General features: G+C 68.8%; 52 protein-coding genes and 2 pseudogenes (1 of these 54 running past the window's edge). 39 read left to right on the top strand and 15 right to left on the bottom strand.

Annotated elements, in window-relative coordinates; translation table 11 throughout:
- Nucleotides 1-836: 836 nt before the first annotated feature.
- The 11 genes from ACIRB1_RS42590 (at nucleotide 837) to ACIRB1_RS42640 (ending at nucleotide 8,008) form a co-directional block, all read left to right on the top strand.
- Complete coding sequence (locus ACIRB1_RS42590; protein WP_403469353.1) at nucleotides 837-1,205, top strand: hypothetical protein; 369 nt, start codon at nucleotides 837-839, stop codon at nucleotides 1,203-1,205.
- A 90-nt stretch (nucleotides 1,206-1,295) separates the two neighbouring features.
- Nucleotides 1,296-1,667, top strand: coding sequence for a hypothetical protein (locus ACIRB1_RS42595; RefSeq protein WP_403469354.1), 372 nt, complete (start codon nucleotides 1,296-1,298; stop codon nucleotides 1,665-1,667).
- Between the two features lie 81 nt (nucleotides 1,668-1,748).
- Nucleotides 1,749-2,237 (top strand): hypothetical protein, encoded by a 489-nt coding sequence (locus tag ACIRB1_RS42600; RefSeq protein WP_403469355.1) that lies wholly within the window; start codon nucleotides 1,749-1,751, stop codon nucleotides 2,235-2,237.
- Nucleotides 2,238-2,366: 129 nt separating this feature from the next.
- On the top strand, nucleotides 2,367-2,828 hold the full coding sequence (locus ACIRB1_RS42605; protein WP_403469356.1) for a hypothetical protein: 462 nt from the start codon (nucleotides 2,367-2,369) through the stop codon (nucleotides 2,826-2,828).
- A 236-nt stretch (nucleotides 2,829-3,064) separates the two neighbouring features.
- The gene (locus tag ACIRB1_RS42610) at nucleotides 3,065-4,240 is read left to right on the top strand and encodes a DUF932 domain-containing protein (RefSeq protein ID WP_403469357.1); all 1,176 of its coding nucleotides are present in this window, start codon (nucleotides 3,065-3,067) and stop codon (nucleotides 4,238-4,240) included.
- Nucleotides 4,241-4,593: 353 nt separating this feature from the next.
- Complete coding sequence (locus ACIRB1_RS42615; protein ID WP_403469358.1) at nucleotides 4,594-5,400, top strand: hypothetical protein; 807 nt, start codon at nucleotides 4,594-4,596, stop codon at nucleotides 5,398-5,400.
- Nucleotides 5,401-5,550: 150 nt separating this feature from the next.
- Nucleotides 5,551-5,790: a hypothetical protein gene (locus ACIRB1_RS42620; protein ID WP_403469359.1), complete on the top strand. Its 240-nt coding sequence runs from the start codon at nucleotides 5,551-5,553 to the stop codon at nucleotides 5,788-5,790.
- Nucleotides 5,791-5,874: 84 nt separating this feature from the next.
- Nucleotides 5,875-6,222 carry a hypothetical protein gene (locus ACIRB1_RS42625; protein ID WP_403469360.1) on the top strand — a complete coding sequence of 116 codons (348 nt, stop codon included), beginning with the start codon at nucleotides 5,875-5,877 and terminating at the stop codon, nucleotides 6,220-6,222.
- Nucleotides 6,219-7,220, top strand: a complete 1,002-nt coding sequence (locus ACIRB1_RS42630) for a hypothetical protein (RefSeq protein ID WP_403469361.1) — start codon at nucleotides 6,219-6,221, stop codon at nucleotides 7,218-7,220. Before ACIRB1_RS42625 ends, ACIRB1_RS42630 begins: the two co-directional genes overlap by 4 nt.
- 141 nt (nucleotides 7,221-7,361) lie before the next feature.
- Nucleotides 7,362-7,709: a hypothetical protein gene (locus tag ACIRB1_RS42635; RefSeq protein WP_403469362.1), complete on the top strand. Its 348-nt coding sequence runs from the start codon at nucleotides 7,362-7,364 to the stop codon at nucleotides 7,707-7,709.
- A 56-nt stretch (nucleotides 7,710-7,765) separates the two neighbouring features.
- A complete protein-coding gene (locus ACIRB1_RS42640; protein ID WP_403469363.1) occupies nucleotides 7,766-8,008 on the top strand; it encodes a hypothetical protein in 243 nt (80 codons plus the stop codon).
- A 485-nt stretch (nucleotides 8,009-8,493) separates the two neighbouring features.
- On the opposite strand, the gene ACIRB1_RS42645 is transcribed toward ACIRB1_RS42640, so the two are convergent.
- Complete coding sequence (locus ACIRB1_RS42645) at nucleotides 8,494-9,288, bottom strand: methyltransferase domain-containing protein (protein WP_403469364.1); 795 nt, start codon at nucleotides 9,286-9,288, stop codon at nucleotides 8,494-8,496.
- Between the two features lie 26 nt (nucleotides 9,289-9,314).
- Complete coding sequence (locus ACIRB1_RS42650) at nucleotides 9,315-9,458, bottom strand: hypothetical protein (RefSeq protein ID WP_403469365.1); 144 nt, start codon at nucleotides 9,456-9,458, stop codon at nucleotides 9,315-9,317.
- A gap of 142 nt (nucleotides 9,459-9,600) precedes the next feature.
- Here ACIRB1_RS42650 and ACIRB1_RS42655 point away from each other — a divergent pair, with 142 nt between their 5' ends.
- The 6 genes from ACIRB1_RS42655 (at nucleotide 9,601) to ACIRB1_RS42680 (ending at nucleotide 14,266) form a co-directional block, all read left to right on the top strand.
- The gene (locus ACIRB1_RS42655) at nucleotides 9,601-11,073 is read left to right on the top strand and encodes a ParB/RepB/Spo0J family partition protein (RefSeq protein ID WP_403469366.1); all 1,473 of its coding nucleotides are present in this window, start codon (nucleotides 9,601-9,603) and stop codon (nucleotides 11,071-11,073) included.
- Between the two features lie 96 nt (nucleotides 11,074-11,169).
- Nucleotides 11,170-11,544, top strand: a complete 375-nt coding sequence (locus tag ACIRB1_RS42660) for a hypothetical protein (protein WP_403469367.1) — start codon at nucleotides 11,170-11,172, stop codon at nucleotides 11,542-11,544.
- A gap of 267 nt (nucleotides 11,545-11,811) precedes the next feature.
- Nucleotides 11,812-12,186, top strand: a complete 375-nt coding sequence (locus tag ACIRB1_RS42665) for a hypothetical protein (RefSeq protein WP_403469368.1) — start codon at nucleotides 11,812-11,814, stop codon at nucleotides 12,184-12,186.
- Between the two features lie 63 nt (nucleotides 12,187-12,249).
- On the top strand, nucleotides 12,250-12,861 hold the full coding sequence (locus ACIRB1_RS42670) for a cell envelope biogenesis protein OmpA (protein ID WP_403469369.1): 612 nt from the start codon (nucleotides 12,250-12,252) through the stop codon (nucleotides 12,859-12,861).
- A gap of 35 nt (nucleotides 12,862-12,896) precedes the next feature.
- A complete protein-coding gene (locus ACIRB1_RS42675; protein WP_403469370.1) occupies nucleotides 12,897-13,703 on the top strand; it encodes a hypothetical protein in 807 nt (268 codons plus the stop codon).
- Nucleotides 13,704-13,747: 44 nt separating this feature from the next.
- Nucleotides 13,748-14,266 (top strand): single-stranded DNA-binding protein, encoded by a 519-nt coding sequence (locus ACIRB1_RS42680; RefSeq protein WP_403469371.1) that lies wholly within the window; start codon nucleotides 13,748-13,750, stop codon nucleotides 14,264-14,266.
- Nucleotides 14,267-14,626: 360 nt separating this feature from the next.
- On the opposite strand, the gene ACIRB1_RS42685 is transcribed toward ACIRB1_RS42680, so the two are convergent.
- Complete coding sequence (locus ACIRB1_RS42685) at nucleotides 14,627-15,013, bottom strand: ArsR/SmtB family transcription factor (protein WP_403469372.1); 387 nt, start codon at nucleotides 15,011-15,013, stop codon at nucleotides 14,627-14,629.
- A 93-nt stretch (nucleotides 15,014-15,106) separates the two neighbouring features.
- Here ACIRB1_RS42685 and ACIRB1_RS42690 point away from each other — a divergent pair, with 93 nt between their 5' ends.
- Nucleotides 15,107-17,080, top strand: a complete 1,974-nt coding sequence (locus tag ACIRB1_RS42690; protein ID WP_403469373.1) for a heavy metal translocating P-type ATPase — start codon at nucleotides 15,107-15,109, stop codon at nucleotides 17,078-17,080.
- On the top strand, nucleotides 17,077-17,499 hold the full coding sequence (locus ACIRB1_RS42695) for a (2Fe-2S) ferredoxin domain-containing protein (RefSeq protein ID WP_403469374.1): 423 nt from the start codon (nucleotides 17,077-17,079) through the stop codon (nucleotides 17,497-17,499). Before ACIRB1_RS42690 ends, ACIRB1_RS42695 begins: the two co-directional genes overlap by 4 nt.
- A 442-nt stretch (nucleotides 17,500-17,941) precedes the next feature.
- Here ACIRB1_RS42695 and ACIRB1_RS42700 read toward each other — a convergent pair whose 3' ends face one another.
- On the bottom strand, nucleotides 17,942-18,178 hold the full coding sequence (locus ACIRB1_RS42700) for a hypothetical protein (protein WP_403469375.1): 237 nt from the start codon (nucleotides 18,176-18,178) through the stop codon (nucleotides 17,942-17,944).
- A 417-nt stretch (nucleotides 18,179-18,595) separates the two neighbouring features.
- Between ACIRB1_RS42700 and ACIRB1_RS42705 the strand changes: the two genes are divergently transcribed.
- The 5 genes and pseudogenes from ACIRB1_RS42705 to ACIRB1_RS42725 all read left to right on the top strand — a co-directional run.
- The gene (locus tag ACIRB1_RS42705; protein ID WP_403469376.1) at nucleotides 18,596-18,790 is read left to right on the top strand and encodes a hypothetical protein; all 195 of its coding nucleotides are present in this window, start codon (nucleotides 18,596-18,598) and stop codon (nucleotides 18,788-18,790) included.
- A gap of 46 nt (nucleotides 18,791-18,836) precedes the next feature.
- Complete coding sequence (locus ACIRB1_RS42710; protein WP_403469377.1) at nucleotides 18,837-19,178, top strand: hypothetical protein; 342 nt, start codon at nucleotides 18,837-18,839, stop codon at nucleotides 19,176-19,178.
- Nucleotides 19,179-19,311: 133 nt separating this feature from the next.
- Nucleotides 19,312-20,028 (top strand): hypothetical protein, encoded by a 717-nt coding sequence (locus tag ACIRB1_RS42715; protein WP_403469378.1) that lies wholly within the window; start codon nucleotides 19,312-19,314, stop codon nucleotides 20,026-20,028.
- Nucleotides 20,029-20,839: 811 nt separating this feature from the next.
- Entirely contained in the window at nucleotides 20,840-21,757 is a 918-nt protein-coding gene (locus ACIRB1_RS42720; protein WP_403469379.1) for a replication-relaxation family protein, read from the top strand.
- Nucleotides 21,758-21,796: 39 nt separating this feature from the next.
- Nucleotides 21,797-22,371: pseudogene (locus ACIRB1_RS42725) on the top strand (site-specific integrase); the annotation flags it as partial.
- A 115-nt stretch (nucleotides 22,372-22,486) separates the two neighbouring features.
- On the opposite strand, the gene ACIRB1_RS42730 reads toward ACIRB1_RS42725, so the two are convergent.
- Together ACIRB1_RS42730 and ACIRB1_RS42735 are read right to left on the bottom strand one after the other, a co-directional pair.
- Nucleotides 22,487-22,837 carry a hypothetical protein gene (locus ACIRB1_RS42730; RefSeq protein WP_403469380.1) on the bottom strand — a complete coding sequence of 117 codons (351 nt, stop codon included), beginning with the start codon at nucleotides 22,835-22,837 and terminating at the stop codon, nucleotides 22,487-22,489.
- A gap of 84 nt (nucleotides 22,838-22,921) precedes the next feature.
- Nucleotides 22,922-31,036: a ricin-type beta-trefoil lectin domain protein gene (locus tag ACIRB1_RS42735; RefSeq protein ID WP_403469381.1), complete on the bottom strand. Its 8,115-nt coding sequence runs from the start codon at nucleotides 31,034-31,036 to the stop codon at nucleotides 22,922-22,924.
- 22 nt (nucleotides 31,037-31,058) lie between these two features.
- Here ACIRB1_RS42735 and ACIRB1_RS42740 point away from each other — a divergent pair, with 22 nt between their 5' ends.
- The 4 genes from ACIRB1_RS42740 (at nucleotide 31,059) to ACIRB1_RS42755 (ending at nucleotide 37,099) form a co-directional block, all read left to right on the top strand.
- On the top strand, nucleotides 31,059-31,322 hold the full coding sequence (locus ACIRB1_RS42740) for a hypothetical protein (RefSeq protein WP_403469382.1): 264 nt from the start codon (nucleotides 31,059-31,061) through the stop codon (nucleotides 31,320-31,322).
- Between the two features lie 561 nt (nucleotides 31,323-31,883).
- Nucleotides 31,884-35,783 (top strand): LamG domain-containing protein, encoded by a 3,900-nt coding sequence (locus ACIRB1_RS42745; RefSeq protein ID WP_403469383.1) that lies wholly within the window; start codon nucleotides 31,884-31,886, stop codon nucleotides 35,781-35,783.
- A 303-nt stretch (nucleotides 35,784-36,086) separates the two neighbouring features.
- Nucleotides 36,087-36,530 carry a hypothetical protein gene (locus ACIRB1_RS42750; RefSeq protein WP_403469384.1) on the top strand — a complete coding sequence of 148 codons (444 nt, stop codon included), beginning with the start codon at nucleotides 36,087-36,089 and terminating at the stop codon, nucleotides 36,528-36,530.
- Complete coding sequence (locus ACIRB1_RS42755; protein ID WP_403469385.1) at nucleotides 36,527-37,099, top strand: hypothetical protein; 573 nt, start codon at nucleotides 36,527-36,529, stop codon at nucleotides 37,097-37,099. The genes ACIRB1_RS42750 and ACIRB1_RS42755 overlap by 4 nt, the downstream gene beginning before the upstream one ends.
- Nucleotides 37,100-37,126: 27 nt before the next feature.
- Here ACIRB1_RS42755 and ACIRB1_RS42760 read toward each other — a convergent pair whose 3' ends face one another.
- Together ACIRB1_RS42760 and ACIRB1_RS42765 are read right to left on the bottom strand one after the other, a co-directional pair.
- Entirely contained in the window at nucleotides 37,127-37,777 is a 651-nt protein-coding gene (locus ACIRB1_RS42760) for a pentapeptide repeat-containing protein (protein WP_403469386.1), read from the bottom strand.
- 601 nt (nucleotides 37,778-38,378) lie between these two features.
- Nucleotides 38,379-39,533, bottom strand: coding sequence for a hypothetical protein (locus ACIRB1_RS42765; protein ID WP_403469387.1), 1,155 nt, complete (start codon nucleotides 39,531-39,533; stop codon nucleotides 38,379-38,381).
- 281 nt (nucleotides 39,534-39,814) lie between these two features.
- Here ACIRB1_RS42765 and ACIRB1_RS42770 point away from each other — a divergent pair, with 281 nt between their 5' ends.
- The gene (locus ACIRB1_RS42770) at nucleotides 39,815-40,018 is read left to right on the top strand and encodes a hypothetical protein (RefSeq protein WP_403469388.1); all 204 of its coding nucleotides are present in this window, start codon (nucleotides 39,815-39,817) and stop codon (nucleotides 40,016-40,018) included.
- A 252-nt stretch (nucleotides 40,019-40,270) separates the two neighbouring features.
- Nucleotides 40,271-41,059 carry a class I SAM-dependent methyltransferase gene (locus ACIRB1_RS42775; protein WP_403469389.1) on the top strand — a complete coding sequence of 263 codons (789 nt, stop codon included), beginning with the start codon at nucleotides 40,271-40,273 and terminating at the stop codon, nucleotides 41,057-41,059.
- 515 nt (nucleotides 41,060-41,574) lie between these two features.
- Here the strand turns inward: ACIRB1_RS42775 and ACIRB1_RS42780 are convergent.
- Complete coding sequence (locus ACIRB1_RS42780; protein ID WP_403469390.1) at nucleotides 41,575-42,399, bottom strand: hypothetical protein; 825 nt, start codon at nucleotides 42,397-42,399, stop codon at nucleotides 41,575-41,577.
- Nucleotides 42,400-42,773: 374 nt separating this feature from the next.
- Here ACIRB1_RS42780 and ACIRB1_RS42785 point away from each other — a divergent pair, with 374 nt between their 5' ends.
- On the top strand, nucleotides 42,774-42,983 hold the full coding sequence (locus ACIRB1_RS42785; protein WP_403469391.1) for a hypothetical protein: 210 nt from the start codon (nucleotides 42,774-42,776) through the stop codon (nucleotides 42,981-42,983).
- Between the two features lie 146 nt (nucleotides 42,984-43,129).
- Here the strand turns inward: ACIRB1_RS42785 and ACIRB1_RS42790 are convergent.
- From ACIRB1_RS42790 to ACIRB1_RS42800, 3 genes and pseudogenes are all read right to left on the bottom strand, one after another.
- Nucleotides 43,130-43,333 (bottom strand): annotated as a pseudogene (locus ACIRB1_RS42790) (hypothetical protein); the annotation flags it as partial.
- Entirely contained in the window at nucleotides 43,333-43,563 is a 231-nt protein-coding gene (locus ACIRB1_RS42795) for a hypothetical protein (protein ID WP_403469392.1), read from the bottom strand. The pseudogene ACIRB1_RS42790 and the gene ACIRB1_RS42795, both read right to left, overlap by 1 nt.
- 381 nt (nucleotides 43,564-43,944) lie before the next feature.
- Nucleotides 43,945-44,787, bottom strand: a complete 843-nt coding sequence (locus ACIRB1_RS42800) for a MerR family transcriptional regulator (RefSeq protein WP_403469393.1) — start codon at nucleotides 44,785-44,787, stop codon at nucleotides 43,945-43,947.
- Nucleotides 44,788-44,877: 90 nt separating this feature from the next.
- Between ACIRB1_RS42800 and ACIRB1_RS42805 the strand changes: the two genes are divergently transcribed.
- Complete coding sequence (locus ACIRB1_RS42805; protein WP_403469394.1) at nucleotides 44,878-45,273, top strand: nuclear transport factor 2 family protein; 396 nt, start codon at nucleotides 44,878-44,880, stop codon at nucleotides 45,271-45,273.
- A gap of 85 nt (nucleotides 45,274-45,358) precedes the next feature.
- Here the strand turns inward: ACIRB1_RS42805 and ACIRB1_RS42810 are convergent, their stop codons facing one another.
- Nucleotides 45,359-45,541 (bottom strand): hypothetical protein, encoded by a 183-nt coding sequence (locus ACIRB1_RS42810; protein WP_403469395.1) that lies wholly within the window; start codon nucleotides 45,539-45,541, stop codon nucleotides 45,359-45,361.
- A gap of 363 nt (nucleotides 45,542-45,904) precedes the next feature.
- On the opposite strand from ACIRB1_RS42810, the gene ACIRB1_RS42815 reads away from it, so the two are divergent.
- Nucleotides 45,905-47,026: an NADAR domain-containing protein gene (locus ACIRB1_RS42815; protein WP_403469396.1), complete on the top strand. Its 1,122-nt coding sequence runs from the start codon at nucleotides 45,905-45,907 to the stop codon at nucleotides 47,024-47,026.
- Between the two features lie 197 nt (nucleotides 47,027-47,223).
- Here ACIRB1_RS42815 and ACIRB1_RS42820 read toward each other — a convergent pair whose 3' ends face one another.
- A complete protein-coding gene (locus ACIRB1_RS42820) occupies nucleotides 47,224-48,690 on the bottom strand; it encodes a hypothetical protein (protein WP_403469397.1) in 1,467 nt (488 codons plus the stop codon).
- Complete coding sequence (locus ACIRB1_RS42825; RefSeq protein ID WP_403469465.1) at nucleotides 48,687-50,096, bottom strand: hypothetical protein; 1,410 nt, start codon at nucleotides 50,094-50,096, stop codon at nucleotides 48,687-48,689. The genes ACIRB1_RS42820 and ACIRB1_RS42825 overlap by 4 nt, the downstream gene beginning before the upstream one ends.
- A gap of 702 nt (nucleotides 50,097-50,798) precedes the next feature.
- Here ACIRB1_RS42825 and ACIRB1_RS42830 point away from each other — a divergent pair.
- The 6 genes in view from ACIRB1_RS42830 to ACIRB1_RS42855 are tightly spaced (at most 1 nt apart) and all read left to right on the top strand, a layout consistent with a single transcriptional unit that may run on beyond the window.
- The gene (locus ACIRB1_RS42830; protein WP_403469398.1) at nucleotides 50,799-51,728 is read left to right on the top strand and encodes a conjugal transfer protein; all 930 of its coding nucleotides are present in this window, start codon (nucleotides 50,799-50,801) and stop codon (nucleotides 51,726-51,728) included.
- Nucleotides 51,725-52,066, top strand: coding sequence for a hypothetical protein (locus ACIRB1_RS42835; RefSeq protein ID WP_403469399.1), 342 nt, complete (start codon nucleotides 51,725-51,727; stop codon nucleotides 52,064-52,066). The genes ACIRB1_RS42830 and ACIRB1_RS42835 overlap by 4 nt, the downstream gene beginning before the upstream one ends.
- Entirely contained in the window at nucleotides 52,063-52,638 is a 576-nt protein-coding gene (locus ACIRB1_RS42840) for a hypothetical protein (RefSeq protein ID WP_403469400.1), read from the top strand. Before ACIRB1_RS42835 ends, ACIRB1_RS42840 begins: the two co-directional genes overlap by 4 nt.
- On the top strand, nucleotides 52,635-55,334 hold the full coding sequence (locus ACIRB1_RS42845) for an ATP-binding protein (protein ID WP_403469401.1): 2,700 nt from the start codon (nucleotides 52,635-52,637) through the stop codon (nucleotides 55,332-55,334). Before ACIRB1_RS42840 ends, ACIRB1_RS42845 begins: the two co-directional genes overlap by 4 nt.
- Entirely contained in the window at nucleotides 55,331-55,684 is a 354-nt protein-coding gene (locus ACIRB1_RS42850) for a hypothetical protein (RefSeq protein ID WP_403469402.1), read from the top strand. The genes ACIRB1_RS42845 and ACIRB1_RS42850 overlap by 4 nt, the downstream gene beginning before the upstream one ends.
- A 1-nt stretch (nucleotide 55,685) precedes the next feature.
- Nucleotides 55,686-56,774 carry the 5' portion of a hypothetical protein gene (locus tag ACIRB1_RS42855; RefSeq protein WP_403469403.1) on the top strand. The gene runs 1,689 nt beyond the window's last position, so the window shows 1,089 of its 2,778 coding nt (coding positions 1-1,089); its start codon is at nucleotides 55,686-55,688; its stop codon lies off the right edge, out of view.

Genomic DNA, 56,774 nt, shown 5'->3' on the forward strand with positions numbered 1-56,774 from the left:
CGCTTCGCTCTGCCTCCGGCAGCCGAATACTCGCTCCGCTCGTTTCGCGCGTCCCCGCGCGAAATTCCCGCCTCCGGCGGTGGTTTATGGAATTGGCCTCCGGCCATTCCATAAACCTGCGTTCCTCCGGAACGAAAACAGGGTGGGAGGACTTGCGTTCCTCCGGAACGAAAAAGATGGCGAATTGACGTGCCTCCGGCACGGAAAGGGTCTTTTTTTGTTGTGAGTTGACGGTGATTCAGGTGATGCCGCGTCATGTGCATTGTCCCGGTTGGGAGTTGGGGGGGATCTCCGATTCCTTTAAAACCAGGAGGCTTTCATTTTATTGCGCGGGATAAGTAAAGCTCAGAATTCGAGGAAAAGGGGAATAGGGAACCCTCAGGAATCCGTATCCGGTGGGGAAGGTGAGTGCTGCCTCCGGCAGCTGGGCCCTCAGCACCGTGACCACCAGCCGTACGGACGCACCAGCGTCCGAGCGCGGAGGCTCCCGCCGACGCGCAGAGGAACAACCAGCCGCGCCCGATCGCCGATGCCGCCGCGCCGACCACGCCCGCCCCGCCCCCCTTCTTTTCTTCACACGGGCAGGGAGTAACGGCAGCAGAGGGGATGTCAGCAGTCCGACCACGTTGGGCAACCCGCATGACCAGGGAAAGCGCTCAGGCCCCGTACACGACCCCGCAACGTCCAGCGCAACCCGTAGCGCAACATCGTGGCGCAACTTCCAGTGCAACCCGTAGCGCAACAGGGGTTCCCCCCAACGACCTAACACACTATTATTTGAAGTACCGAGAGGAGGCGACCTCTCGGAACCGCAAGGGACCAACGAAGGGGAAGACGTGGAGATCCAAATTTCTGACGGAATCGTCAGGCGACTGCGCGGCAGCGACGCACCTATGACCGGTCTTGCAATTCAGGCCCGCACTATCGCTAACTTCCTGCCCCTGACCTGCGCGAGGGCAGGCGCAAGCATCGTGCACAACACCGACGCGAATTACACGGGAATTCGCTTCGAAACCAAGGTGGGCCCCGTGGTCCTGGAGATTCCCGCTGGTGACCGTCCCTATCGGCTGGTACACGAGCTTCCCGAGCCGGACGAGACCGGACGCACCGAAGTGGAGTTGCGGCATTTCCCGCAGATCTACAAGCCGCGCGGAGTCGCACACATCACCGCTGAATTCCTCAGCTCTCGCGGATTCCTGAAGTAATCCGCAGAACTCCACTGGGGAAACAGCGGCATTCTTTCACTGTTTCCCCAGTGGTCCACACGCCGTGATCGGAAAAAAGGGGAACTGATCATGAAGCTCGTGTCGTGTGTGACCGGCGAGGAAATTCAGACAGGCCACATCCTACGCGTGCAGACAGGCGCAACCGCCGGGCACGCATGGAAGTTCGAGAAGATCGCACAGCGCGCTGACGGAGTGCACCACGTGCACGTGACGCGTCACGGCGGAAAGGTGGGTCGAATTCACCGCGAATTCCACCCGAGCATTTTCGGATGCGAGATCAAGGTAGAAGTCACGTGGCTTCAGAGCGTCAGCCACGCGGCCTACCAGACATGGTCAAAGATCGACGAATACCTGCTGGCCGGACTGTTCGCACTCGTGCCTCTCGCGTTCTTCGAGCACTACCACTGGTCCGAATACATCGTGGCGATCTTCGGCAGCTAGCGGAGTAGAGGGGGGCGGCACGAGGCCGCCCCCCTCCAACCAGAGTCCGGCCCGGGACTCCCCGGACCGTGTGGAGGGATCATGGAAGAGACGCAGACGGCAGACCAGACCTGCGAGCCGGTGACGCAGGCGGAGGTCGAACAGGCCGGCCACTTGCTGCGGGAGCTGGCGCGCAGTGCAAGCCCCGACGCCCTGGAGATGTCTGACGAGCAGTTGGCGGAGGTCGCGCCGTTCTTCGAGCTGGGTTGGGCGATGGGGGTGCGCACGGGGCACACCGCCCCCGCAGTGGCGGGTGTCCCGGTCGACCAGGAGACGGTCACGCGTGCGTTCACCGGACTGTTGGAACGGGAGCCGAGGCTGTGGCAGAAGGTCGACTATCACGGCAGCGTGACCAAGCGGCATGGCGCGCTGTGGGTGTGCGCGATCCACGTGTACGCCGACCCGTTGGGTGATGGCGCGCAGTTGCGTTACGACCTGTGCGAGATGCGGGGTCTTGTGCCCGTGATCGTGGTCACGAGTGTGCGGCGCAGGAGTCTGACACCGTTGCCGGTTTTCCGCCTCACGAGGTGAGTGTGCTGGTCAGGGGTGGGTTCACCCACCCCTGAAAAACACTATTATTGAAGTTGTTCGGGGGTGGCGGCCCCTCCCCCGAACCCGCAAGGCCAACACGGAGGCCATGACCTACGGGGAGGTAGAGCAATGGCTGAGCAAGAGGCCCGGCAAGTGCTGCCGGAGGTACAGGAGTACATCGAGCGACTGGACGCGGCCGACAAGGCGCACAGCGCGGCCTTGAACGCGGCGAATGAGAAGTACCCGCAGCGGTACGCCGACGGAGACGAGGCACAGCGCCAGCGTGCCGGATTCCACACGGAGGTCACCGCGTCCTACCAGGCGTTGACGGACGCCTACAACGCCGCCTGGGAGGCCCTCAGGAACTCCGGCGACCCGCTCGTGAAGTGGATCGCCGACAACTGTGCGAACTACAGCGCGGACGCCCGTGTCATCCTGACCGCCCTTCCGGCAACGCTCGGCCAACTCGACGCACTGGCGGAGGACGAGGGCTGGTGCCCCGTCTGGGACAGCTTCAGGCAGCAGGCGATAGACGCCGGGGTCGCGCCCAGCGCCAAGGCGCCAGGTGCGGCTGTGGACGTCGCGGCATAGCGGGGACGAGCCACACCCCGCCAAGGCCCGAGTAACCGACACGGCCGCGCCCCTGCATTCTCCGCAGGGATGCGGCCGTGCGCGGGCCTCTTGCTCCGGCCGCGACCGGCCCTGCCAGCGACGCGAAACCGCAGCTCAGTCGGGGGGTACCCAGCAAAAAACACTATTATTGAATGTGCTCGGGGGTGGTGGCTCCGCCCCTGACCCGCAAAGGCCAACAGCGAAGGGGAAAACGCATGACTCAGCAATTCGCGGAACGCGCTACGCTCACCGCCCCCACGGGTGCCCGGAACGCCGACCTGTCCGACTTGGTCAGCATCCTGGAGGACGGGCAACGCCGGAAGCTGGACGTTATCGCCCCCTCATCCGCGCTGCGGATGCACGAGGGAAACGTGCAGGTCGAGGGTGTCGAGTCCCAGATCACGGCATCCGGCGTGACGCGGGTGGACGGCATTTACCGGCCCACCGCCGTTGCCGATGAGGGGATCTCGGACAAGCTCCGCGTCCCGCTCGCCTACCTGCGCCGCATGCGCGCGGAGAACGTCCCGCTGCTGGACGAGAACGTCAACGCGTGGCTCCGCGAGGATCCGGAGCGCCGTTTCATGCTCCGTGCGTTCCGGGGCGAGGACGGCCCTGGCAGGCCCGGTGAGGGTGTGGCCCGCGCGTTGCTGTCCGACAGCTACAAGCTGATGGACAACCTTGACATGCTGCTGGCCGCCCTGGACGGGGTGGAGCAGTCCGGGCACCCCACCCGGATCACGGGGTGCGACCTCACCGACCGGCGCATGTACGTGCGCGTCGAGTCCGAAGCGGTCGCGATCCAGGCCCGCAACCTGCTGCACGGCTACCGCTCCCCGTTCGACGGCCGCAGCGGTGACGAACTCCCGATGATCTCGGCCGGGTTCGTCATCACCAACAGCGAGGTTGGCGCGGGGGCTTACACCATCACCCCGCGCGCGGTCATCCAGGTCTGCAGCAACGGCCTTACCCAGACCAAGGACGTCATGCGCGCCGTGCACCTCGGAGGCAAGCAGGACGAGGGCGTTGTGAACTGGTCCGGCCAGACCCAGCGCAAGACGCTGGAGCTGATCACCTCCAAAACCACCGACGCCGTGCGCACCTTCCTGTCACGGGAGTACGTCGAGGCCAAGGTGCACGCGATGGAGGCCGCCGCCGGTAAGACACTGGACGAGCCAACGAAGACCATCGAGCACGTCACCAAGACGCTCAGCATCGGCAACGAGACGAAGGACCGCATCCTTTCCCACTTCATCCGGGGTGGGCAGATGACAGCCGGGGGCGTCATGCAGGCGGTCACGTCGACCGCGCAGACCCTCACCGATGCCGACCAGGCCGCCGCCCTGGAAGCGCTCGCGGTACCCGCCCTCACGGCCGCCGCGGCGCAGGGCTGACAGACCCCCGTGCGGGCCGGGCAACTCCCCCAGCCCGGCCCGCACGGGCCCCAGCCCGCCCCAGAGCGCGGAGTGCGCCCACCCGGCCCCTGCCGTGTAGCGGCCGCGCGACGCGTCGGCGGAGCCGCCCGCGCGCCCACACGAAGCCCGTTGCGCCCAGGGGCGCAGTGCGGCCAGCCTCCGTCGCCCGCCGCCCCGCTCCCGCGAGGAGTCCTCATGTCTGCACGCCCGGAGCTCACCCACCCCGGAGACGACGCCATCGCGGCCGCCATGAGCCGCACCCTCCCCTTCGGCGAGCGCGGGGCGGCACGCCCCCTCAGCCCACCCGGTCGAGTCCCGAGGAGTCGCACCCCATGACCAGCCCGATCCTGACCATCGACACACCCGCCGGCCCCGTGCACGCCACCGCCGGCCCCCGCGAGGACGACGGCCTCGTGTTCGAGCTGGGCGGGGCGATGCGCGGCAGCGTGCACGTCACCGGCACCACCGACCCCCACCGCTGGGACCAGTTCACCGCCGTACGCGCCTGTCTCGGCCCCGTGAACGCCTTCAAGACCACCGCCCCCGACGAGGAACTCCCGCGACTGGCCAGAAACCGCACCGGCTTCCGAGGAAGCCTGACCCTCTACCGCGACAACACCGGCCGCCCCGAGGTCTCGGTACACCCGTTCCTGTCCGCGGCTGATCACCCACCGTCAGAGAGGACGGCGGCGGTACTCACCGCCGTCCTGCGCGGGTGCGCCGAGCACGTCGAGCAGCGCGACGACCTCTCCGCGATCCGGGAGGCTTCCCGGCAGCGCGACACCCCCGGACTGCTGCGGTTCCTCACCTGGTCCGCCTCCCACCACCAGGCCGAATCTGCCCGTCTCGAAGACGAGGCCCGCGCCGCGCTCCCCGCGCTGAAAGCCACCGTGGCCGCTTGGTGGACGGCCGCGCGGTGGTTCATCCGGTCCCCGCACCCGGTGCTCCTGGTGATGCTGGCAGACCGCCCCGGCTCCCTGCCCGGGAAGATCAGAGGATTGCAGTGGTGGTACCCCTACTGCGTCACCGCAGCCGCTGAGGAGCGCGAACGCGCCCGCCGCGCCCAGGCGGAAGCCGACTCCCTGCGTGCCCAGCAGCGCCCGCATGGCCGCCGCCCACCCCTGTTCACCGCGCCCTGACACGCCATCAGCGTTTCCAGGCTCAGGAAGTCGCAGGTCAGGGGTAGGTTCACACCCGCACTAAACACACTATTATTAGTAGTGCGAGAGGGGGTGGCCCGCCCCCGTTCCGCCCCCTCTCGTCCTCCTGCACCAGCCGAAGGGGCCACCGTGACGGAGCAGTTCAGGTTCACCGCCAACACCGGGTCGTTCGGCTACCAGGTCCTCGACCCGAAGGACCACAGCATCTGTTTCGGGATCGTCTGGCACGATCCGGGCGGCGTCTGCGCGTGGGTGGCCGAGTACCCCGGTGACCGCCCCGGCGGCGGCATCCCCGGCTTCGCCGGACGCGAGTGGGCTGCGCGCTTCCTGTACCGCTACCGCCAGCCCGAGCCGTCCGGACGCCCCTGACACACCGCCCCCTGCCCCACGCACTCAGCCCCTGCCCGCCTGCCCGCACAGGCACTGCGTGTTCGGCGCACGAAGGATCCCGACATGGCCCCCTCCACCGGTCGGCAGTACGCCTGCACCCTCGAAACCGGCGACCGCCACATCACCACCGACCTGGACAGAAGACACCACGAGGTCACCGACTCCCCAATCACCGAGCACCTCGACGGCTCCGCCTCCGCCCCCTGCCAGTCCGCCGACCCGGTCAGCCACGCGCACCACACATACGCGGCCGCCGTGCACGTCACCTACCGGGCGCCCCGCTGCCCCCACGGCAACGAGTGGCGGTGGGTGCGGGCGCGCGGCCAGGCAGCGCGAGCCGACCACTCCTTGCGGCCTGGCCGGACCGGGACGGTTCGCCTCAGCCTTCAGACGAGAAAGGCACCCACGTGACTCACATGCCCCAGCCCTCCGAGCAGCGCCCGGACGAGTCGTGCACCGCCGAAGCGTGCGCAGGACCAGACCCCGAACTCACCGAGCGCCGGACCGTGAGCCGTCTCCTGCGGCGAGAGATCGCGGGAACCATCGGGCTGCTCACCGACGACCACGACTTCCTCGCGATGCAGCGCTACCGCAGCTTCGCGTTCGACAGCTACGCGGCCTACCGGGAGGCGGTCGAGGACCTTCTGCGCACCCGCGCCGCCCAGGGCTTTCACACCACGCTCACCATCTTCGACCCTGAGGAGTACGCCGACTTCTGCACAGACTCCGGCCTCGACCCCGACGCCGCGTCCAGCCGGACCCGCTTCAGCGCCGAGATCGCCACCACGGGGCCGACCATCCACTACGACGGCCAGCCACTGTCCAGCCTCACCCTGGCTCTGGTCGACGAAGGAGTCCGCCAGGCCACATGGGAGTACGCCACCGCAATCCTGGCCCGGCTCGGAGCCTGCGCCGAATGCGGCAAGGACATCGGCCGGACGTCCTTCGCGCGCGCCTCGGACCTCGTCGCCTGCATCCTCGACACGGCCCGGCCCGGCGGGCGGCATCTCGTGTGCAGCGTCAACGCGGCGCCCGAGACCCTCGTCGCGGTCCTCCACGCGGACACCGGCGACGACGGCGCCGCATCACTCGACGACGCCGAAGTCCTCGAATTCACCACGGTTCTCGCCCTCGGCATCGCGACCCGGAGTCCCGGCGGACTGATCATGCGCATCAGCGCCCCCGACTCCGCCGACCAGCTCTACGGCTGGCGCCTGCGCGGTGAAACCCTCGAACCCCTCACGGCCGGAGAGGTCTTCGACGCCTACTGGACCGACGCCGCCTCCGGCGATCCCGTCCCCCCGGGGTCCAACGCCGACTACTGCGTACCGCCCGACCTAGGGCAGGACAGTCCGGATCCGGGACACCGCCACCAAGCCGCCCCCCGCAACTCCCCACCGCCTTCTTGATACAGCACACGGGGCGCCGCAAACCCGCAGCCCAGGGGAGGGTTCACACCACGCAGTGACACACTATTATTAGCAGTTAAGGGGCGTCGCCCCTCGCACTCGGTGACGCCCCTCTCCCCTCTTCCAGCACCAGGAGTTGCCATGCTTCGAACCCTGCGCCGCGCCCTGCGACCGCCGCGTCTGCGCATCCCCGCCCGCCGCTTCTCCGCCGGGATCGCAGCCCTGCCGCCCACGGCACACGAGGCATTCGCCACGGACGACGCCAGCGCCGCGGCGGCCATCGCCTACAACCGCAGCCGCGTCGCCACCGCGACCGCCATCGCCCTCTACCGCAGCGGATACACACTGCCGCTGCGCGACACCGACCTGGACGAAGCCGTGCACGCCCTGGACTTCCCCTACTCGGTGCCGAGCACGGAGACCCGCGCCGCCATCCGCGCAGCGCTCGCCGTCCTGGACGCCGACTACACCGTCACCGTCACCCGCTGACCACCCCTCCGCCGCGGCCGCGTGCCGCCCGGGCGGCACGCACGGAAGGAAGCCCGGTGTTCCTCGTCGCAGCCGACCCCGCCCACGGGCTCGTGGCCGCCCCGCAGTCCCCGGAGGACCTCACGCCCGAGACCGAAGAGGCCCTCGCCGCCCAGCAGTTCACCTGGAACGAGGAGATCGAGGCGTACACCCGCGAGGCCGGCCACGGTCCCGCCGCCGTGGACGGCATCGCCGGCCTGCTGCGGGAACTGGGGCACTACGTCTTCTCCTCCCACACGCCCCTGGCCCGCCGCCGCTGACCGCCGTCCCGGCCGGCCCCCCACGCCTTCCGTCCCCTCACGCAGATGGAGTTCCGCCAGTGTTCCGTCTCAATCGGTCGTGGGCAGAGCAGGCCGGTGAACTGCCCTGCCCACGACCGATTGAGACACCCGTGGGTCCAAGTCTCAATTGATCCTGGGCACCCTGCGCGGACCAGGTCGGACTGGGAAGATCGTCTGATGATGGAGCGGCCGGTCGGTGTGCAAGGTGAAGGGGTTCACGGAGACGGGACAGCCATGCCCCGACGCCGCTCCCAGCCTCAGCGCCCCGTCCGGTACGCCGTCGCCGAGCACGAGGGAAGCCACCGCATCACCGCCCAGGCCGCCGATGAGGCAAACGGAAGGACACCGCGATGACGCCCGACGCCCTGCCGCCCTCCTGACACCCCCGACTGCACCCCCCCGGTGCGTGACGCGCTCCGCCGCCTCCCGGCGAAGGCCCTGGACACCACCGCGAGGGGTGATCCCTAGCTCGGTGTCCGGGCGGTGAGCTGGAAGAGCCGGGCAGTGTGCATGTAGGGCGGCCGGGCGGTGGTGGCGAGTTCGAGGCGTTCGAGGTCTGCGTAGAAGTCCGGTTCGTGCTTGCGAGCGTCGTCGGTGATGTAGTCGCAGAAGCTGCGGATGCCGTAGTGGGCGATGTCCCGGCATCCGAGTTCCCGCAGGGCGTGGATGATCTCTTCGGCTGTGTGGAGTGTCAGCGCCGAGTCGAACATCTGGGTCCGGGCCTGATCGGTGTCGAGTGCGGCGAGCGCGGCCGCGGGGTCCATCTCCCGAACGGCGATGTTCAAGGGCGCCGAATGCCGGTTGATCGCCATGACGGAGACCAGGCCCCCGGCCTTCAGCGGGGAGAGCGCCGAGGCGAGAGTGCATGGGACGTCGTCCATGTATTGCAGGAGGTTGTGGCAGAGCACGACATCGAATTCGCCGTTGGCGATGTCGCGGGGCAGATCGGTCGCATCGGCCTCGACGCAGGTGACCAGCTCGCTCACACCACCTGCCACGGCTCGCTCGGTAGCCGCGGTAAGCATGGCGGGCGCGTAGTCGACGATGGTGACATGGTGCCCGCGGGCGGCGAGGCGGACGCCGTCTGCGCCGTCGCCGCCGGCGAGGTCGAGTATCCGCAGCGGTCCGCCGCCCAGGTCGCCAAGGTGACGGAGCAGGTTCGCCTCGGCGATCGCGTAGCGCAGTCGGCCCCAGGGGGCGTCCTGCCACTCCTGCCAGGTGGTCATCGCGGTGGTGAACTTCTCAGGAGCTTCAGGCATCTGGCGACGATAGCGGCCTGACGCCCTCAGCCGGCGTTGCCCTGTTCGGCGGCCAGGGCCTGGGCGATGGCGAGGCGGCAGGAGTCGGTGCCGGTCTGGATCAGGTTGCCGCCGAAGGCGCAGCGGCCGACCGTGGCCGCGCAGAGGCGGGGACCGGTGAAGGTCTTCATGACCTCCCGAGAGAAGGGCGTTTGCGCAGGTCGGAGGGCATCTACCCCTCACAAGTAAACACACTATTATTAAATGTGAAGCGGGAGGGGAATCCCCCTCCGCCGCCCAACTCGCCGATGAGGCAAGGAGAAGGAGGGCCCCATGGCCACCGCTGTCACGACCCCGGCCGACGCCCCGGGCACCCCCGAGGAGGACATGCCGCAGATCGTCTACCTCGACCCGGCAGTGATCCTTCGCGACGAGCAGAACGCCCGCGAGCACGACACCGAACCGGACGAGGAGCTGATCGCCTCCGTCAAGGAGATCGGCGTCCAGGACGCCATCAGCGTCCGTCCCCTGCCCGACGGCACCACCTACGGCGCCTTCAAGGGCTGGCGGCGCACGCAGGCACAGCAGATCGCCAACGCCACCGCCGAGGAAGACGGCCGCCCGGTCCGAAGGATCAAGGCGTACGTGCGGGAAGACCTGGTCGGCCGAGACGGCTGGACGCGGTTCCTGTCCCTGGTCGAGAACAAGCACCGCGAGGGGATGAGCGAGCGCGACATCCTTCGCTCGCAGGAACTGTCCCTGATCGACATGAGCGACGTCGAGCGGCACAGGGCGGTCAAGGCCCTGGGCGTGGGCCGCAATGCCGCGTCGCACGCCAGGGCGGCGCAGAGGCTCGACGACGCCGCTCTGCGCCGGGCGGCGGCCGGGGGCATGGACCTGGAGCAGACCGCCCAGCTCGCCGAGGTCGAGAGCGTGCGCGGGGCCGAGAACCGGCTCATGAGGGCGCACGCCCGCGACCAGGAGGAGGACACGGGCGGGCGCGGTCACTGGGACCAGGAACTGGCGCTGCTGCGCGCCGAGCAGGCCGACGCCGAGACCCGCGCCAAGGTCGAGAAGGAGCTGGAGAAGGCGGGCATCCCGCTGCTGGGCCGGGTGCCGTCCTACGAGAAGGACCCCTCCCGCCCGCTGAAGGAACTGACCAGCGGTCTGGGCAACCCGCTCACCGAGGACAACCACAAGAACTGCCCCGGCCACAGTGCCCGGCTGGACGAGGAGAACCAGCCCGTGTGGCACTGCGCCGACCCGGCCGCGTACGGCCACAAGGTCAGGCCCCGGCCCAAGAAGCCCCGGACGGAGCAGGACGAGCAGAAGGCGGAGGAGCGGCGCACGGTCATCGCCTGCAACCGGGCGTGGAAGGCCGCCACCGGGCCGCGCCAGGACTTCGTCACCCGGCTCGTGCGCATGAAGACCCTGCCGGACACGGCCCGCGTGTTCGCTCAGGAAGTGCTCCTCACCGTTCCCTACTTCTACAGCTCCTGGACGGACAAGCACGAGTTCGAGACCGTTGCGCGCTTCCTGGGGATCAAACAGCCGCAGACCGCCGACCCGACGGAGACGGCCGCGCAGCTGCCCAGGGCGCGTGTGGTGAACGCCCTGTTCGCGCACGTCGCCGCAGCCTGCGAGTACAACATCCGCGAGCCCAAGACGTGGTCGCACCTCAGTGAGCCGCAGGCGCGGTACCTGCTGCTCCTGGAATCGCTCGGCCGGAGCGACAACGGCAGCTACCGGCTGTCCGAGGTCGAGAGCCAGGCCGTGGCCAGGCACCGGCCCGACACCGACGCCTGACCGTCCGCCCTCCCGGGCACCGCCAAGCCCCCGGCCGGGCACACGCCCCATCCCGGCCGGTCGTCCCCTCCCCTCCTCGCAGAGAGGCGAACCAGCATGACCACCACCATCGACGAAGTCCGGGACTTCATCCTGCAGTTGCCCGACGCGGAATCCGTCGCGCAGGTCCAGGAGGCCGCCGTGCAGCGGCTGCGCGGCATCGACAAGGCCGCGTTCGCTCGCATCCAGTCGGGACGCCGGGCGCGTATCACCCCTTCGGTGCGCTCGAAGCTGCTGCGCGGTCTGACCGGCACGGTGCAGGAACGCAACCGCACCGGCACCCGCGCAGGATTCCTTCTGGACGAGGAGTCCACCCGGCAGCTGCGAGACCACCCCCGCAACAGCCACTACCGCATCCCCGAGAACGTCCGGAGGTTCCGGATTCCCGGCAGCGGCGTCCCGATCTCCTGCCTGGAACTGGTCGAGGACTGACCACCCGGCCTCCTGTCCGCCCGGCTGCACCGAGGCCAACCGCTGCTGCGCCCCTCACCACAAGCCCCGGCAGGGCGCGCCCGGCCGGTTCCCTTTACCTCGTCGCAGCCGGACAGCGCCCTCCCGTCCCTCGTGCTCTACCCGCTCGGCTGACCGGACCCGCGGGGCGGGACAGCCCTTCCGGCTGTCCCGCCCCCTCACGAAAGCGACGTCCCACCCATCATGTCCGCCTCCGCACAAGCCTTTGCGGACCGGCCAGCCCATCCAGTGCTGGTCATCAGCGACCGCCTCGGCATCGACCCGATCGGTCTGCTGCCCTGCCCGGTCCCCCTGAGGCTCCTGCCGTCGCCGCTGTTCAACGCCGAGGAGTACCAGCGCGCTCCGCTCGTGCTCCTGGACGACCACAGCTACACCGGCTTCACACTCCGCCACATGCCCCACCGTCCGGGCCTGATCGTCGTGCTGGCCGACCCGTCCGTCTACCGCCGGGCCACCGCGATCGGCGCTGAGAGCGTCCTGCGTGCAGGAGACGGCCGGAGCTGGCTGCACCTGCGCCTGCACGACGCGACCGACTGTCGGTACATCCGTTGGGAAGCCCTCCTGTCCGGTCCCGCCGGCCCTCCCCCGCCGGGCGGCACCTGAGGCCCACCGTCCGGGCGGCTCCGCACCGAGCCGTACATCCCCCTGATCCGAAAGAACGGTCCGATGCCCGCAATCCCCCAACGCTGCGCCCGCCGGCCGCTGGCGGGCGGCCTGGTGGTGCCGTACGTGACCCTGATCCACGGCGGCCACGTGGCCTTCGGGGTCCTCGACGCCGACCGGGCCCTCACCGCCCTCCGGCGACGCCTGTGCCAGATCTGCGCCCAGCAGATCAATGAGCGGTGCTTCCTGCTCGTACGACCGGCCGACGTGGTCAAAGGCTGTTCTCCGGAACCGGCGCTGCACCCCGAGTGCTTGCCGTACACCGCCGAGCACTGCCCGATGCTCAACGGCACCCGCGCGCACTACCGGCGCAGCCCGGTCCTGGCCACGCACCCCGCCGGACGGCCCTGCACCGATCCGGCCTGTCTCTGCAAGCCCCGGTCGCCCGACGCCGGTCACAGCCTCCGCGGCGGGAGCCCGGCCGACCGGTACGAGGCCTGGATGATCCACGCAAACAATTACCGCCTGGTCCCGCTGCCCGACCGGCCTGATGTGCCCTTCGGTATCAGCCTCCGCGTCCGCGTCCTGCGCAGGCGCGTCCTGCGCACCGCGGTCCTCACCCCCGACCAGCAGCACCTGATGGACCTGTGGAACGCCCTGATGAACGGGTCCTGACCTCCCCGCCCCGCAACCGCAGCAAGGAGACTGCCATGTTGATCAAACCCGATCCGGCCACACCCGAGGGCGAGGCCGTCATCGCCCTGGCCGACCTGATGGACGGCCTGCTTGCCGACGCCGGCGAATGGCCCGGCGCGGACACCGTCGGCATTCTCGAAGGGTGGCTGAGCCGTTTCACCTTCGCTGTCTCCGAGCCGCTCACCGCGCAGGCCGTCGGCCGGACGTGGGTGCTGCGCCAGCAGGACCGGTACGGCGATGACGTGACGCTCTGGTCCGACGAGGCCTCCGCCCTGGCGGCACTGGCGCGCGACGTGCGCACCTCCTGGGACGACGTGGCGGGCATGGACGATGTCCCCTGCCGGCCTCCCACCGACGACCAAGCAGCCGTGGACCTCTACTACGGGTGTTTCCGCGACTCCAAGGACTACGTACTGCACGCTGCGGACATCTCCCGTGTTCCGCGCACAGACCCTGACCTCAGCCTCTCGGACGCCGGCATGTGCGCCGCGGCCAACAGCGCGGCCGTCTTCCACGCCCAGGAAGGCCCCGACGACGAGGGTCTGCCCTGCGTCGAGATCGCAGGGATCCTCGTCTTCGTCTACCTCGACGCCGACAAGGAGGCTTTACGGGTCTCCGTCGACCTGGACACGGCCAACGAGCAGGTGGTCCGGGCCCACGGCACGGTCCCGGTGCAGGTGGACATCGGGGACTCCCCAGTCTTCAGCAATCCTGGGACCCCGCCGGCCGCAGCGGAGACGAGCGGGTGGCGGGACCGCCTCAGGCGATTCGCGCGCCGGACAGCGCTGCGCGGTGGCGGAAGGCTCCGGCAGGGGGGTTGACACTCCCCAAACTAACACCATTATTTACAATAGGAGGTGTTCTCATGTCCCCGTCCGTCGCCCGCGTGTCCGGCACCGTCACCGGCGATGTGGAAGTCCGCTTCTCGGAAACCGGCGTCGCCGTCTGCCGGTTCCGCCTCACCGAGACGCCCGCCCAGTGGGACGCCGCCGCACGGAGGTGGCGTGACGGGACCCCGATCCGCTACGTGTGCACCGCCTGGCGGGACCTGGCCCGTAACACCGCCGAGTCCCTCGTCAACGGAGTCCGCGTCCTGGTCGACGGACGCATCACCGAGATCAGGAACGACTCGGTCTACCTGAGCGCCGACGACATCGGCGTCAGCCTGCGCAGGCGCATCGCCTACACGGAGGCCAGCCTGCCCAACCCGGCCGCCGCCTCCCCGGTCACCCCGCCCCCGGCTCCGCAGTCCGCAACGGCTCCTCGCACGGCCACCGGGCGACCAGGCCACCCGCCCGCCTGGTGGCAGCAGGAGAGCACCTCCGGCTGGTCCTCGTCCGGCTCCCCTCCCACAGCCGCCGACGGCCTTCCCGCCAGCCGCTGAGCCTCCTCCCCTTCCTCCTCGGCGAACCGCCGGTGACCGATACTGCCCGCCGGCTGGTCGAGGAATTCGCTCGCACTCAACCGGGACAGCGGCCTGACTACCGAAAGAACACCCGCCAGAAGTCCGCGGTCGATCCGGATCACCCGGCTGTCAGCATGGGCACCTTGAGCGGAAGCCCTCCTTCGGGGGCTGACGCTGAGCGGATTGAGACAAGACCGCATCCTCAACGAAGCGGCCGAGAGCGCCGACCCGCTCCCGGCTGATGCGCCTGTTCGGCATCACCGAGCAGACCGCCATGCGCTATGCCAGCGCCGCCCACCCGGAGCGCACGTCGAAACTGCCGCGGTAGCGGCCGGCGTATCAGTCGGCGACGGCGGGCTCGGCCAGGGCAGCCGGGACGTCGCGGACACCCAGGCGCAGGTGCTCGACGTGATACAGGGCCTGGTCAAGGAGTTCGGCGACATGGTTGTCATACAGGGCGTAGACGATCGAGCGTCCGTGACGCTCGCCGGTGACCAGTCCGAGGTTGCGCAGCAGGCGGAGCTGGTGGGAGCAGGCGGAGGCTTCCATGCCGACGGCTTCGGCGAGGTCGCTCACCGAGCAGGCGCCTTCCTGGAGGCGGGCCAGGATGTAGAGCCGCGAAGGCGTGGCGAGGGCCTGGAGGGTGGCGGCGACGTCGGCGGTGCCGACGGCGTCGAGGCGCTCGCGGGTGGTGGCGCTGCTGGCGGTATCGGTTCCGTGGCCCATGCGGACATCATACCCATCACACCTGAAGACCTATTCAGACGTTCCTGTATGGTGGACGTGTTGCCCCGTCCGTCCGTGAAGGGTTGTTTTGTCATGTCTTCTGTCCTGGACCAGCGGCCCGCGCCGGCTGCGGCCGGTCCGCGCCCGGCTCCGCCCCGGCGCACCCGGGTGCTAGCGCTGCCGGAGGCCCGGTGGGCGCTGGCGGCGCTGGTCCCGTTCCTGATCGCCCTCCCGCTCAACCTGCTCGGTACCCCGGCGTGGCTGTGGGGCCCGCTGTTCGCCGCCACCTACATCACAGGCGGCTGGGAACCGGGCTGGGAGGGGCTGAAGGCCCTGAAGGACAAGACCTTGGACGTGGATCTGCTGATGGTGGTGGCCGCTCTCGGCGCCGCGGCCATCGGGCAGGTCTTGGACGGGGCGCTGCTGATCGTCATCTTCGCGACCTCCGGCGCCCTGGAGGCGGTGGCGACCGTCCGCACGGCGGACTCCGTGCGGGGGCTGCTCGACCTCGCGCCGACGACGGCGACCCGGCTGGTGCCCGGTGGCGGCGAGGAGACCGTCGCCGCCGAGGACCTGAGGGTCGGCGACGTCATCCTGGTGCGGCCCGGCGAGCGGGTCGGCGCCGACGGCCAGGTCCTGGACGGCGCGAGCGACGTCGACCAGGTCACCATCACCGGCGAGCCCCTGCCCGTCGCCAAGCAGACGGGGGACGAGGTGTTCGCCGGCACCGTCAATGGCACCGGCGCCCTGCGCGTGCGCGTCGATCGGGATCCGGCGGACTCGGTGATCGCCCGGATCGTGAAGATGGTCGAGGAAGCCTCCGAGACCAAGGCCCCCACCCAGCTGTTCATCGAGAAGATCGAGCAGCGGTACTCGATCTGCATGGTCATCGCGACCCTCGCCGTCTTCGCGGTCCCGCTCGCCTTCGGCTCCGCGCTCCAGCCCGCCCTGCTGCGCGCGATGACGTTCATGATCGTGGCCTCTCCCTGCGCGGTCGTGCTGTCCACGATGCCGCCGCTGCTGTCCGCCATCGCCAACGCCGGCCGCCACGGTGTGCTGGCCAAGTCCGCCGTCGTGATGGAGCGCCTGGGACAGGTCGACGCGGTCGCCCTGGACAAGACCGGCACCCTGACCGAGGGCACGCCCCGCGTCACCGATATCCGTCCTCTGCCCGGCTCCGGGTTGGACGACGACGGTCTGCTCGCGCTGGCAGCCGCGGCCGAGCACCCCAGCGAGCACCCGCTCGCCCGCGCCGTCGTCGACGCCGCCCGCGAACGCCGCCTGCCGCTGCCCGAAGCGCTCGACTTCACCTCCACCCCCGGGCAGGGCGTGAGCGCCACCGTCGCGGGCCGCACCGTCCAGGTCGGATCGCCCGCCCGCCTTCCGTCCACCACCGGGCGGCCTGCGTCTGCGGCGGTGGCGGAGCTGGAGGAGGCCGGGCAGACCGCGGTCCTCGTCCTGTGCGACGACAGCCCGGTCGGGGTGATCGGCATCGCCGACCGGCTACGGCCAGACGCCGCCGCTACCGTCACTGCCCTGACCGAGCTGACCGGCCGAAGCCCCGTCCTGCTGACCGGCGACAACGAACGCGCCGCCCGCCACCTGGCCGCCCAGGCCGGCATCACCGACGTCCGCGCCGGACTGCTCCCGCAGGACAAGGCCGCCGCCGTACAGGAATGGGAAAGCGAAGGCCGCAAGGTGCTGGTGGTCGGTGACGGCGTCAACGACGCGCCCGCCCTGGCCGCCGCGCACACCGGCATCGCCATGGGCAAGGCCGGCTCCGACCTCGCTCTGGAGACCGCCGACGCCGTCGTCGTCCGCGACGAACTCGCCACCATTCCCACCGTCGTTGCCCTGTCGCGAACCGCCCGGCGCTTGGTCGTCCAGAACCTCGTCATCGCCGGCGTCTTCATCACCGCGTTGGTGGCCTGGGACCTCATCGCCACCTTGCCGCTGCCGCTTGGCGTCGCCGGGCACGAGGGCTCCACCGTCATCGTCGGTCTCAACGGCCTGCGTCTGCTGCGCGAAGCCGCCTGGACTAACACGGCCCGACGGGGTGCCGCGTGAGCAAGCGCTCCCGCTGCACCGCTTCCACCCCCGGAACCGGGACAGGGGCGGGGGCAAAACGGCCTACGGTCACGGTGTGCCGCGGCTGCTGCTGCGGAACACCAAAGATCCCCGGACTCGATCATGCCGCCCAACTGCGGGAACTGCGGCAGGCCGTGAGCGGGGCGGCGACCGTGCGGGTTACCAACTGCCTCGACGCCTGCGAGCGGGCCAACGTCATCGTCATCCAGCCCTCCGCCGCCGGCCGCAAGGCCGGCGGGCGGCCCGTCTGGCTCGGCCTGGTCAACGACCCAGACGCCACCGCCGACATCGCTGCCTGGGTCGCGAGCGGCGGCCCCGGCATCACCGAGCCGCCCGGCATCCTCGACCTCTACGCCTTCAGTCCCTCGCGCCGAGTGCGCGCCGAACTCGACGAGTAGGCCGCTGCGGGCCCTCGAACCCGCGCGTCAGCGCCCCCTGACAAGTGCGGGCATGCAGGTTCGCGTGTTCAGCCCTACGGGATTTCGCGAACCCGCGCGCTTCCGACCGCACGGCGCAGAAGATCCGCCGCCAGGAGCAGGGCCACCAGTACGCCGAAGCCCAGCTCATCGCGCTCGGAGCTCCCGTTCCGCGGGCCGGGTGCCATCCGGCCGTCTGGCTACGGGAGGCCCTGGTCGCGGTCGGCGCCCGCAACGTGCGTCACCGCGGCGCTCACCGCTTTCCCACCGCACGGGACAGCACGCCGGCGTGTGCTACTTCGTCTCGCCCTCCGTCGAGGCGCTGCCCGTGGCGAGGTGATCCAGCAGCGCGGAGAGTTTTCCCTGCACCTCGATGACAGTGCGGGCGTTGCCCAGATCCTTCTCCAGCCGGGCGACTCGCTCTTCAGCTTGGCGATCTCCTTGTCGCGGGGATCGGCCTTCGGCCGTCCCGCCAGCTCTTCCACGCCGAGATCAGTGACGAGTACAGGCCCTCGCGCCGCAGCAATGCGCCCTTGCCCTGCTTGTCCAGGGTGTCGTACTCGGCGAGGATCTTCTGCTTGTACGCCGCCGAGAATCGGCGGTTCGTGGACTGGGGCTCCACCTGCGGATCCGGGGCCCTGTGGTCGTTGGTGCTGGGCACCTGGGGCTTCTCTTTCTCCGCCCTCGACTCAATGAATCATTCAGTATGCCTGACTTGTCTCTCTTTGACAGAGAGGGGCCGGAGCTCGGCGGGTGGCACGCAGCGGTTGTCTTCGGATCCCGCTCGTGGGTGTCGTTCACCGCGCTCCTCTGGGGCATTGAGGTGATCGACATGGGCTGGGCGGGCTGACACATTCGCTGGCCCCCGCGAGAAGCGCGGACGCAACAGCGAGCATGTCTTGCGGGGTGTGCCGAGCGAGCAGACGGCGCAGCTGCGACTCAAGGTGGTGACGCCGCTCGCACGCGAGGCGGATACTGATCCGCTCGCCCAGGACGTCCCGCGGGCGCTGCTGCGGCTCGCCGAGCTGTGCGCGCTGGTCGAACGCGTCCGCCAGGCCCGTTCAGCCCGAACATCACGATGGCCGAGCTCATCACCCTGTCCCGCCGACGTGACGCCCCGGACCCCGGCATCGAGGTTGAGGAGAACGCGGACTTCGAGCGGATGGAACGCGACGTCCACGCCGCCCTGCGCAAGCCGCCCACATGGGACTCCAAGGCCCGCACCAGCCGCGAGCTCCTGCACAGCGCCGCCGGGTGCGACAGCTGCCGCTGACCACCACACCGCACACCACCGACCGCCCTATGGAGGGATACTCCTCATGATGATGACGACCCAGCGCATCCTCGACCTCGCTGCAGCGGCACCGGCCACCCCCGGCGAGGACCTGGTGCTGCTCCTGGCCGAGGCGAACGAGCTGTACCAGCAGGGCCTGCGGGATCTGCACCGGGAAGTGGCAGCACGCCTCGACGGCCGAGCCACCGCGAATCTGATGTTCGCCGCGGACACCGCCGGTATGCCCTGTGATCCCTCGCAGGACCGAGACGAGGTCATCCTGCTGCTGGCCCTGGTCGAGTGGGAGATGACGCCGGCCGCCATGGCGTACACGGAGATGGCCGAGGCCGCCGCGCGCCGCGGGGTCTGCTTGATCCCCGACGAGTAGGCGGGGAGCCGTCAGCGCGGCCGCTGGCGAAAATCTTGAGCCGCGGGCTGGACCCCCCTCCGAAACTCCTGCCATTATTTGCATTGTGAGCCGGGCTGGCCGGCGCACTGCTGACAGAACGGACGGTTCTGCCATGACCTCGCGCCGAGAGCCTCGCCTGGCCGACGCTGCTGAGATCGCGGCTGAACAAGGTCTGACGTCCGCGCGGATCAGCCAGTTCTACACCGAGCGCACGGAGAACGCGGTCGGCAAGGCGTTCCCCGAGCCGGTTGACAAGCGCGGCCGCGCCCGCCTGTGGGACCACGCAGACGTCGCGGAGTGGTTCGCGCACCGGGCGCCGGCACGGCTCGCTGGACACGCACCGCCCTCCCGCGATCCGGAGGAGTTGCTGAACGCCGCGGACGCCTCGAGGTACCTCGGCTATAAGAACGCCAACCAGGTCAACACCTTCGTGCGCGACCACCCCGGTTACTTCCCCGAACCGGACGTCGTCGAGGAAAAGGGCACGGCCGAGAACCCTTACCGCCGACAGCTCTGGAAGGTACAGACCCTGCAGGAGTGGATGGCCACCCGGCCCGGCCGCGGCAGACGAGCCGGAGCCAAGGAGGCACCACCCCTGCCCGACGTTCCTGTCGACGGCGATCCCGACGAACTCCTGGGGGCGAGCCAGGCGGCCGCCTTGCTGGGGTACAAGAGCGTCGGCTCCTTCTCCAGCAGTCTGTCCCAGGGCAACCTCCCGCTGCTGAAGACGACGGACGGGGTTGCCGAGAATGCCGGGCGCCAGAACGGGCGCCGGCGGTGGACGCGCCGGCGCATCCTCGAGCAGGCCGCCCAGCGGTCCAGGAAGTAGCACCCGGCGGTGAGCGGCGGACCTCCGCTCATCGCCTCATGAACGCGGCCCCCGGCTTTGGGAGTTGGTCCCTTGCGGGCCGGGTGTCGCACGATGGTCGGCATGGCGTGGTTCGCCACCACGCCCCGCAGCAGCACCTGCTGCCGCGGACCGGCCATCGACCGCAGATCGAAGCGACGGGACTGTCACCGGAGAGGCACAGGAGTTGTCACACGTAGCCGATCACTTGCCCGCCTGTCACCGGGGCGCAGTGTGACACGCGACGACCTCATAGCGATGCTCCGCGAGCAGACGCCGGCGTGCGGGCCTGCACGCATCGCCTTGAGTACCGGGGCCGACTTCGTCGTCTGGGACAGCCTCGTCCCGGCCAACCGGCACGCGGGCGTCTTCCGGGCTCGGATGCACAGCTCCCTGAGGCGTGGCCACACGATTGATGGCCTGGCAGAGAGTGTCGACATCCTTCGGCGAGCCGGAGGAGAACCGCTTCGTACCGGATCCATCGACGCGGTGGACAGGTCATCCTGGTTCACGATCTTCCTGAACTCCACGGCGACAGAAGTGGTGGCTTGCTGCGGCGGACGCCGAAGCATCACCTCGGCCGACCTTGCCGAGCCCCGCACCTAACCTCGCAGGTCAACAAGTCTGCCCAGGTATCGCCAATCGTGCTCTGGTTGACCAAGTCGCAGGATCGCCCTGGAGCCGTCCAAAACTCTGACCGCGCCCCCGACCACAAGGTCGTTCTCAGGCCGTGACCTTGGTCGGGGGCTCATGGTCGGGGGTTTGGTCGGGGGCTGAGGGTTGTCTCGATCGCATGACCCGTTCCGCATCAGGTGTTCCGGCCGCCGCCGATCTGGCCCCCAGCCCTTCTGAACCGCTGCGCCTTCAGGTGCTGACCGCGCTCGCCCTGCACCGGATGGCCACCACGGGCCAGCTGCGCCAGATGCTGCGGCCGGACAGCTCCCGCCAGTTGGTCTCCCGCGTACTGAACAAGCTGTGCTCCACCGGCTTCGTCGGCCTCACCCCGCTGCCGGACTCAGGCCGGTCACGTACGCACGCCTGGTACCTCACCCCGGAGGGCTCCCGGCTGACCCGCGATCTCCCCGTCCTGCGGGGACGTCCCCCGTACCCCATCACCTCGACAACCGCGGCGTCGCTGAAGACTCCGCACACCCTGACCGTCACACGGACCCACTTGCCGTTTGCGGCAGACGCCCGCCGGCTCGGGCACGAGCACGGGCCCTGGGACTGGACCCCAGAGGTGTCTCACCCCATCGGCGAGGGCGAGCGGCTCGTGGCCGACGCCGTCATGCACTACACCGTCGTCACCGACGACCACCGGCGGAAGCTCCGCGCGTTCGTGGAGGTCGATCGCAGCACCATGAGCAGCGAGCGCCTGGCCGTGAAGCTGATCGAATACGGCAGACTGTTCCAGTACGAAGCCCAGACCGTCGGCCGACGCCGCCCCGTCTCCACCGGCCCAGCCTGGCTCCGCTGGTATCCGGTGTTTCCACGCGTCCTTTTCGTGCTCACCAGCGCGTCCCGGACCCGGCTGGCCGGCCGAATCAGCGATCTGCAGGCGATGGTCACGCAGCACCCGCTCGTCGCAGCCCTCGCCCGTGAGGTCCAGATGGGAGCCGCCGTCCTGGAGGACATCGAAGAACACGGTCCGTCCGGGGCGGTGTGGGTGCCACTGACTGGCGGCGAGCCCCGCCCATGGACCGATCTGTGATCACCTAAACAGTGCGGCAACAAGAAGTCGGCGCCTTCGGAAGGCGAACTCCTCGGCCTGCGCTGGGAAGACCTCGACCTCGACAGCGGCACCGCCAGCATCCGCCGCACCCTCCAACGCACCCGCAGCAGCGGCCTGGCCGGTTTGCCGACCAAGACCGTCAGCTCCGAGCGACGCATCGCCCGCCGGCCTCCTGCGTCACCTCGCTGCGCGCACACTGCGCCCGGCAAGCCCACGAGAGGGAGCAAGCTGGTGCGGGCTGGCAGGGCAGTCGCTACGTGTTCACGCGACCCGACGGTCATCCGATCGAGCCCGCGACGCTCACTCGGCACTTCAACGCGCTGCTCCGCGATGCTGGCCTGCGGCCGATCCGGTTTCACAACCTCCGGCACTCGACTGCGACCCTCCTTCTGGAGCAGGGCGTCGAACTCGTCGTCATCAAGGAGCTCCTCGGCCACGCCCACATCGGCGTAACCGCGGCGATGTATACCCACGTCCGTCTCCACCTCCAGCGCCATCGACCTCCTCGGACACACCCTCGGCAACCTCCCCAGACCGCGGCCAAGCCCGACGACGGCGACGACCCACCGCTTCGTGCAGCCCCCGTCCGCTGACGTTGCCGTCAACTACTGCCGTCAAACAGCGCAGGAGGCCCCGCCGGAATCCAATCCGACGGGGCCTCCAATTCATCGCCTGCCATGGAAATGCATGTGATGGGTTGAGGTGAAGCTAGGCTCCATGTGCTCCCATTGGGTGAACTTCAATTGTGGCTGGCGACATGTCATCAGAACTCATTTTCGCATTTAGACCAGCCGAGACGAGCACCCGCAACATTGCCTCCGCCATGATGTGCTTCACCTGGCCCATATGGATAACCGTGGGGTGCGTGCGGCCACCACTTGCCAGTGCCCCGAAAGCAGCCTGGGACAGGTCTTGGGAGGGCGTCCAAATAACCCACAATTTACCCTCATCAGGTTGGATCCCGAAACCGCCAACCTGAGGCCCATCGAAAGGGGCGGCTTGCAGCCCCGCAAGCTCCAGCTCATGGGCAACTTGATTAAGAAGCGAATCATCAACCATGTCTTGATGATAGGGCACGTAGGGCCCCATGCACCTAACGGGGGTCCGATGAGCCGGGCTCATCGGACCCCCGTTAGGTGTGACTCACCTGCCTCCGCTGGCCCTTCTGACCATCCCAGCCAGCATCTCATTTGATACCGAATTCATGAGCCCATCATCACCCCATGGCACCGACCAAGTGATCCGTGCATTATCTGCAAGATAATCCGGTAGCTTTCCGGCGCAGACAGAGCAAGGCTGACGCTCGCTATAGAGCTCGGTGATATCGCCAATATCATGACCCTGGGCCCTCAAGGCATCGATCTGATCCATGATGTGATCTTCCGAATGATAGCCGTCGCCCTTGCTGAAACCGGTGAGCAGGTCGTCATAACCTTCCACACGAGCCACGGCCACATTTCCTCCGGGGGCCAGGGTGTAAGGACCAGTTGGGAATCCGCCCTTGCCGCGAGCTTGATAGGCAGCGCTACTCAGCTCATCACTGTTGTAGGGGATTTCCCCACCACAGTTGGTGTTGTGGACCAGAATCGGAATTCCGCCCGCCACGACATAGTACGTGTGAAGTTGTTGGACAGTGAGGTTCCACCGGTTTGCCGAACCAGGTGTGGGCTGTGTGGTGACAACGTAGGCATGGCCATTGGCGGCGGTGTTGAGGGCGTCGCCGTCGTGGAGTTTGCTGGCGGGGACCCAGGTATGGGTGGTGTCGTTCCAGAAGGGGTGGTTGGCGGTCGTGTGGAGGGTGGCCGTGTGGCCGTCCTCAGTGCGGATGGTGAGGTCGAGCAGGTCGTGGTCGTGGTTGATCCACACGTACTGGACGGTGCGGGGGCCTTGATGCTCGCCGGTCTTGGGGTTGGCGGCTTCGACCTTGTCGCCGGTCTTGATCTTGCCGATCGGTTTGGTCTTGCCCCCGCTCAGCAGGATGGGGGTGTCGGGGGAGAAACTGCAGCGACTCGGAGACTCTGTTCTGCCGTTGGAAGTACCGGATGACGGCTTGTCCGGTTTGGCCGCAGCGGCGTTGGCGTGTCCGGCTTCGGCCTGTGAGTCGGCTTTCTTGGCTGCGGCAGCCTTGGCGGCTGAGGCATCTTCGGTGGCTTGCTTGGCCGCTCCGCTCTCGGCCGCCAGCTCGTCGGCGTACTCTTCGGTAGCCTCGGCCGCAGCACCGCCCAGGCCCACGATGATGCGGCTACCGAGAAGCAGACTCCCGCCCGCCTCGGCGTCCCCGGCTCCCAGGACCAGACCGGATAGACACTCGACGACACCGGAGTCCACACACATGAAGACACCGGCGGCCAAACCCGCAGCTCCAAGCCCGGCTGCAGTGCCGAGAAAGACTTTGCCGCCGGCGTAGCTCTCGCACCGGTTCGTGCCGAAGTCAGCCGGTTGGCACGGAGTCTCGCCGAGAGTCGGTGTGGGGGTCTGTGTAGATGAGGGGACCGAACCCCTGGGAGGTGCGGGGGTGGTGGACGGCGCGGCAGTCGTGTCGCCACTGGAGTTGCCTGTGTTGGCCGAGCTTCCGCCGCTTGAGCTTTTGCCTCCGCCCTGGCCGCCGCATTTGTTCCAACCGCCGCTGCATTGCGTGCCGTCAGAGTTGACCAGGATCGTCCCTGTCGGGTCGCTTCCTGAAGCCGGGTTGTCTCCCGCGTAGGTGTAGCCGCCCATCTGGTTGGGGTCGCCCGCTTCGAAAAGCGGGTCGGGGGTGAGGAACCGTCCCTGGGCCGGGTCGTAGTTGCGGGCTCCCAGGAGGTCCAAGCCCGTGGTGGTGTCGGTGGGCTGTCCGAGGTAGCCGTGGTTCTCGTCTGCGGCGACCCATGATGTGGGTGTGGTGCCGCGAGAGTTGCCGTAGGGGTCGTAGTAGCGGCGGGTGACCGCCAGAGTGCCTGCGTCGATGGCCGTGGTGGCTGTGCCCTGGGCGTTGGCGACCTGGTAGGTGACGGTGCCGCTGCTGGATCGGGTGATGGTGGTGCCGTCCGGGCCGGTGATATTGCGCAGGCCGGTCCACGTCTTGGCGGAGACGTTGAGGGTGATCTGTTCGGTGCCGCCGAAGAGGTACAGGATGCGGGTCTTGTCGGTGCCGTCGACGGCGCTGGTCTGTTCCAGCAGGCTGCCGTCGGCGTCGTAGAGGTACTTGCTGGTGTTGGTGTGCGTACCTGAGCCGGTGGCGACGGTGGCGGTGCGGCCCTCGGCGTCGTAGGTGAGGGTCTGGGTCTGCCCGGACGGGAGGGCTCCGGTGCCGGCGGTGGTCCAGGTCTGGCCGGCGCTGCCGCAGGTGGCGAGGGTGAGCTGGGTGCGGATGGTGGCGCTGGCGCCGGGGTCGGTCACGCACATCGCGCTGTTGGCGGTGTTGACCAGGGTGCCGGTGCTGGTGGCCTTCCACTTCTGGGTGGCATCGCTGTTGCAGGTGTCGAGCACCAGGAGGGTGCCGGCGGTGGTGGCGTTGCCGGTGGTGTCCAGGCACATGGTGCCGAGGACCTTGATGGTGCCGTCGGTGCCGATCGTCCAGTTCTGGGCGACGGAGGCGTTGCAGGTGTAGGTGCGGACGACGGCGCCGGGTGTGGTGGAGGCGCTTGCGTCGTCGATGCAGAGCTTGCCACCGCCGGTAAGCGTGAACCCGGTGTTGACGGGGCCGGTGGTGGACACCTTGCGGGTCATGGTGTCGCCGGCGTTCTTGTTGCTGTACGCGGGGTCGGTGTAGGTGGGTGTCCACGTGGCGGTGCCGGTGGTTGGGTTGCTGTTGGTCGTGGTGCCTGACTGGTCGGGCAGGGTCGCGGCGGCGGTGCCGTCGGTGCCGGTGTAGGCGGTGGTCTGTGTGGTGTTGTTGGCCGCGGTGCCGGTGGTGTCGTGGTTGACCATGCCGGTGCGGTCGCCGAGCAGGTCGTAGGTGTACGTCTGCCAGTACGGCGCCGGGCCGCCGACCGTGCTGGTTGCGACCGGGGCTGTGGTGGTGGTCTGCACGGAGCCGGTGTTGCAGCCGCCGACGCTCCCGACGGGGGCGCTGGAGGAGTTGGTGATGCCTGCGGTGTCCGTCCAGGCTGCGGTCAGGCGCTGGAAGGAGTCGTAGGTGTAGCACTGGGTGTCGTGGGTGGTGTTGTTCTGCAGGTCGTCGATCGCGGTGATCTCGCCGGCCTGGTTGTAGCGGTAGTTGGCCACGTCCAGGGCGGTGGTGGACGTCTGCAGCATGCTGGACGTCTGGGTGACCCGGCCGGTGGTGGCGTCGTACTGGGCGAAGGTGGCCAGTTCCTTGCCGGTGGTCCCGTAGTTGGTCTGCAGGACCCGGCCGAAGGGGTCGTGGACGGCGGTGTCCAGGTAGTCGGGGGTGTTGGCCGCGGTGATGAATCCGCCGATGCCGTCGAGGTTGCCTTGCTGGGTGTAGCCGTAGTCGATGTCCTCGGCGGGCAGCTTGCCGTCTGCTTGGTAGCGGAGGGTGGACAGCAGTCCGAGGGTCGGGGTGTAGAAGGCGGACGCCGTGTAGGTGACCGTGCCGCTGGTGGGTGCGGCGGTTTGGCCGGCTGCGGCGAAGCCGTCGGTGGCCGGGACGGTCAGAGTGGTGCCGGTTGGCTGGTAGGCCGTGTTGTAGCCGGTGACTGCCTGGGTGTACGCCGATCCGGCCGTCCCGCCGACGTAGCGGGTGGACGAGGTCGGGTAGCCCTTGGCGAGGGTGTCGTATGACCAGGACGAGAGCTCTTTGGAGGGGTCGGGTGTGGCCGACCACGCGCCGTTGTACTCAGCGGTGGGGCGGTTGTCCCAGTCGTAGGCGTAGGAGAGGATCTGGCCACGCGCGTCGGTGGTCTGCAGCAGGTTGCCGACGGTGTCGTATTTGTCGTAACTGGTGGTGCCGGAGTTCGGGTCGGTCTGGGAGGTCTTCTGGCCCAGCAGGTTGTAGTGGTAGGCCCAGGTGTTGCCCGCGCTGTCCTTGATGGTGTCGACCTGGCCGGCCGGGGTGTAGGCGTATGCGGTGGTGGCGTCGGCTTCGCCGGCCTGGTTGAGGGTGTCGGTCTTCCAGAGGGTGGCGCCGCTGCTGTCGTAGAGCACCGTGTTGGCGTCGTTCTGGATCTGCAGGGTCGTGCCGGTGGTGGTTCCGGTCGACCAGAGGGCTGTGGTGGCGCCGGCGTTGTAGACGACGAAGTTGCCGTCGCTCCGCAGGGTGGCGAAGGCCCCCGGGTTGCCCGAAGTGCTGGTGGACCACAGGGTTTTGCCGGTCGCGAGGGAGGACAGGACCAGGTTGCCGTCGGCCTGCATGGCCAGCCGCACGCTGTCCGAGGTCAGTGACGTGCCCGACGGGATGACCTGGCCCTGGGTGAGTTTGACCGTGCTGCCGGTGTTCTTGACCACGCTCTTGGTGGTCTGCCCTTGGGCGTTGGTGTAGGTCGCGGTGGAGCGGCCGCCGGTCGGGGCGGTGGTGTCGGTCTCGTCGGCGCCGGGGTAGCTGGTGGTGGTGTGCCATTGCTGGACCGCCTGGTGCCACAGCGTGCTGGTGGCCGGGCGGCCCTGGCCGTCGTAGGCGGTCGTGGTTTCCGACGGGATCTGGTTCTCGTTCGCCGCGTACAGCGTGGTGGACGGGTTGTTGTCCGGCTCGGAGTACGGTGCGAACGACGCGGTCTGCCAGCCGTGCGAGTCGTAGAAGGTGTCCGAGATGATCCGGCCGGAGTTCGTGTCGCCGTCGGCCGTGGCCTGGGTCTGGCGCGCCTGGAGCATGCCGTCGTAGATGGTGATCGAGGTGGCGTACGTGCCGTCCTCGCGCAGCGTCTTCGTGGTCACGGCGGAGGGGGCGCCGGGTGAGGTGACGGTGCCGCCGGGGGCGGGGACCGCGCCGGGGTTGATGGAGTAGGCGAAGGTCTCGTCCGCGCTCTGGCCCGAGGTCTTGTCCCGACCTGGCAGCCAGACTGCCGTGCGCCGTCCGAGGGCGTCGTAGGTGATGTCGGTCTTGCGGTTGTTGGCGTCGACGTTCTCGGTGGGCAGGCCGCGCAGCGCGTCGAGGGTGGAAGTGACCTTCCAGCTCTGGGAGTTGGTGGTCGTGATGGTGGTCGGGTTGGTGTTTCCGCCCAGGAGGGACCATGCGGGGGTGAACGCGGTGTGGGTGTTCTGGCCCGTGGCGTCGAGGGCGTCGGTGATGCGGCCGGCGCCGTCGTAGGTCATGGCGGAGCTGGTCTGCCAGTTCTCGGTGGTGCCGGTGTAGCCGGTGGCGGTGCGTACGGCGCTGGCCTGGCCGATGGCGGTGCTGGCGGTCTGGTCGAGCTGTCCGAAGGTGCCCAGGTTGGTGAGGGTGCCGTCGCCGTCGTAGTAGATCTTCTTGTCGGCCAGCAGTGTGCTTGCGGAGGCGGCGGTGCCGCAGGGTCCGCTGACGGAGGTGACCTGGTCCGGGTAGGACAGGGTCATGGTGTTGCTGGACGACGGTGTCGCGTAGGTGGTGGTGGCGCACTTCTCCTGTGCGGCCACGCTGACGTCGCCGTGTGCGTCGACGGTGGAGACCCGGCCTTGGCTGTCGTAGGCGGTGTCGGTCCGGGTGTGGCGCCATGTCCCGTTCGCGAGCAGCGCGTAGCCGTGCGACTGGGTGGTCTTGATGCGGTAGGCGGTCAGGTCGGGCAGCGTGGACAGGGTTGGCTTCGTGTCGCCGGGGTTGTCCTGCTGGGTCCAGTCCGTCCACGGGGTCTGGTTGGTGTGCGCGGTGGTGGTGTAGGTGAAGGGGCCGTTGACGGTTACGGCGTCGATGGTGCCGCCGGCCGCCGTGTAGGTGTCGCTCTGAACGGCCGTGCCGGCGAGTTGGTCGGCGTCGGTGACGCTCTGGACCGTGGAGCCGCCGACCTTGACGTCCACGCTGACCGAGCGGCGGGTGCCGTCGGACTTGTAGTCGCCGTCCATGCCCTGCAGGTAGGTGGTGGTGTGCTGGGTGACCGGCTCGGGGGCTTGCCCGGTCTGCACCGTGACGGTGCGGAAGCCGCGGAACTGGTCCCAGGTGCGGTACTGGTCGTCGGTCTGTGCCGAGTCGTCCCGGTGCCAGGCGGGGCCGGCGTAGCTGTAGGTGGAGACCTGTGTCTCCGAACCGGCCGGTATGTTCTGGGAGTTCGGCTTGTACTGGGAGGCGATCGTCAGGTCGGACGCGGTGACGGTGTGCACGGTGGTCTTGTTGAACCAGTCCGCGATCGGCTTCGAAGCCCCCGGTACTGTCCAGTAGACGGGATAGCAGGAGTTGGTGTTCGCGTCTGCGGCCGAGATCGACATTGTTTTGTTCGCGCACGGGGTGGCGTTGTAGTCGACGGCGATGGATTCGCCGGTCTCGGTCTGGATTGAGGAGATCCTCGGCCGGTACAGCGGTGGGGCGGAAGGGGAGGTGTCGTTGACCCGGTTGTCGATCTCCGTGCCGGTGAAGGAGACCTGGTTCAGCTTGATGTCGCTGTTGCTGTTGCCGTAGGTGTCCTTGCCAGTGTGCTGGATCGACTGCAGCCACATCACGGCCTGGAGGGAGCCCGCGTCCTTGGGGTCGACGGTGGTGCCGGTGACCGGGTCGACTGTGCCGCCGGAATCCGAGTACACCTGCGTGAGCTGATAGCTGTCGACGTCGACGAGAGCGTCCGTCGACGAGTCCTTGACGTGGATTTTCGTGGTGATGCTGTCCAGGCGGGTGGTGGACCAGAACGTCGGTCCCTCGGTGATGCAGACGTTGGTCGGTACCGAGGTCGACCCGGATGGCAGGGTGGTGCTGTCGGTGGAGTCGCAGTGCAGGTCCCACGGCACATCGGGCCAGTGCGGGGCCGTGTTGTCGTCGAGGTTTCCGGCCGAGCAGTCGGTGAAGGTGGCTGTGGTCTGGCAGCGCTGCTTGGACGTGAAGGTGACCTGGCCTGCGGGGGTGCGCCCCGTCTGCTCGTCGGCGAGCTTGTAGCCGTAGGAGACGCTGTCGAGCTTTCCGCCGCGGACGTAGGAGGTCAGGGTGCCCGAGTCGCCGGTCGCGGCCTGGCCTCCGCCCAGGTCGTAGTAGTTGGTCTCGGTCGTGTAGTCGTAGCGCTGCACGAACCCGCTCGGTGCGACGACGAAGTCCAGGTTCCAGCGCCAGCCCTCGTGCTTGTCGCACTGCGACGCCTTGCCCTTGGCCGAGTCGTAGCACGGGTCACCCGACTCGGGATGCAGCACGGGTACGCCCCATGCGGCGTCGGTCGAGGCGTCGCCCGGAGTGCCGGACTGCATCCCGCCGGAGGGGCCGGGGCCGGTCGGTGAGTGGTCGGCGCCGAAGTACGCGGCGGTCCCGTCCGTGGTCAGGACCCGGAAGTAGACGCCGTCCTGCAGGCCGTTGGCGGCGCCGGACAGCTCCTGGACCAGCGTTCCGTCATCGCCCGTCAGCCGCCACTGCTTGATCTCGCCCGGCACCGTGGAGTCGGTGCCGTCGGGCACCAGTTGTCCGGAGTGCGAGCCGAAGGAGATCGTGGCGTTGTCGCCGGCCCAGCACTCGTCCCCAGATCCCTTGAGGATCTTGTTCCCGCTGCTGTTCAGGAGGCCGCCGCAGGAACGATACGTCCGCTCGACGAAGCCCGGCTGGTAAGTCCAGCCGTCGCCGATCGAGGACGCCTGGGAGTTACGGGCCGAGGTTTCCCCGTCCTCGGACTGCGAGTCGTAGGAGAAGGCCACCGACGGGGCGTTGCCGCCGATCGTGGGCGGGACGTCGATCGGGTAGGAGTAGGTGAAGGCGCCGGTCCCTGAGGCTTGCCAAGTTCCTGACGGGTTCAGTGAAGTCGCGGCGTAGCTGCCCTGCGAGCCGGAACTGCCCGAGGTGACCTCCACGGCCGTGGTGGCCGCGGACATCGCCGTCTCCCCGGCTGTACCGTTTGCCGCACGTGATGCCGATGCGGTGGATGAACCGAGCGTGAGTGTGGCGGTCAACTGGTCCGCGGTCGCCCGGTTGGTGAAGGTAATGGGGGTCCGTGTCCCGCACTGCTTCAGCTGAGGCGTGGTCATCGCGCAGGCCGGGACCTGGTACAGCCGCAGCCGTGAGCCGAAGCCGCCGCCGTACGCCTTGGCCAGCGACGCGTAGTCGATGACCACCCGGACCCGGCCATGGCCGGACTTCGCGTCGGCGCGGGTGAAGGCGAGCAGCATTCCGTCGGCGCCCGCTTTCAGCGCCTGGGTGTGTGATGCGACCTTCACCTGTACCGAAGCCGGGGCGACCGCCTTGCCGGAGCCGGACTTCTGGCCGGATGACAGCGCAGGTGCCACCCACACCGGCAAGGTGCCTGCCTTGACCGGCTTCGTGACTGGCACGATGCGCGTGCTCGGTGAGGGAGCGGACGCCGGCTTGGTGGCCGCACCGGAAGCTCCGGTGGAGCTGGGTGACGAACTCGGCGCCGCAGCGGTGGTGGACGCGGCGTCGGCGGATTGGGTGGTGTGCGTCAGGGACACCGTCTTCGTCCCGGCGGTCGGCCACACCGGCTTGACGGCCCGGTACCGGCCAGCGGCCCTAAACCCTTTGGGATGGCCGGCAGTTGGCTTGTGCAAGGCATGACTGCCGACTGCCGGAGTCTTCGGCAGGACCTTCGGATTCCACACTGTGCCCTTGAAGCGGTAAGGCCCCACGAAGGCGCCCTGGGCCACCGCTATGGGCACCAATAGCGCCATCAGTGCGACGGTCGCCGTGGCAAGAGTCAGCGCTCTGCCCCAGATCCGGTACTGGACGCTCGCAAACCAACGGCGCTTGCCGCTCACTCATTTCCCCCATGACCAGCGGCCCTGACAGACCGTCTCACCCCGATCACACGGGAGGCGTGATCGACGGGAGGCTATTGATGGCAGGAGGCCAACTCAATACCCTGTGCCGACGATGTGTCGATCAAGTATGTCAACTGAGTGTTTGGCGTGCCCTTTCCGTGAAGGGGCGAACATCATCACCTAGCGGCAAACCGGACGCCAGGCGCATCGTCCGCGAGGTCTTCAACACTCATAAACGTGACGATGATCACGGATGCAAAGTGTTGGCAAATAGAGGGGGAGTCGTTTCGTGTTGTCCGGATACGCCCGAATGCCGCACCGGCGAAGAGACCTGAGGCGCCGTCTGGCGTTGATACCCGTGCTGGCAGGCCTGTTGCTCACCGTCCCCGCCGCCTCGGCGAGCGCAGACGCCCCGACACCGAGCGATCCGATGCTGGCCGCCCAGATCGACGCCGTCACCACTGGCCAGGACGTAACCGTCGAGTCACTGACGACAGAAACCTCCACCGTCACCGCCAACCCCGACGGCATGTTCACCTCCACCACCAACGTCATGCCGGTACGCGTCCTCAAGGACGGCACCTGGACGCCACTCGACGCCACCCTCGCCGCAAATCCCGACGGCACACTGTCGCCCAAGGCCACACCGAACGACGTCACCCTCTCCCGCGGCGGTAACGGTCCCCTGGTCACCCTCACCAACCAGGACGGGCACAGCATGGCTCTGACCATGCCCTTCACCCTGCCCGTGCCCACCGTCAGCGACGACACGGCCGTGTACAAGTCGGTGCTGCCCGGCGTCGATCTGTCCGTGTCGGTCACCGACCAGGGCGGCTTCAGCGATGTTCTGATCGTCCATGACGCAACGGCCGCCGCCGACCCGCACATCAAACAGCTCACCGAGGCCGCCTCCACTCAGGGCCTGACCCTTTCCGCCACGGATTCGGGCGGCATGGACGCCACCGCCAGCGACGGCTCCGTCGCCTACGTCAGCCCCCGCCCGCTAATGTGGGACTCCAGCACCCCGCCGAACGCGCTGACGAAGACCGCATCCGCGGCGGCCCCCACCACAACCGGTGACGCCCCCGCGACGTCTTCCGTCGACGGCCCCGGAGAAGGGGCCAACGTCGACCCAGTGCCGATGCACACCACCTCCACCGGTCTCACGCTGGCACCGGACACGGCTGTCCTCAACGACCCGGACACGACCTACCCGGTGTACATCGACCCGTTCAACAACCCCGTGAGCAAGACCTCCGGCCACTACGACGAGGTCTACTCCAGCTCCACCTGCTCGGACAGCCCGCAGTACGACAAGCCGCAGCCCGTTGGCGAAGGCGTGGGCTATCAGCGCTGGGGCGGCATCTGCGGCACGGGGCTCGAACGCTCGTACTACGCCATCCCCACCAGCGACCTCGATCCCTCCATGCAGGTCTACGACGCGCTCATCACGGTGAGCTCCACGTACGGGGCCAGCTGGGACTGCTCACAGAACCAGCCGATCACCTTGCACACCACCGGATCGATCGACTCCGGCACCGACTGGAACAACAAGCCACTCCCCGTCGACGAAAGCTACGCCCCCGTCAAGACCACGATTCCCAGCGCATCCAACTCCGGCAGCAGTTGCAGCGACCACACCGCGTCGTTCCAGGTGCACGACCAGGCCCAGCGGATAGCGACTTATCACAGCTCCGGCGGCGACTACTGGACCATCGCCCTCTACGGCAACGAGAGCATCTCGTCCAGCAACGACGACTATCTGCGGATGTCCAGCAAACTCACTATGACCGTCAAGTTCGACGTCCCCCCGGGCATCCCGACCGGCCTCACCACCACCCCACCCGCCGACGGAGCCGACGGATCCTGCGTCACGAGCGGCGACGGCTGGATCGGCGCGGTCACCTCCTCCGACGCCGGAAGCAACGTCCAACTGCACTCCAAGGTCACAGCGAACGTCTCCGGCGAACTCGTGAAGGCGCACTATCACGTCTGGGACCGCACCGTCCTCGACTCCAGCGGCAACGCCTACAGCGACTCAACCCCCGACAGCGGTTACCTTTCATCTGGCTCGGACGCCACCATGCCGATCGGGTTCACACTCAAGGACGGCCACGAATACGGCTGGGACGTCTACGCCCAGGACAACAACTCCACCCTGAGCCTGACCTCCGACATCAGCGACCACTGCTGGTTCAAGACCGACTTCACCCCGCCGGATACTCCGAATATCGCGGACAACCCCGACGTCCCGGCCGTCGGGACAGGCCCCACAGCCCACGACATCTACACCGGCAGCCCTACCAGCTTCACCGTCACCGCGGCGGACGGCGCTCCCTCCGACAGCAGCTGCACGCCCAACGCATGCCTGTCGAGTGGCGTCGACCACTTCCTGTGGCAGATGGACAGCCAACCCACCGCCACCACCGGCACACCAGCGTCGCTCATCAGCACCGACAGCCAGGGCACCGCAACCGGCAAGATCCCCATCACTGCCCTGCCTACGTGGGGCGTGCACACCTTGTACGTCGCGGCCGTCGACGGGGCCGGCAACATCTCCCAGGCTCCAGCCGGTTACACCTTCACCGTGCCCTGGAACCCGAACTCCAGAATCACACCGGGTGACATCAGCGGCGACGGCATACCCGACCTCCTCGCCACCACCAAGACCGGCGACCTCGAACTGATCCCCGGCGACACCGACCCCGCCCAGAGCGCCACCCCTGCCCAGACTGGGCAGGTCAGCACCACTCCCGCGATCAACGGGCCGGCGCTCGTCTCCACCCCGGCCGACTCGCCCGACGGAACCGGCTGGAACAACTACCTCATCGCCCACCGAGGCAATCTCCACGGCGCGGACGTCGACGACCTCTTCGCCTACAACCGCAAGACATCCCAGCTGTATGTCGTCCCGAACGACCTTGACCCAAAGGACGACAGCGATGCCCAACTCACTCCTTGGTCCAAGTTCCCCGGTTACATCGGCAAGCGTTCCGGCGACCCCGTGACCAAGGACCCCTGCCAGCCGACCGTCCCCGACAGCCGCTGCGCGGGCGCCGGATACGACCCGGCCACGCCCTGGAACATCACCCAACTCATCGCACCCGGCAACGTCTACGGAAACCAGCAGGGCCACCCCGCCGTCATCACCGTGGAGAACGGCAAGCTGTGGATCTACCAGACCGACAACGGCAAGCACCTCGCCGACCCGATCCTTCTCGGTGACGGCGACTGGTCAGGCCTCACGCTGATCGCGCCCGGCACGTTCCAGGGCACGCCCACCCTGTGGGCACGGGACAACTCCACCGGGGCGCTCTACAGCTACTCGCTCACCGTCGACGCCAACGGGCTGCCCGCCCTCCTGCACGCCTCCACACACGCCACCCTGCCGCTGACCCTGTCACCGAGCACCTACCCCGTCGTCGCCTCACCGGGCGACCTGAACAGCCCGACCGGCGGACCCGACGGCAACCCCGACCTGTACGCCGTGGACACCCACGGCGAGCTCACGGAATACCCGTACATCCGGAGCAAAGTCCTCGTCTCCCCGCCCCAGTACATCTTCGGTGACCCCGTCTCCCTGGGCACGGTCACCAACACCGCCACCCACGGATGGACTCTCGACGACGGCACCGGCACCACCGCAAAGGACAGCGTCGGCACCCTCGGCGCCACCCTGAGCGGCGCCTCTTCCTGGACCACCGACACCACCCGCGGCAAGGTCCTCAACCTCACGGGCACCACCGGATACGCCGCCACGAGCGGACCGGCCGTCGACACGTCCAAGAGCTTCACCGTCTCGGCGTGGGTCAACCCCGCGTCCCTCACCGCCAATTCGACCTTCCTCTCGCAGTCCGACACCGCGGGCAACGCCAACGGACTCCAGCTGTACTACTCCTCCGCCAAACAGGCCTGGGCCTTCAGCCGCCACAACGACGACACCACCAGTACGTCCTTCACGGCCGTCTACGGAGGCACCCCGACCATCGGCCAATGGACCCACCTGGTCGGCGTCTACGACGCCTCCGCCAACCAACTCACCCTCTACGTCAACGGCCGCCAGTCCGGCACCAAGACCTACAGCGGCACCTCGTGGAACGCCGCCGGTCCTGTCCAGATCGGCCGCCGCCTCTACCAGGGCACCTATGGCGAGTACGCCAACGGCAAGGTCAGTGACATCCACATCTACGACACGGCCCTGCCGCCCGCCGACGCCGCCGCGAAGGGCGACAACGCTGTTGTCAGCCAACTCGGCTGATCCACTGAGGGCGTTCAGACGCCCGCCCAAGAACTTCCTGGGCGGGCGCCTCGCACTGACGGCCCGCCAGGTTACCCAGCCGCCCCTGCGGCGCCCCCGAGCGGTGCCTCGCCAGAGCACGTCACTACGGTTCTCGATCCTCATGCTCATGCTCGAAGTCGCAGCACCTTCCTGGCGGCAGCCACGGCAACCGCCCTGTCCGCCACCCTCTTCGCGGGCCTCGCCCCGGCCTACGCGGACAACACCACCGGCGGCCCCGTCCTGTCCGACGCGGATGGCTGGTACGAACCGGGGCTGGTCTTCGTGACCGCGCACTCGGACCGGCCTCTCACGCACATCACGGCCCACTTCTATCCGCTGGACGCATCTGCGGGCGGACCGGAAGCCGGGGCGGCCGAGGATTTCACCCAGTACACCGGGCAGGACGCGACGTCAGGGGTCTGGCGAGCGCCGATCCATCTGGCCGACCTCGGCGACTACCGGGTCACCGTCGACCTCGAGGACGCCTCCGGCGCCACCGTCACCGGTGCCCTCTCCCCGCACACCCTGCGGTATCAGACCCTGGTCAGGATCCCCGAGCTGACCGCCACCCCCGCCGTGCCGGACTATCTCCACCAGCAGGCTTATGGCTCCGGTCGGGCCGTCGTAGCACTTTCACCACGCCGGGCGTCCTTCGGACAGAAGATCCGCGCCCTGCGTGAAGCAGTCCCTAGCGTCACCGTGACGGCGAGCGGGAGCACGTCATGACACAGCCGACCGTGCCCGCGCAGGGCTCCTGCCCCTCAACCAAGGCCGCTGGACCGACGATGGCGCCGCCGACGCCCGCAGAGATCAAGTACACCGGGCAGTACTCGGTCAACCCCATGGACGGAGTGTCCTTCAGGACGTTGTGCGCCCGGATCCCGTCGGTGGTGAAACGGATTACGGGCATGTCATGGGCCGTGGACCGGGCGGCAGTCGCCCTGCTGCTGGTCTGCCAGGTGACCGTCGGCCTGACGGCAGTCGGCCAGCTGACCGCCGCCTCCAAGGTCATGCGCTCAATCCTCGGAGACGGCACGGTGCAGGAGCGGCTGCACCAGGCCCTGCCGGCACTGGTCTTCGTCGCGGTGATGGCTGCCCTGTCGCGTGCCGCGAGCGCGGTCTCGGCCTACGGTGACCGGCGGATCGGCACCGACGTCGACCTGCCCGACGGACGGCCGTGCCTGCCCCCGCCGACCACTCTTCCCCTCCCCGCCAGACTCCGGGGTCGAGGACAACGACTATGCCACCGGCCGGCGTCCGGCCCGGCAGGTAAACCGTGGCCGGATGCCGCTTGATCAGCGCGCTGCGGGCGAGGTGGTGTCCTAGGGCAGAGGCCACCCGGTCACCCCATATGCATGACCATTCTGGTCCACGCCGGACAGGTCCGCATCGGTCACATCCGTGTCCTGCACGTCCGCGCCGAACACGTACGAGCCCGAGAGGTCTGCGCCTCGCAAGTTCGCGCTGGACAAGTCAGCCCCGGATAGGTCAGCGCCGGACAGAGTGGCGCCGGACAGTTCCGCGCCAGACAGGTTGGCGCCGGACAGTTCCGCGCGGTGCAGGTAGGCGCGGTGCAGGTGTGCGCCGTGCAGGTATGCGCCGTGCAGGTCCACCGGTACACCTTTGGCCAGTGGGGCGGCGAGGATGGTCAAGGCGGCGGCTACATCGTTGGCGGGTTGGTCGGGCCCTGTGACTCCCTTCTTGGCTTCGGGGGTGTGGCTGCGGACGTAGGCCGATAGGACTTGGACGACGGTGGGGGCGTCGCGGGTGGAGTCTTGGGCGATGCGTTGCAGTGCGTACATGCCGCCGATGCGTACTTCTTCTGCGGTGTCGCCGAGGTTGGTGACGGCGGCGGTGTAGCGGTCGGTGACCTGGCCGTCGCGGGTGAGGCGTTGTTCGCCGGCGGCTTGTCGGACGGTGACCAGGGCGGCCCCGGCTGCCGCGAGGGTAGCGAGGCTAACGAGTAGTGCCACCGAGCGTTCCAGCCGGGTCCACCAGTGGCCGCGGTCTGTGTTGTTCGCTGGGGTTGGACCTGTTCCGTTGGGGGCCGCCGGGGTGGCAGAGGGAGGATTTGTCGGCGCAGGACCCGTGGGTGGTGGGGCGGGTGCCGGTGATGGCGGGTGCAGACGCGTCCGGAGCCGTGCGGCGATGCGGCGGAGCCGTGCGACGTGCGCGCCGGGGGTGGGGCTCGGGCTGGTCATGGCGGCACTTCAGCAGGTTCCTGAACTTGATCGGACCAGATCATCCGATATGTGACAGTCCTGAGACACCGCGCGGGACTTCGGGGACGCGCACTCGGTCCCGGCGAACTCCGCGCTGGTCGGCAAATTACACGGGTCCGGGGACTCGTTGTTGTGCCTTGCGAACCGGCGTAGTCAGAAGTGGGGCCGGTCGGTGCCGTCACCCGTACTGTCGTAGGCGTTGACGTAGACGAGGCGGAACGCCGGACCGCAGCGTCCGGGGTCGCCGTAGAGGCCCTCGTCGCCGAGCAGTTGGTGCGCGGCCGCCGAGTAGACGCCCTCCGCGAAGCCGACGACCTTGCCGCTGCTGTCGAGGAACTCGTACCGGATGCGGTCAGAGAGGGTTGAGCGACGGCGTCGGCCGCCTCCCTATAGGAGACGGTTCGAGGGTTGTAGGCGAATCAATGATGGCGTTACTGCACTGGGGCGTACGGATCTGCTCCTTCTCAGGGATGTCAGCAGATGAGACGAACCCGCTGCGGGTCCGATGCGAGGCGTTGGCATCGACGCCAACGGTGACCAGAAACCAGCGGTGATCGTCCGCGGCATCGATCCAACAGTCCATCGTGACTACGGTGCGGTCACGGAGGTGATAGAGAACCTTACAGCTGACGTCGGGCAGCCCAGCGCAGGAGTACAAGGACACTGTTCCAGAGCCGTCGTGAGAGTGGATCACGCTGTCGCCGGAGACGCGGGTCACCCGGCTGCCAGAGTCTTGGAACGTCTCGAACTCGGTAAATGAGAAGAAAGTAGCCGCAATAACGCAGAACAGACTAATTGCCGCACTGAGGGCGATCGGTCGTCTGCCAGTTGAGGTTCGCTGTCCCTCAGGAACAAGATCACCCCTGATAGGGACGAACGCTTCGTCTTCAAGCCCATCGCCCCGGCTAACGGGCTGCCGTCTCGAGCGGGGTTCGTTGAGCCCAGGGGAACGAGCAGAAGCGGCCCCGCCCCGCAAACGGCCAGACGACCGTTCACCCGGGCCCGGGGCAGCGCCTTTTCGCTGGCTGCCCTTGTGAACCTCGCCGATCACGGGCGCAGGAGCTGGTGACGGCTCTTCCTCGCCGGACTCAGCTCTCAGCGGGACGACGTTTCTGTCAGGGCGGGGCGGCCAGTCGGGCCCGGGATCGCCGCCGCATTGGCGGTAAGCGTGGGCCCAGTCCGCTAAGAGCTCTCGCGTGCGTCCTGCGTTGTACTTGAAATCTTTGGCCCACACCTGAACAAGTAGTTCAACCCGCTTCCACTCCGGCCTAGTCACCTCAGCGCCGGGACGTGGCGCTTTCACCACCAAGCCCCAGGTGGAAAAGGCGGGGCCTGCCGAGTTGATCCTCCTCGCACGCTTCTCCAGCTCCCGAAGGCTGAGGTCCTTTTGCTCCTCGGCCACGCGGTAGAAGGCATTGAGGGCGGTGCGGAAGAGATGCCAGGAGGCGTCTTGCGGCTGCTCATCAAGTTGAGCAAGCAGTTCCTCCCACAACTGGGCGTTGCTCATGTGCGGGCTGTCCTCCTGACGTGTAGCTACCCAGGATCCCGGATACCCCCCGACGGCATATCAGTGGACTATGAAACCTTTGGTCGATCTTGTGTTACTTCGTGCGAAGGACAGCCTCTGAGCTGGACAAATACGCCTCACGTAGCGCCGCACGAACCCGCACACGTAGCCGCTTTCCATCGCACAACAGGCCGTATCTGATCAGCCACATAAGCGCTGCACAGCAGCACGCCAGCCCTCTCGGAGGGGCCGGTATCCGAGTACGACCAAGGACGGCAACGATGCCCATCCCGCCCACCCGCACGACGAAGGTGATGGCGCTGATCATCGCCCTGCAGTGCGGTCTCATCGCCGCCCTGATCGCCTTCATGCTCACGCGCCACTTCGACGGGAGCGTGCTCACCGCGCTCACATCCAGTGGCGCCAGCTTCATCGCGGTCGCCGCGCTCGTACGCACCATCGAGAAGGAAGTCGGCTTCCTCTGAGACAGCGTCACGGACGCACAGCACAGCGACGGGCGGCACCCCTCGTATGGGGGTGCCGCCCGTCGGCGTGTACGCAGGGGCTAAGACGGTGTCAGTTTGAGGAGTCGTTTGTAGCAGCAGAGGGCGGCTGCTAGGCCGAGAAAGGCCAGGTAGGACACCGTCTAAACGAACGGCTCGTTGGATCTTCAGGGCTGTGAGGGCGACGGGGAGGGGGCTAGGAACCGAACTGGTGCAGCGCACGTCTCCCGCACCATGATCTCAAGCGAGCGCCAAGAGCACGCGATTTCCACCATGCTGGTCTCGCCGTCCGCGGTGAGTGTGGATCCGTCGAAGGCCAACGATTACAACGGCTTCGCCGAGGCGTACACGGCCGCTAACGAAACCAACCTGGTCAATGCCTACTATGAGCGTCCCGCGATGCTGGCCCTTGCTGGAGACGTGGCCGGCCGGCGGATCCTCGACGCGGGCTGTGGCTCGGGGGCCCTGTTTGCCGCGCTGCGCGACCGTGGCGCCATTGTGAGTGGCTTCGACGCGAGTGCCGGGATGCTGGAGCTGGCCCGGCAGCGGCTCGGCGACGGTGCGGACCTGCAGGTGGCGGACCTGGGCAGCCCGCTTCCTTACGCTGATGACACGTTCGACGATGTAGTCGCGTCCCTGGTGCTGCACTACCTGGAGGACTGGGGGCCGGCGCTGACCGAGCTGCGACGCATACTCAGGCCCGGCGGTCGGCTGATCGCGTCTGTCGACCATCCCTTTGCCGTCAACCTCATACACCGCGAGGCCGGTCGGGAGGCCGAGTGCAACTACTTCGACACCACCAAATGGACCGTAGAGTGGACCGTGGGTGGTCATACCGCTCTGGTGAGTCGCTGGAACAGGCCGCTGCACGCGATGGTCGAGGCTTTCACCGGGGCCGGTTTCCGGATCACGGTCATCAGCGAGCCGGAGCCTGATCCCGCCGCCCGCGAGATGTTCCCCGAGGCCATCGCGGCCGGGCCGCGCTTCCTGTGCTTCCTGTTCTTCGTCCTGCAGGCCGACTAGCAGGGCCCGTGTCAGGTGCTTGCGTGTCACGTCGATTGGTCTGTTGATGCAGTTCAGGGACAAGTCGTTTCGGGCGGCTCCACTCGAAGCGACGACTGGGCCGCAGGCAGCGTCCGCCGTACGAGGTATGAGCAGGGGTGGAGTACCCCGGCTGCGTCTGGCCGTCGTCGCGGTCGATGGGAGCGGGCCACGGTTGTGCCGGGGGTGCGGTGGGCCGTTGATGCCGTCGGCGAAGTCGACGGCAGTGTTCTGTGAGGCGGCCTGCCGTTCGAGGCACTGGCGGCGGATGCGCCGAACGAGGGCTCGGACCGAGGCGGTGAAGGCTGGCGTGACAGCTTCGTGTCCGCAGTGCGGGGTGGCGTGGACAGTCGGGGTCGACCGTCTGGTCTCGGCGGTGTTCTGCTCTCCCGCCTGCCGCAAACGGGCCTGGCATGCGCGGCGCGCGCCCTCCGGCGAGGCGTGAGCCTGCGCGTTCGCCGGATGCGGGGCCGCTTCGGGCGCCGCCGGGCCGCCTGTCACGCGCTGGTGACGGGCACGTTCCGCAGCAGTGCGGAGGTCATTGCCAGGAGGGTCTCAGCCTCGGTCCGGTCGTACTTGAAGGGCTTGGTGACCACGTCGTTGTGCAGGGCGCCGCAGGTCTGGCTGTACAGGGCGTCCTGGATCCGCCACCACCGCTCGGTCTGGGTGCACTGGCTGGCGAGCTTCTTCGCCCCCGGGACTTCCCAGTTCACGTGCTCCTGGATCCACTCCAGCGCCCGCCTGACCTCCAGGATCGATGCCCGGACCTCGCCCGCGGTCAGTAGCCGCTGCGCCTCGCGCAGGGTCCGGCCGACTTCGTCCCGCTCCGGGTCGCCGAGCGGGTACGGCACGGCCATCTCGAACGCCGCGGACGGCCCCAGCTGCGCGAGCTGCTGCTCCCACCGGCTCTTGGCGATGGTGATGTACGCCGTGTCCTGCGTGCTCCCCGGGTAGCCGGGCGCCTGCGGCAGGGTCGCGTTGAGGTCGATCTCGAACCGCACGTCGCCGGTTCGGCCCTCCTCGATCGCGTGGACCTGCAGCGACGTCAGAGGGAAGGACAGATTCACACGGTGGACAGTGACCTTCGGGGTGTACGCCAGGTTCGCCGTGGTCCGGGCGAGCCGGGAGCGCTGCCCCGTCGCCTCGAAACCGAACAGGTCCGCTTCCAGGGCGAGGATCTTCCCGGCCTCGGAGAAGGGCGACACCCCGACTGCGACCTGGACGGACAGCTCATGGGCTCCCAGTGCGCGCTTGAGCCACGTCTGGTCGCTGCTGACCGTCGCGGTGAACCGGATGTCGTCGTCGAAGCGAAGTTCCTGCATAGCTCCCCCAGAGGGCATGTCGATCACCCGATTCTGCCGGTTGAACCGTCGGGTCACCGCCGAATTCCTTTCGGCCGCGAGCTCCAGCTCCCATACCCAACGGGACCGGCTCCAGATGCACAGGCCGCAGTGCCAGCCGGCGCGCCTGCCCGGGGCGACACCCCGGAACCGCGCGGATGGAGGGGACTGAGGGGTGCGGGTTCGGCACGGTGTTCGTCAACTTGTGCACCAAGCCGGAGCTCGAAATCGGCTACTTAGGCGGAACAATCACCAAACGCTCCACCCACGGTGCGCCGTCCTGGCATCATCGACCTGCCCCTGAGCAAGCCACACGAACTGAGGTATGCACCACCATGGCGTGGGACTATGCGGAATTGACCAAGGAAGCAGCCAAGCGCGGCGGCCCCGCCGCGCTGCGGTATTTCTATCTCGGCCAAGGCGTCATCATCGGCGGAGCCCTCACCAGCAGCGCCATCGCCGGGACCGTGGCCTACGACAAGTGGAGCAAGCGTCGTGCCGCCGCCGAGACCGCGACGGAGGCGGCCGCCTCGGAACGTCCGCTGACGCCCAGGCCCGCTCAGTAGGGTCAGGAGTGCCGCGGCCCGGCTGCTGCGGCACTCCCCGCTTGAGGAGGCCCGCGCCCTCTCCCCGTCCTTAGCGCCCAAGCGGCCGGCATCGCCACAGCCAGCGGGTATCAAGGGTTGTTGGTCGGTTCGCCAGGTCAAGAGGGTTCGACGTCGTCGACGCACTGGCGCAGCCGCGGCCCGCTGATGTTGCCGGGGAGGAGTTCGCCGGCTTCGGGGTCGACGGAGATGACGACCAAGGCGCTGTCCAGCGCGTGGAGCTCGGCTTCGCTGGTAATGGCGTCCAGCTGCTTGGCGGCGGAGTCGGAGAACGCGATCCGGGCGCGGCGCGGGCCGTGCGGTACGGCCATCAGGCGACGGCCGGGCGCTGGGAGGCGAGCCGGGCAAGGTGGGCCTCGCGCAGTTCCTCCCACGGCGTGCAGTCCTCCACCGAGGGCAGCCCGTTGGTGGCGATGTCCTCCAGGACGGCGGCGAGCTGGTCGGCGCTCTCGCGGGTCTTGGCCGCGTACGCGCGCAACCCGTCGGCGGCGGGCTCCAGCTGCTCCCGGGCGTGGTCGGCGGGGGCCGGCTGTTCGCTCATCGAGGCCTCCAGGGCGCGAACGGGCGTGTGCCACCACGGTATCGGCCGCACGGCGACCGTGAGGACGACTGCGCACCACCAGCGCGGAACCGCTGGCCCGCGAGCCAGACGCCGTTGGTATGCCACGCCGTGTCACAGTCCGGAACCGATGGCGGCCTTCCTCGGCGCCACGGATCGGGCGCCATCGGATAACAGGAGGCGACACCCTCGCACTTTCGGCCGATACTTTTTGCATAGCGCAGACCTTGCAGAGGGTGGATCGTCAGGAGGGCTTTATGCCTACCAACCTGCGAGAGTTCGAGGAAGACACGGCGTTTGAGAGGTGGGCGGCCGGTCGACTCCTCGAGCGGGTCCTGGCCCGGCTTGACGGACTCGTTCGGGTCAGCCACCGCTGACCGCTCCCGTGTGGAAGATGGGCCAGCCGATCTCGGTGCGCCACTGGCTCTCGTCGGCCGCCTCATGGCGGCCGATCAGGTAGTACTCCCGGATCGGGCCGTCGACCGCCAGCGCGTGCTGGGCCACGTAGGCGGCCAGCTCGCCGTAGGCCCGGTCGATGCCCTGGTGTGTTCCGGCGTGGGTGATCGTGGCCAGCTCGACCGCGGGCACCGTTGACGTGTCGATCCGGCCCACCGGCCGGAGCGCGCCCCGGCAGGGGACGAACACGGTGGCCCGGCCGTATTCCTCGGCGAACAACTCGTCGGCGAAGATGCCCCCGGCCGGTCCGGTCGGCGTCAGGCCCTGGGCGTCAAGGGTGGCGTAGAGCTCGCCGAGGGCGCCCCGGTGCCAGGCCTGCGCGTCAGCCCGTTCGATCACCGCCGAGATCGCGGCCGCTGGCGTTGCCTCCACCGTCCGCTGCCCGATCGTGACCGGCGGCGCCGGTTCGAGCAGATTGCGCAGCGACGAAACAGCCAGCTGGGTGTGCGTCAGCTCCCGCTGCAGCTCGGCCAGGTGAGCGGCGATCAGGCTGTTGCGGGCCTGCGGGTCGGGCGCTGCCAGCACCGCCCGGATGCGGTCCAGCGGCATGTCGAGATCACGGAAGCGCCGGATGACCTGGGCGACCGGGATCTGTTCCGGGGTGTAGCGACGGTAGCCGGTGAACGGATCGACCGCGGCCGGCTCGAGCAACCCGATCTGGTGGTAATGGCGCAGCATCTTGGCGCTGATGTGCGTCGCCCGCGCGAACTGCCCGATCGCGAACGTGCTGCTGTCAGCGCTGGTGTCCATGACACCCAGTGTGAACCTTCCTACCGTGGCAAGGTCACGCGCTGCTCGGCGGTTGAGTCTGCCCTCAGGGCAACTACGACGCTGGGGACGATGAATCGGACCGTCACCCAGGAGCGCATCACCATGAAACCCACCGAGCTCAGCGGCGTATTCGCCGACTACCTGCACGCCATCAACGCCGGCGACCTCGACGCCGCCGCGGCGTGCTTCGCCGATGACGGCTACGTCAACGACGCCCGCCGGGAGTTCGTCGGCACTGCCGCCGTGCGGCGCTGGATTGCCAAGGAGATGGTCGGCGACCACGTGCAGATCGATGTCCGGGAGGTCCTCGAGCACCATGGGGACTTCATTGTCCGCGGCGCCTACGACGGGACGTTCGACAAGACGGACCTCCCCGCCGAACTCATCCTCACCAGCTATGCCAGCGTCCGGGATGAGAAGATCGTCAGCCTGGTGATCGTCTTCACCCGGCCGGCCGACTACTGAAGGACGGCTGCGGACGCGGGAGCGGGCAGGCTCGAATCGTTCAGGTGCACGACGCGGGACTGTGGTGTCGCCGGCCCGGTAGCGGCTACTGGTCCGCGAGGGCGGAGCGGACGGCAGCGATGAACTCGTCGCTGATCGGGTCACCCTCAGTGGCTCGCGACAGTGCGAGCGCGCCCATGAGCATCGACAGCCGGGCAAGCGAACGTGCCCGATGGTCCGGTGTCCCGTCGTCGTCGAGCGCCGCGACGCCATCCGCGAAGGCGCGCACACCGGCAATGAATGATGCACGGGCCTGGCTGTCGGCGTCGGTGCGGGCGATGTCGCCGCTGAGGGAAGCCAGCGGGCAGCCGTTGGCGACGTCGGAGCGGTGCGGGTCGGACAGATAGAAGTCGGTGAACGCTTGCTCAGGATCCTCGGCGGTGCGGGCGAACTCGTGCAGCCCTTGGACCTGCTCCGCGAAGGCGTGCGTGCAGGCCGTCGCGGCCAGCTCCTCCTTGGAGGAGAAGTGGCGGTAGAAGCCGCCGTGGGTGCACGGCTACGCGGAACCGGCCATCGCTACGGATTCCCCGCTACTTCGGCGTGAGCCGCTCGGGAAAGCGCTGACCAGCGGACCCTGCGGCACAATCCCAGGATGATCAGCAACCGGATCACCTATCGCACGGCGGACGGCGTCCGTATACCCGGCACCTGGCGGCACGTCTTCATCCGCAACGGCGGGCACTATTTCCTCACCGACCTCTTCATCTACGCCGACGGGCTCATCGACTGCTGGGGCCTGGTCACCGTCGTGGAGTTCGAGGAGAAGCTGCGCACCGGCTGGGTGGCGACCAGTTTCCCGGAAGGCAGCGAGGCCTCCGCCCACGAGCTGGCGGAGTGGAAGTTCGGCGAACCGAAGAGCTGGCTCACGCCCGAGCTGCTGGTCGCTGAGGTCAGCGACACCATCGACCAGCTGAACGGGCGACCCGACTTAACCGGCCGCTGTCTGGCCGCCGTCGACATCTTCCTCGCCGACCGGACCGAAGAGAACCGGGCCGCGGCCCGCACCGCATTCCTGAACATCCCGAAATCACAGCGCCGCTACGCGCTGGGCGACATGGACCGCAAAGACCAGCCACTACGGGTCCTGGTAGCAGGGCCCGGCGCCCAGACCTACCTGCCCTTCGACGGAACGGTCACACAGAAGGACTACGACAACGCCCTCGTGTACTTCGAGGAGCGGGCCCGCCGGACGGCCGAGATAGCCACCCGCGTCCCCGCGGAGGGACCGGTGACATCGCACACCCCCGCCGTCCAGCTCTACCACTCGTTCCCTACACGGCCGGTCGACGATCCCGGCATGCTCGGCCTGCGACACGACTATCCCGCGCCGATCACGGTCGATGGATCCAACTACCCCTCCGTCGCCCACGCCTACTGGGCCCTGTCGGTCACAGATCCGCAGACCCGGCTCGCGATCGCGACAGCAGAGACCGCCGCCACAGCACGCACGCTCGCGACCAAGACACCTCGCCGCGAGGGATGGGAACATGCGCGAACCGCTGTCTTGACCCGCCTGCTGAACGCCAAGTACCACCAGCACCCCGAACTGGCCGAGACCCTGTTGGCGACGGACGACGCCACCGTGATCTACGACGACATGAACTCGACCTTCTGGGGCGACAACGCCGGCCGAGGCCGCAACTGGTCCGGACGCATCCTCGAACTCGTCCGCTCCGAACTGCAAGCACAACGAGCAGGGATTCTCGGGGTGTGAGGCCGCCGGGTATGCGACCAAAGCGGTCTCTCTTCCCGGGCATCGCCGCTTGGCTCAGGCGTTCAAGCGGTGTTCGTCGTAGTTCCGAGTCTGTCGGGGAAGGTGACGTACTCCGCAGGCGATCTGCGACGGCGTGGGACCGGTGGCCGCGACCAGTTGCCTGGTCTGCAGGCTGGTGGGTCGGATTCCGTCAGAGCTCAGTCAGCAGCGGACGGAACCTCACCCGCGCCTCGTAGGACATCCGCGCAGTTGACCGGGGGCAGCAGGTTGTCGCCGGGCCACAGGGGGGATCCGGCTTCCGCCCAGGCCAGTTGTCGGCCGACCTGGGCGAGGACCTCGGCCCGGTCGGTGGGCCCGTACACCGGGCCAACGGCTGCTCGGACCTCGGTGTGCGGGCCGGCGCACAGCAGTGCACGGGAGAGTTCCGGCAGGCCCAGGCTGAGGGCGTCGCAGTGCCGGTCACGCACGAGGTGCAGAAGGCTCTCGGTGACGGCCTCCCAGTCTCCGACCTCCTTCCAGCGTGCGCCGCCGTCCAGTTCGTGGGTGAGCGTGGACAGCGGCACAATCTCGCCCGGCTGACGGACCTGGGTGAGGAGGGCGTGGATGCGGGCGCCGTCGGGCTGCGGTACGCGGGGGTGCAGCAGGGAGGCGGCCGACACCACAGTGGTGTTGATCTCCCGGGCGGGGGCCGGGTAGTAGGGCTCGTGCGCGAACAACAGGTAGACGGTGCGGACGGGGTGGCGGGGATCGGGTTGAGGCATGAGGGAGGGGCCCTTCTGCGGCGGTGAGGGCGGTGCGTGACGAGGTAGCGGACGGGCCGTCGTCCGGACGCCGGGCGCGTATGGGGCCGCGACCGGCACGGGGGCGGTTGCTTGGTTCCCGCCCGGGATGTTGTTGCCTGGGGTGGGCGTGAGGATCCGGGCGACCTGGTGGGCGAGTTGGAGCATCAGTTGCTCGCGGGCGATGAGGTCGGCGGAGGCCGTGCGGGTGTCCTGGTTCTGGAGCAGGCCGGCGGCGTCCCACAGCAGTTGCTGGCCGACCTCGGCCGAGCGGCGCACCTCGATGCGGTCGCTGCCGGAGGCGGCCTGGAGGAGACCGGTCTGCAGGACGGCAAGGCGCTGCACATACCCGGTGGCAGCCGTGCCTTGGACGATCCGGACACGCCGTCGGGCGCGCATGTCGATCCGGTCGGGCAGATGGTCGGCGAGCAGCGGGGCCGCCAGCAGCGCTACCGGCGCGGCGATGCCGAGGGGTACTCCGCGGGCGATCGCGTCGACGGCGGCAAGGCATCCGGTGACGGCGACCACGACCGCGGAGTAGCGCAGCGACCCTCGACTGGTGGCGTGCAGGGCCATGCGGCCGGCCGGGCGCCGCGTGAGCCAGCGGGCCGCCAGTCGGTCCGCCCATGTCGCGGAGGGCGGGAGGACACCGATCTGGTGGGGCTGTTCGGGCGTGCTGCCGTCGGCGGGAACCGTCCAGGCCAGCCAGCCCCAGCCGGTGCGCTCGTGCACCAGGTAGGGCTCCTCGGCCGCGCGGGAGGATCCGGTGCCGTCCGCGATCCGTGCTTCCTGCAGGGCGCAGGACCGTTCCGCGTCCCAGCGGCCCGGGTTGTCGGCGAAGGGCCGCAGGCGTGCTGGGGGCGGTGTGCGCAGCGGGTCCGTCATGAGGTGTTTCCTTCCAGTCGGTTGGTTACGGCGGAGGCGCACGTGGTGCATCGGCCGTCGCCGTCGGGGTGGGCGCGCCGTGGGGTGGGACCCGGGCAGGTGCGGCAGGGCGGCCAGCCGAGGCAGGCCGGGCAGAGGTCCTCGCCGGGAGCTGTTGCGGGTACGCCGCAGCCGGCGCATTCGACGAGGGCGCGGTATGTCAGGGCCTCGGGCACGGCGCGGGCGGCGGATGCCGTCGACGACCCTCCGGTGTCGTGGTCCGCGGTGGTGGGCGGCGGGTAGGCCTGGGCGGCGCGGAGCCGTGCGGCGATGATCGCGCCGACGGAGGTGCGCACCGGGTTCGGCAGGGGCCGGCCGGTGATGACGTGGCGCAGTTGCTCGCGGCTCCAGCCGATGTCCATCATCACGGTCGCCACGCGGCCCTGATCGGTCAGCGCCTTCCCGGTCAGCAGCAGTTCGGGATGGTGAGCTCCGATCTCCAGCAGCAGACGGATCCCGGGATGCATGTCGTCTGCCGGAGGCGGCGGCGCCGGTGCCGCGGGCGCCTTCGGCATGCCGGTCCGTCCGCACGCCGCGGCGGCGGCGTGGTTGCACGGACGGAGGGGGCTGGTGTCCTGGTTGTTGGTCTTCTTACTGATGGTGTTCTTAGTGGGCCGGTCAGCCAACGTAGGGTTATCCACTGGTGGGAAACCCGACTCTGGTTGCGACCTCGGGTTTTGCTGGCTCGGGAGATCGGTGATGAAGTACGCGGCCGCGCCGAGCGTTCCGTCGCTCTCCCGCTCGCGTTCCCGTATGAGAAAGCCCTGCCGTTCCAGTTCCTTCAGTCCGCTCTTCACGGCTGCCTCGCCGTCGCGGCCGCGGCGGGCGAGGTCGGCGACGGTCATCCGCCAGCCGTCCCGGTGGGTGGAGAGCAGTCCGAACAGGCCCTTGGCCTTGAAGGACAACTGGGTGTCGCGGAACAGCGTGTTGGCGATCTGGGTGAACTGGTCACCCGCCATCACCCCGCGGCGGATCCCCGCTGGAGAGGTACTGCCATGTTCGGTGCTGGGGAGCGTGCTCGCTGCGTCGGCCTCGAACAGCGCGGTGTCGGGGGTGGCGGGGCGGTCGGTGATGCAGTAGACGATCTCGCCGAGGGTGCCGTCCGGGCGGCGCAGTCGTTCTCGGAGCAGGTAGCCGTGCCTCTCCAGTTCGCCCAGGGCGGCGCGTACCGCCTCCCGGCCGTCGGGGCCCAGGCGGATCAGGTCGGCGATCGTCACCTGCCAGCCGTCCCGGTGCGTGCTGACGTACCCAAAGGCGCCCTTCGCCTTGTACGACAGGCGGGCGTCGCGGAACAGGCCGTTGGCGATCTGGGTGAACTGATCGGCCGCCATCGCCCCGCGGCGGATCCCCGCCCCGAAACGGCTCACCACGCCACCCCGGCGCAGGCCGCGTGCGACGGCCACGGCAGCGCATCCGGGCCCACCAGGGTGAGGTGGCCGGTGGGCCCGGACCTGGGCACGTGCATGTGTTCCATGCCGTCAGCTCATCCGCCGGCCCCGACCAGAGCGGCGGCCATGAACCCCGACCACCGGTCACGATCCGGCAACACAGCCCCTCAACTGCCGTGGTCGGGCCCATGGTCGGGCCGACCACGCCGGCTTCACCACCGGCACGCAGCGTTGCGCATCCCACTGCGCAGCCCCGGACGTGCGGTGCGCGGCCAAGCTGCGCAATCAGCCGGAGCTCGTGCGCAGTCGCCGTGTGCGGGGCGGCTGCGCAACCGGCGCGAGAGCTCCTGATCTTCTGCCGCGCAGGGACGGGTCGCGCACTGCGCAGGCGTCTCACAAGATCCGGATGACATCCATCTGCACATGGGCGTGCGGGTCCGTTGCCTACGGGGCCCCTGGGTGACCAGCTCCAGCCGGGAATCGTGGGCGGATGCGATGCCCCTTCCTGGGCATCGCGTGGTCGGGCCTGTGGTCGGGCCGACCATGACCCCGACCATGGGCTTCGTGTCTCCATCGTGACCGTGGTCAGGCCTTCGTGGTCGGTGGTCGGGTCGGGGCAGGCGGGTTTTCTCAAGGTCAGCAAGTACACGCAAGTACACGTTCTGACCTGGGAGTTTGACCATGTCTCCTGGCAAGCAGGCCTCAGAGGGCGAGGCCGCCGCAGCGATGGCCGCCGGCGCCCGGCTCGAGGCGATGCGGCGCCGCGTGCGCTTCTCACGCCTGGCAGCCTGGGCCGCGATCGCAGCCGGCCCCATCGCCCTGGGCCTGGCCATCACCTCCAGCCCGGCCACCGTCGAGGCCGCCACCGCGACCACACCCACCGCCGTGCGCACCACGCCAGCCGCCGCCGATCCGAGCGGCGCTGCGCAGCTGTTCGTCGGCGCGTGGCTGCGCAGCCGCGCCGACGACGCAACCAGTGCGCAGGCCCGTCTTGCGCAGTCGCTCGCGCCGGACGTCGATCTGCCCGACCCGGTCTCCGGTGCGCAGGCGAAGCTGGACTCCGTCGTCGCGGTGCGCAGTGCGCAGCACGACGACGATGCGTGGTCGGTGACGGTGGCTGCGCAGTACGCCGACGGACGGTTGCGCTACTACACCATCCCGCTGGTGTCCGACAGCACGGACGGCACGTTCACGGTGACCGGTGCCCCCGGCGCGGTGGCCGGCCCGGGCCGGGCCGCAGTGCCGGCGTCGCCGTACCGGGTGAGCGTCTCCGGCGGCGATCTGACGTCCGCGGTCGACGAGTTCTTCGCCGCGTACCTGACCGGCGCCGGGGAGGTCGACCGCTACCTCGCGCCCGGCGTCAACCTGGCGGCCGTCTCCCCCGCCCCGTACACGGCGGCCGCAGTGCAGCAGGTGTCCGCGGTCGAACAGGCGGCGGCCGAGAAGGTGCCGGGCGACGGCACGAACGTTCACGTCCTCGCGCAGGTGGATGCCCAGGACGCGGGCGGGCGGTGGCCGCTGGCGTACGAGCTGACGCTCAGGGCCCGTTCGGGCCGGTGGGAAGTCGCCGCGCTGGAGTCCGGAACCGTACTGGACGGGGTTGCGCGGTGAACGCAGTGCACAGCCTGATGCTCGCCGGGGAGCTCAACGACCTCGGCAACAGCTGGATCAACATGTTCAAGACCTGGGCGACCAACGGGCTTCAGGCCGGCCTGGTCGTGCTCGTGCTCGTCATCATGATCCAAAAGTTCTCATTGAAGGCGGGGATCGGTGCCCTGCTGCTGATGGTGATCGCGCTGGGTCTCTACAACTCCCGCAACGACCTGGCGCACATGTTCGAGGACGAGGTGAAGCACCCGGCCAAGGGCGCACCCGCCGTCCCCGGGGTCGTCCAGTCCGATCTCCCGGCCGGCCGGGACCACTCGATCGGCGCCGGGGGCTGGCTGTGAGCGCGGCCGCTCCCGCGCGGGTGGGACGCTTCTACACCTCCGCCCGCCGTCACCCCTGGGTGCTGGGCAAGGTCGCCGACTGGCGCATCCCCCTCGGCCCGTACACGCCCGCACAGATCGGGGTCGCCGTCCTCGGCGGCTTCCTTCTCGTCAAGACCATTGCGTGGTGGTCGTGGATGGGGCCGGTCCCGATCGCGGCCTGGCTGCTGACCGTGTGGGCGGTGCGCCGGCCGAAGGTCGGGGGCCGTGCGCCGGTGCAGGCCGCGTTGGGCTGGCTCATGCTCGCCTGGCAGCCGCGCGGGGGACGGATCGGTGGGCGGGCCGCCCGCGACCGTACTCCTCATCCGCTGTCCGGCGGGTTCACCATCGAAGACGCGCCTGCACCCGCCAGGGCTCAGACGCCTCGGCGTGTAGCCCAGCCCTCTGCCGACCCGACACCTCGTCGCAGCCCGGCCACGCCGCGCCCGACTCCGCGCCGGCCTACACCGGCGGCCCCGTCGGCGCCGGTCCGACCGGTGTCGGGCGTACAGCAGTTGCTCTCCCTGGCCGCGCAGAACGGCACTGTGCGATGAGGGTGCCGATCCGTCACATCGCCGGACACCTCTTGTGGTCGACGCACGGGAGCGTGTGGGCGCTCTACCGGCTCCACCCCGGCCCGGACGCCCGCGGCCGCAGCGAGGGGACCGTCCAGGGCACCTACGTGCCCGCCGCGGTCCGCGACGAGCAGCTCGCCAAAATCACCCACCTCGTCCGCTCCCTGTCGGGTGCGCCCCGGCTGATCGGCCTGTGCGCGCAGGTCGATCCAGGAGAGATCGCCCTGCGCATGATCGAGGGCATCGAGCCGGCCGAGACCATGCCCGTCGACGGCACGCATCCGTGGGTGGAGAACGTCGAAGCCACGCTGGATCTGCTGGACGGTCAGGAGATGCACCGCCGAACCCTGTGGCTGGCGGTCCCGCTGCAGACCGAAGGCGTCGGCGGGCAGGTGTCGGCGTCGCTCGGCGCCATGTGGGCGGAAGTGGCCCCCGCGCTGGGCATGCGGGCCGCGCCCGTGGCACGGCGTGAGGTGACCGCGTATCGCGAGCAGGCCTCCCGGGTGGAGGCCGCGCTCGCCGGCGGCGTCGCTTTCCGCCCCGCCCGTCCGGCGGAGGTCGTGTGGATGGTGCAGCACGCCCTGCACCGCGGTCTGACGGAGCCGCTGCTGGCCGAAGCCGAGACCAGCGGCCTGTACGGCGGGCAGATCCGCGGGGGCGTGCTGCACTCCCCCAGTTATGCCGACCTCGGTCAGGTCCGCCTCCAGGAAGGCGGTGTCGATCCCGAACTCGACCACGTCGACGACCTCGAGAGCATCGGACAGGTCACGCGGTTGGGCAGGAAGGCCTGGTGGCGGCTGAATATGGGGTCCCCGCTGCGGCGGCGCTGGCTGCAGGTTGAGACGGACGCCGGCACCGGCTACCAGGCGCAGTTGGCACTGGCCGAGTGCCCGCCCGCCGTCGCGCAGGACGCCGCCGATCTTTTCGCCCAGCTGGAAACTCTGGATTTCCCCGTCGACTACACCATCGACCTCACCCTGGTGCCTGCGGAGAAGGCCCGGCAGCAGGTGCGGCGCAAGAAGAGCGAACTCGTCGACCAGGCCGACCAGTACGATGCCCGCCCCACCGGTATGCCCGCCTCCCTGAGCGAGGCCGCCCGCGATCTGGGCGAGCTGGATGCCCGCCTCTCCCGCACCAGCGTGGAGGTCGAGGTGCAGTCGGTGACAGTACTGACGGTGTGGGGGCCGACCGCCGCCGTCTGTGACGCCCGCGCCCGGGCCCTGGCCGCGCTGCTCGCAGGAGCCGACTACCGGGCCGTACGCCCCGCCGGCCTCCAGGAGGCCCTGTTCGCCCTGGGCCTGCCCGGCACCGTACGGCCGGGCGTGCTGCGGGAGTTCACCCAGCACCAGATCTCTGAGGACTGGGCGCTGGGCGGCGCCTTCACCGCTTTTGAGGTCGGTGACCCGGTCGGCATGTTCCTCGGCATCGACCTCGACTCGGGCACCACCCGCCCCGTCATGATCAACGTGGCGGATGCGCCGAAGCAGGACGCGTCCGCGTCGATGGGCATCGTCGGCGACCTCGGCGCGGGCAAAAGCGTCCTGCAGAAGCTGATCGCGGAGGCAGTGTGGGCGCGCGGCGGCTGCGCGATCTGCATCGACCGCACCCCGGTGCGGGAGTGGGCCACGTTCGCACGCAGCGCCGCGAAGGGGCGCGTCCAGATCGTGGATGCCGCCCGCGCCGAGGTCTCCATAGACCCGCTGCGGATGTTCTCCGGCCCCGAGGGCCGCCACTACGCACTGTCCTACCTCACGCTGCAGCTCGGCATCGGCCCGATGAGCACCAACGGGGAGGTGCTGCACCACGCCGTCGAGCAGGCCGCCGCCGGCGGCCAGCCGTCCATGCACCGCGTCCTTCAGGTCCTCGACGAGATGGCCACGAGCGAGGTGGGCAAGCGGCAGGACGCGGCCGCCACCCTCGCCGGTCTCCTGCGGGTCGTGGCCACCCACTCCCTCGCGGCGATGGTCTTCAATCCGGCGCTGCCGCCAGTGCAGCTGGACGCCTCCACAACCTCCGACATGATCGTGATCACCACCGCAGGGCTGAAGCTGCCGCCGAAGGCGGCGTTCGACAAGCCGGAAGTGCTCCTCCAGCAGCCCCTGGAGGCCCTGATCGGACGTGCGGTGCTCTACCTGATCGCCGCGATCGCCCGCCAGACCGCCTTCGAAGACCCCCAGCGGTTCACCGCCGTGGTCCTGGACGAGCTGTACTGGCTCACCTCCTCAGCCGAGGGCACCGCCCTGGTCCACGAGATCCTCCACGACGGCCGCAAACACGGCGCCGGCCTGCTCGGCGCATCCCACGACGCCGAGGAACTCGGTCCCGACCGCGGCCTGATGGCCTACCGGGCACTCGCCCGCACCGCCGACCGTGAACGCGCCCGCCGCGGACTGGAGTTCGTCGGCCTCGACGCGAACGACCCGGAACTGCTGCGGCTGGTGACCACCGGCCTGTCCCCCGTCGGCCGCAAGGGCCGGGAGGGCGAGTTCCTGCTGGCCTGCCCGCGGCAGAACACCGGCCGGGTGAAAGCCGTCATCCCCCGCATCACGCGCATCGAGTCGTCCATCACCACCACACCGGGACACCGCCCCGACACCGCCACCCACCACGCGAGTTCGGCGGACAGACCGCCCGCCGGTGAGGCCGTCGCCCGCCCGAAGGAGGCCGTTCAATGATCTCTTCCTCCTGGGACCGCTCCCGGCGCATCCGTGCGGCTGCGGCCGTCCTCACCGTCATTGCGGTGATCACGGGCGTGCTCGTCTTGGCTCTCAGGGCCGGCGTACCGGGTGGATGGTGGCCGCACACCGGACAGGCCTTCGCAGCCAGTTCACCGCCGGCGCACGATGACCGGTGCAGCTCGATCGTGGGACGGGCCAAGGCGTACTGCGAGCGCGGCACCACAGCCACCGCTTCGGCCGAGCACCGCAGCGAGGCTTCGGCAGCATGGCGACTGCTGCCGGCCGGCGCGGGCCTGACCGCACTCGCCGTGTGGTGGCGTCGCGCCGGCCGGCAGAGGCGGCGCTGACATGCGGCGTCCAGACCGCGGCACACTGCGCTCGGCCGGGTTCGTCCTGCTCCTCACCGGCGTGTTCGTGATGGTCAACACCCAGGTCGTGTACGCGGCGAGCAGCAGCGGCGAGACGGGAGATCTCCTCGCGCCGCTGAACATCCGCTCCTCCGAGGGGGTGCCGATCAACGGCTACGACCTGAATGCCGAGGGCGGCTCCCTTCTTGACTTCAAGGGCCAGGCTCTCGCGTTCGCGTTGTCGGGCCTGTTCACCGTGATCCGACTGCTGGTCGGTTTGGCCGGGTGGGCGATCGAGGTCGCCTTCCGGTTCCCGCTGCTGAAGCTCCTGATCCACCCGGCGCAGAAGGTCGCCGACGCCTACGACAACGTCGTCGTCGACACGCTCGGGCTGAAAGGACTGCTGCTGGCCTGGGCGTTCGTCTTCGCCGGTTTCATGATCGTGCGCGGGCGGGTAGGCCGCGGGCTGGGCGAGATCTTCCTGACGCTGCTGATTGCGGCGTTGGCCGCCTCGACGTTCGTGCGCCCGGACTATCTCCTTGGCCAGGACGGCCCGCTCGGGCAGGCGCAGCAGGTGGGCGCCGAGGTCGCCCAGCAGAGTGTCAACTCCTACGACTGGGGCGGGAAGATCGCCTCCACCGGCCCGTGCGCGGGACTGGCCGGCAACGCCGAACTCCGTTGCCTGCAACGGGAGGACGGGGCGCCGGTTTCCGCGGCGGAGGTGGCGCGCCCCCTGCAGGACTCGATCACCAACGCGCTGATCGTCAAGCCGTACATGCTGCTGGAGTACGGGCGCATCCTCGACCCGGGCAAGGCCGCCGACCGCAAGGCGTACGCCGTCCACCTGAAGTGGGTCAGCGGCGGATACCTGCCGAACCCGGACTGGACCCCCTCCAACGAGGCGAAGCACGCCTGCAGGCTCCTCATCGGCGATGCGAAGAGCATCTGCGAGAAGGATCACGACAAGGCATGGACCGGTTCGGACGGCGACTCGAACCTCCCGCCGCTCACCTCCGGCAGCGAACTCCTGGACACCTCCTCCCCCGCGCTCCTCACGGACGAGGACCGTTCCTTCTCCCTGTTCCTGGAC

Source organism: Streptomyces sp. NPDC096013 (assembly GCF_044763565.1).
GTDB lineage: Bacteria > Actinomycetota > Actinomycetes > Streptomycetales > Streptomycetaceae > Streptomyces.

Bases quoted from the DNA above. Each gene is read 5' to 3' on its own strand.
- ACIRB1_RS42595 (WP_403469354.1), top strand. From the start codon at position 1,296: ATGAAGCTCGTGTCGTGTGTGACCGGCGAGGAAATTCAGACAGGCCAC.
- ACIRB1_RS42600 (WP_403469355.1), top strand. From the start codon at position 1,749: ATGGAAGAGACGCAGACGGCAGACCAGACCTGCGAGCCGGTGACGCAG.
- ACIRB1_RS42605 (WP_403469356.1), top strand. From the start codon at position 2,367: ATGGCTGAGCAAGAGGCCCGGCAAGTGCTGCCGGAGGTACAGGAGTAC.
- ACIRB1_RS42610 (WP_403469357.1), top strand. From the start codon at position 3,065: ATGACTCAGCAATTCGCGGAACGCGCTACGCTCACCGCCCCCACGGGT.
- ACIRB1_RS42615 (WP_403469358.1), top strand. From the start codon at position 4,594: ATGACCAGCCCGATCCTGACCATCGACACACCCGCCGGCCCCGTGCAC.
- ACIRB1_RS42625 (WP_403469360.1), top strand. From the start codon at position 5,875: ATGGCCCCCTCCACCGGTCGGCAGTACGCCTGCACCCTCGAAACCGGC.
- ACIRB1_RS42635 (WP_403469362.1), top strand. From the start codon at position 7,362: ATGCTTCGAACCCTGCGCCGCGCCCTGCGACCGCCGCGTCTGCGCATC.
- ACIRB1_RS42645 (WP_403469364.1), bottom strand. From the start codon at position 9,288: ATGCCTGAAGCTCCTGAGAAGTTCACCACCGCGATGACCACCTGGCAG.
- ACIRB1_RS42650 (WP_403469365.1), bottom strand. From the start codon at position 9,458: ATGAAGACCTTCACCGGTCCCCGCCTCTGCGCGGCCACGGTCGGCCGC.
- ACIRB1_RS42655 (WP_403469366.1), top strand. From the start codon at position 9,601: ATGGCCACCGCTGTCACGACCCCGGCCGACGCCCCGGGCACCCCCGAG.
- ACIRB1_RS42660 (WP_403469367.1), top strand. From the start codon at position 11,170: ATGACCACCACCATCGACGAAGTCCGGGACTTCATCCTGCAGTTGCCC.
- ACIRB1_RS42670 (WP_403469369.1), top strand. From the start codon at position 12,250: ATGCCCGCAATCCCCCAACGCTGCGCCCGCCGGCCGCTGGCGGGCGGC.
- ACIRB1_RS42675 (WP_403469370.1), top strand. From the start codon at position 12,897: ATGTTGATCAAACCCGATCCGGCCACACCCGAGGGCGAGGCCGTCATC.
- ACIRB1_RS42680 (WP_403469371.1), top strand. From the start codon at position 13,748: ATGTCCCCGTCCGTCGCCCGCGTGTCCGGCACCGTCACCGGCGATGTG.
- ACIRB1_RS42685 (WP_403469372.1), bottom strand. From the start codon at position 15,013: ATGGGCCACGGAACCGATACCGCCAGCAGCGCCACCACCCGCGAGCGC.
- ACIRB1_RS42690 (WP_403469373.1), top strand. From the start codon at position 15,107: ATGTCTTCTGTCCTGGACCAGCGGCCCGCGCCGGCTGCGGCCGGTCCG.
- ACIRB1_RS42705 (WP_403469376.1), top strand. From the start codon at position 18,596: ATGGCCGAGCTCATCACCCTGTCCCGCCGACGTGACGCCCCGGACCCC.
- ACIRB1_RS42710 (WP_403469377.1), top strand. From the start codon at position 18,837: ATGATGATGACGACCCAGCGCATCCTCGACCTCGCTGCAGCGGCACCG.
- ACIRB1_RS42715 (WP_403469378.1), top strand. From the start codon at position 19,312: ATGACCTCGCGCCGAGAGCCTCGCCTGGCCGACGCTGCTGAGATCGCG.
- ACIRB1_RS42720 (WP_403469379.1), top strand. From the start codon at position 20,840: ATGACCCGTTCCGCATCAGGTGTTCCGGCCGCCGCCGATCTGGCCCCC.
- ACIRB1_RS42730 (WP_403469380.1), bottom strand. From the start codon at position 22,837: ATGGTTGATGATTCGCTTCTTAATCAAGTTGCCCATGAGCTGGAGCTT.
- ACIRB1_RS42755 (WP_403469385.1), top strand. From the start codon at position 36,527: ATGACACAGCCGACCGTGCCCGCGCAGGGCTCCTGCCCCTCAACCAAG.
- ACIRB1_RS42765 (WP_403469387.1), bottom strand. From the start codon at position 39,533: ATGAGCAACGCCCAGTTGTGGGAGGAACTGCTTGCTCAACTTGATGAG.
- ACIRB1_RS42770 (WP_403469388.1), top strand. From the start codon at position 39,815: ATGCCCATCCCGCCCACCCGCACGACGAAGGTGATGGCGCTGATCATC.
- ACIRB1_RS42775 (WP_403469389.1), top strand. From the start codon at position 40,271: ATGATCTCAAGCGAGCGCCAAGAGCACGCGATTTCCACCATGCTGGTC.
- ACIRB1_RS42780 (WP_403469390.1), bottom strand. From the start codon at position 42,399: ATGCAGGAACTTCGCTTCGACGACGACATCCGGTTCACCGCGACGGTC.
- ACIRB1_RS42795 (WP_403469392.1), bottom strand. From the start codon at position 43,563: ATGAGCGAACAGCCGGCCCCCGCCGACCACGCCCGGGAGCAGCTGGAG.
- ACIRB1_RS42800 (WP_403469393.1), bottom strand. From the start codon at position 44,787: ATGGACACCAGCGCTGACAGCAGCACGTTCGCGATCGGGCAGTTCGCG.
- ACIRB1_RS42805 (WP_403469394.1), top strand. From the start codon at position 44,878: ATGAATCGGACCGTCACCCAGGAGCGCATCACCATGAAACCCACCGAG.
- ACIRB1_RS42815 (WP_403469396.1), top strand. From the start codon at position 45,905: ATGATCAGCAACCGGATCACCTATCGCACGGCGGACGGCGTCCGTATA.
- ACIRB1_RS42820 (WP_403469397.1), bottom strand. From the start codon at position 48,690: ATGACGGACCCGCTGCGCACACCGCCCCCAGCACGCCTGCGGCCCTTC.
- ACIRB1_RS42830 (WP_403469398.1), top strand. From the start codon at position 50,799: ATGTCTCCTGGCAAGCAGGCCTCAGAGGGCGAGGCCGCCGCAGCGATG.
- ACIRB1_RS42845 (WP_403469401.1), top strand. From the start codon at position 52,635: ATGAGGGTGCCGATCCGTCACATCGCCGGACACCTCTTGTGGTCGACG.
- ACIRB1_RS42850 (WP_403469402.1), top strand. From the start codon at position 55,331: ATGATCTCTTCCTCCTGGGACCGCTCCCGGCGCATCCGTGCGGCTGCG.